Consider the following 57,671-nt stretch of genomic DNA (forward strand, 5'->3'; position numbering starts at 1 on the left):
TGCTTTTTGCAATGAGCTGGAAACTGGCAGCAGGCATCATTGCCGGCACCTATTTGTTGAGCGTATTGTACTATAGTATACTTTTTGCATCAAGCCCGAAAGAAAGACCAGAGCTCCGGCAAAGGCACCGGGTAATGCTTCCGCTTTATCCGCTATTCTGGTTAGCGATTTCTTTCTTTGCCTGGTGGAAGGCATTGCTGTCTTTCAGAAAAGAAAGGATACAGGCAGTACCTGCTGGAAGCGAAGGTGAAACAATTACCGAAGAAGAGGTATTGATACATTATGACCCCGCCACCTGCATTATCGGAGAGCCCTTTGTTGGACAGATAGGGTATATCAATTTATTAGCCAGGCCGGCTGCTGAAAGATCTTTCAACGAAACGCCATTTGCTGATATCCACATACAAATGGATGCTGTTGATAAGGATGCGCTGGAGAATACCATTGCCTTTTTTATCAACAGGCATGAAAGTCTTCGGACCATTTTCCCGGTCATTGATGGTGAAGTAAAATCAGTAACGCTCCCGTATGAGAAAAGCCTTTTTGCGATAAATTATATTGAAGTAGCTACAACAGAAGAATACAGCCGGGCAAAAAGAGAAACGTACAGCCATGCTGCCAGGAGTGCTGATGATATCGGCAGGGGCCCCTTAACAAAAATATTTTTGTTTAAGATGCGTAATGGCGGCTGTTATTTTCATTTGCTGGTGCACCATCTTTTTATGGACAGATGGTCCATGAAACTCATTAAGGAGGAACTGGAGGTTATTTACAGTGCTTTCTTTGCAGGAGAACATCCTCCGTTAGCGCCTTTAGCCATTCAGTTAAGGCATTTTTGTGAGCGGGAGAACAACTGGCAGCGTACCAATGCGCTTAAACTGGGCGCCTACTGGAAGAATAAGCTGGACCCCTTTTGCACATTGCTGAATGTAAAGCCTTATTATGATGCATATCGCTGGCGAAAGAAGACCTTCGATATTGCAGAGCCGTCTGCGCACTATAATGATGTGCCCACCCTGATGAAGATACTGGATCGGCATGACGGCGCCGCCTGTTCTTTCTTATTCAGCTTAAAGCAACTAAAAGCGATCAAGAAACTGGCGCAGCGGAACGGAAGCAACGTGTCCGCCGTTATATTTGCCGCCTTTTACTTACTTAACTACATCTATACCGGCCGGAAGACCACTATGTTATCTGTACCTGTTGTTAACAGGTCTGTGCCCGGATACCGGAATATTATAGGCTGGTTGTTGGGCGCCATCTATCTCCCATACACCATAACAGAAAATGCAATGGTAGATGATATCATCACCCAGACATTTGCCGAGATCGGGGATGGGATCAGCCATATGATTTATAACCAGCAAATGCTGGACCTGCATAAAGACCTGTTAACCACCAGCTCGGATTTTTGCGTCAATTATATGTTTTCCAATGATCCGGCAAAGGTTGACGCTGACGAGCCGGAAAAAATACACATGGCGGATAAGAATATCTGGTATGGCATCAATTGCCAGTTGATAGAATCTCCCAATGGCTTGCTGGTTAAATGGAAATACAATGTCGACCTGTTTTCACGCGAGCTGATTGATGACCTTGTTCAATGTTATGAAGAGATATTGTTATACCTCACGGAAAATGATAATTGCAGTGTTAAGGACTTATTGCATTATCTGAATATTGCCCAACAACAAGCAGTGTAAAATCCACCTTTATATGAACATACCCCGCATTTTTCATCAGACCTGGAAGAATGAGCATATACCGGATGATTTTAGTCAGTTAGCCCAAACATGGAAAGACAGGCATGCCGACTGGAAGTATATTTTGTGGACAGATGACATGAACAGGAATTTCATAGCAGTACATTTTCCTTATTTCCTGCCGGTATATGACAGTTATACCACTAATATCCAACGGGTAGACGCGGTTCGTTACTTCATACTGTACAAATATGGAGGCTTTTTTGTTGACCTGGATTTTGAATGCCTTGCCAATATCGAGCCTATTGTAGACGACGCCACATGCGTTTTTGGTTGCGAGCCCCGGGAACATTGCGAAATTCATAACAAGCAGCTGATCATTAGTAATGCATTTATGGGTGCTGTTCCAGGCTCCCGTTTTTTTGAAGCGCTTTGTTCGGAATTGAATTGTAACAGGACGATCACAGATCATCCTAATGATAAGGTGCTGGAAACAACAGGGCCTTTTATGCTATCCAGGTTGTACAACAGTTATGAAAGAAAAGAAGATATTAAATTACTGGACCCCTGTTTTATGTACCCTCTTACCAAAGACGAACTTGCTGAACTGAATGAGGGTGTACAGCCTGCAAGCATCACAAAAAAGATCTCCAAGGCCTACGGTATTCATCACTACGCTGGTACCTGGTGGAAAAAAACAACAACTGTATGACAAATATGTTTCCTGTAATTTCCTGTATATGTGTAACCAGGGCGAAACCTGCAATGCTTAAGAGGGCCATCGGCTGCTTTTCTGCACAGGTGTATCCGGCCAAGGAACTGATTATTGTATACGAGGAGGATGACTATGCGACTATTGCATATCTGCAGTCCTGCCATTTTATTTCGCAGGAGCGTATACGGACTGTCTGTGCAGGGGTAAACCCTAAAATGCCCCTGGGCGAGTTAAGGAACCTGGGCATTAGTGCTGCAGCAGGAGAATATATCTGCCAGTGGGATGATGATGACTGGTACCACGCCAACAGGTTATATGAGCAGTTTCGCGTAGTTCAGGAAAGCGGGTGTGAAGGAAGCATATTGGCAAATTGGCTGGTATTTGATGCTGTTACCAATAAAGCATTTATATCAAACAGGCGTTTATGGGAAGGAAGCATTCTTTGCAGAAAAAGTACCTTATTGCTCAAACCCTATGAGGGAGTGCATATTGGTGAAGATACTCCTACTATAGATTATCTTGCTGAATTAAACCTGTTGCAGCCGATAGAGCATTTACCATGTTTGTATATCTATATATATCATGGTGGTAATACCTGGCATCATGCACACTGGAATTATATTTTCGAATGCAGCACCCCTTTGCGGGAAAAGGATAGTGTAATGATCGCTGCTATCCTGGATGGCCAGTACTCCCCTACCAGCGCCTCTTTTATACTCGATGAAATAATGATACGGTATCATTATGAAATGGTTCCGTGAAATTAAATACATAAACCGCTGATTGTTTATGGTACAAATTCCTAAACTCATTCACCTCATTTGCCTGGGTGATTTCCAGCTTGTAAAATACGAACGGTTCCTGAAAAGAATAAAAGCGCTGCATCCCTCCTGGAAGATCAATATATGGGATGATGCAAATGCGCTCAAAATTGTACAGCAATATTTTCCCGACTGGGTAGAAGCGTATACCGATTATCAGCTGCCTGTTCAGCGCGCGGATATTTTCCGGGCAATGATTGTTTACCTGCAGGGTGGGTTTTACCTGGATCTTGATATGTATTGTTTCAAGCAGCTGGATGATCTGTGCGAAAAGGAAATAGTGCTGGGCGTTGAAAAGATTTTGTCTGCCGAAGCATGCGCCAGTCTGCAGCATCAGTACCCGGTAAGGATAGCCAGTTACATGTTCGGCAGCAGGCCGTATCATGGTTTATGGCTTGATTTCCTGGCTGCTGCAAAATTAATGTCAGGGACAGATATTGCCCTGGAGAATGATATCCTGGAAACAACAGGGCCTGGCCTGCTGACAAATATATTTCACGCGACAAAGCATAAGTATGACAACATATTGCTATTGACAAACGACGATAAGGCTTGTCTTAAATTATGCGGCCCTGCATCCTGCCATTACGGAGATTATGCAGCACATTATCACGGAGGCTCCTGGAGATGGGAGTCTATAAAGGAAGAAACAGCTTTTTAACTTTCACTTAATAACAACATTTATGTGTGGTATCTGTGGATTTGCAAAATTCAGAGGATCACTGTCTGATCAGGACGCAGCAGTAATAAAGAAAATGAATCGGAAGCTTTTTCACCGGGGCCCTGATGCCCAGGATGAACTGCTTTTTGACAATATCGCACTGGGATTTAGCAGGCTCAGTATCATCGGCCTGGAGAATGGGATGCAGCCTATCACCAATGAGGACGGTAATGTGGTGTTGATCTGTAATGGGGAAATCTTTAACTACCTGGAGCTGAGAGAAGGCCTTATCAAAAGGGGCCATCACTTCAAAACAAAATCGGATGTAGAAGTAATCGTTCATTTGTACGAGGAGCATGGCCTGGATTTTTTAAACATGCTTAATGGACAGTTTGCTTTTGCCTTGTATGATAAGCTGGAAAAAAGACTGGTATGTGTGAGAGACCACATGGGCATTATTCCTCTTTTCTATACCCTTATTGACGGGACTTTTATTTTTGGTTCAGAAATAAAGGCCATCCTTGAACATCCCCAGGTGGTAAAAGAGGTAGACCTGGTGGGCCTTGACCAGGTATTCACATTTGCCGGGCTTATAAGCCCCCGTACGCTTTTTAAGAATATCAACAGCCTGGAGAATGGCCACTTCATTATAGTAAATGCTGCAGGGGAGATCAGCAAAGTAAAATACTGGGATCTGGATTTTCCAGAGGAAACAGCTGCAGGTATGGGCGATTATAATGAGGAATATTATATCGACAGGCTGGAGGAATTACTGGATAACTCTATCAGGCTGCGCCTGCGCGCTGACGTTCCATCCGGCTTTTACCTGAGTGGCGGCCTGGACTCTTCTTTGATCGCCATGAAAATCCATCAACTGTCGCCAGGGGTGAAGAAAGAGGCTTTTTCAATAGATTTTATTGACTCCGCCTTATCGGAGTCGGTATACCAGCGGATGGTGGCGAAAAGGTGCGGTGCAAAGTTAAACCAGGATGTGTTCTTTTATAGTGATATCAGCGAACGCTTGCGTAAGTCGGTATATCATAGTGAATGCCCTATCAAGGAAACCTACAATACAGCATCGCTCTCGCTTTCAGAAAGTGTAAGGAGAAGAGGAATTAAGGTGATCTTGTCGGGTGAGGGAGCAGACGAACTGTTTGCAGGGTATGTGGGATACCGGTTTGACAAGATGAAAGCCAGCAGTCAGACAAAGGACCCTGTCAGCAAGGAAGAGGAGTTGCTTAGACAAAGAATATGGGGCGATAAAGATTTCTTTTATGAAAGAAACTACCTGGACTTTGATCTGGTAAAAAAGGGGATATATTCCAGGGATGTAAACGATTGTTTTGATGACATTAATTGCCTGAATCATTTTGTAATCGATCAAAGTAAAATAAAGAACAGGGATTTCGTAAATAAGAGAGCCTATGTTGACTTCAAAATAAGGCTTGTAGATCACCTGATTTCTGATCATGGAGACAGGATGGCAATGGCGAATTCTGTTGAAGTAAGGTACCCCTTTTTAGATAAGGATTTTGTGGAATTCAGCGCTGCTGTGCCGTCTGAATTGAAGCTCAAGGATTATACAGAAAAGTATATTTTAAAGAAGATGGCCAAAAGGGTGGTGCCTGCAGAGATTGTTGAGCGTGAAAAATTTGGTTTTGTTGCCCCTGGTAGCCCCTACCTGTTGCAGAATAATATTGAGTATATAAATGATATCCTCTCATCAGCCAAAATAAAGCGGGAAGGTTTTTTTGATGCGGATAGCATTGAACGATTAAAAAACACCTACAGCAGGGAAGGCTTTGCCATTAACGCACCATTTGAAAGCGACCTGTTGATAACCGTTATCAGCTTCGGGATCTTTATTGATGAATTTTTTAACAACTAGTCCTCCCCTATTCTGAAAGCAAAATATTGAATCATGAATTTTCAATCTGAGTTGATCAAGCGATTAAAAAAGTACGGAGATAGAACGGCTATTGAAAATGGCGATGAGCAGATATCCTTTAACCAGCTGCGGAGCTTCTCCGGTAAAGTGACGCAATTCCTCTTAGGGATGAACCTTGAGAAGGAAACTGTGGTGGGCATCCAGCTAACGAACAAATCGGATATCATCGGAACAATGATAGGCGTTATGAACGCCCGTTGCGTTTTTGTGCTGATCGACGGAAACTTACCGGAAAAGCGGATCAGGATGATGCTGGAAGACCTTAACCTGGAGCACCTGATCACTTCATCCCAGGCTGATGCCGGCATAAATGCCGGATATAATGGCCATTTGAATAAATATTACCTGGAGCATATTTCCGGGCAGCCTGCCCAGGAATGGCCGGAAACAGATGCCTGTCCTGACTACAATGGCGAAGATAGCCTGTATATATATTATACTTCAGGATCTACCGGGGTGCCTAAAGGTATTGTGGGGAGGAACAGCAGCCTCCTTCAGTTTATTAACTGGGAACTGAGCGCTTTTGAACTTAGCGAGGGGTACCGGTATAGTCAGTTTGTAAGCCCGTATTTTGACGCATTTCTGCGTGATATTTTTGTGCCGCTTTTTTCAGGTGGAACGATCTGTTTAACCCCGGGTAATGATGACTTTTTTACCCCGGATCAGCTCATTGACTGGATAGATAGCAAAGGTATCAATGTGATTCATTGTGTGCCAAGTGTATTAAGGATATTTAACGTGGATACGCTTACGCCAACGCACTTTGGCCAGCTAAAATATATTTTCCTGTCTGGTGAAAAAATATTCCCGGCTGAATTGGCGAATTGGTACCGGCTGTTTGATGCAAGAATACAGTTAGTTAATTTATATGGCCCTACAGAAACAACGATGGTCAGGTTTTTCTATAAGATCCTGCCGTCAGATGTTAACAGGGACAAAATACCAGTGGGTGAGCCGATAGATGGAACTGATTTCCTGATCACCAACAACGGTATTAAGGCCAATCCAAAGCTTATTCCGGGAGAGCTGTACATTATTTCCCCCTATACCACCAAAGGATATCTGAATGCACCGGAACTGACTGCAAAGAAATTTTTAAAGATAAACCCTCAGCAGGAAGGGGAAAGCAGCATGGTTTCTTTCCGTACGGGCGACAAGGCAAGGTTGCTGGCCGATGGGAAAATCGATTTGCTGGGCCGTGACGACAGGCAGGTAAAACTGAGAGGGGTTAGGATTGAACTGGATGAAGTGGAAAGGATCATCTTTAATTCGTCTCTCGTTAAGAACGCGGTTGTCATTAAACACGGTATTGATCCATCCGATGAAAGGCTGGTAGCTTTTGTGGTGAGGAATGAACATGCGGATGCTCAGCTTCAGCTGAAAGATGCGCTTTTTGATCATATAGCAGCGCATCTGCCCGGTAGCCATACCCCTTCAGATATTGTGGAACTGGAACAGTTTCCGCTGCTGAGCAACGGAAAAGTGGATTATACGAAACTTATAAAATCCCTGGAAAGGGGGCAGCCGTTACTGCTGCCGGCGAACGAAATTGAAGCAGCCATCCTGGGAGTATGGAAAGAGATACTTGGCAACCGGGAGATCTCAACGGAGGACAATTTTCAGGCCATAGGCGGGAACTCCCTGGGAATGATGAAACTGATCGGCAGGTTTTATAAACTCTTCAATGTAAAGGTTTCATTGAGCGATCTTTTTAAGAACCTGACAATTAAGAGCCAGGCCATCCTTGTCAAAAATGAAAAGAAGGATGATTCCTACATTATTTCAAAAGCGGCCTCCAGGGAGTATTACAATACTTCAGCAGCACAGCAAAGATTGTTTTATAGTTACGAACTGGACCGGGACAGTATAGCCTATAACCAGCCGGTGGCCTGGAAGGTGGATAAAGGAATGGATAAGCAACGGCTGCAATCCCTGCTAAACCAGCTTGCAGAACGACACGAAAGTTTAAGGACCCGATTCAAAGTGGAGGATGATGAGATTGTGCAGGTGGTAGAAGATTCCGTTGTTATCAATATTGAAGAATTGCAAGGAACAGCGGCCGCGGTAGCTTCTAAAATAGCAGCTTTTAGCCGGCCATTTGACCTGGAAACGGCGCCCCTGGTGCGATGCGCACTTTTGACCATAGTGGACGGAAAGGAGGATATCCTGTTATTTGACACACATCATATCGTTTGCGACGGCATCTCACAGATGAATCTGTATGAGGATTTTGTGCGGCTGAGCAGCGGCGAAACGCTGCAGCCGCTGGAGATCCAGTATAAGGACTATGCTGAATGGGAGTATCATTTCCGCGACACATCAGTATACCTGTCTCACCGGCATTTCTGGCTGAAAGCTTTTGAAGGCCGCTTGCCGGAACTGCAGCTACCAGTGATGGCTGCAGCAACAGGCCTGGAGATGGAAGAAGGCGGACAAATAGGATGCAGGATCGAAAAAAGCATGCTCACGCCAATTCTGCAGGCAAGCGGCGATCCTGGCATCACCACATTTTCCTCCCTCTTTAGTCTTTATTTTCTTTTTCTGGCCCAGCTGAGCGGGCAGGATGAAATCGTAATCGGCGTGCCGACGTCCGGACGCGTCCAGGAGGAAGTAGACCGTATAGTAGGCATGTTCGTCAAGACGCTGCCTGTCCGCTACAAGATTGACCCCGAAAACAGTTTTGTTCAGGAGGTTTCAAAAATAAATGCGCATCTGATAGCGGCCAACAGTATGCAGATGTATGATCTGGCGGATATTTTAAGCCAGTTAAATAGTAAGCGTACAACGCCTATATCGGATCTGTTTCGCACGATGTTCGTCTTTCATAATTTTTCAACCCCGGCCGCCTTTTCCGATTTCGTAGGTTTTTCAGGATTCGACATTGAAAAGGGGGCTGCTAAATACCCTATCACGCTATTTGTAAACGAGGAAGCATCGTCTTTTGATTTCCAGTTCGTTTATTCAAAATCGTTCTTTTCTCCTGCAGACATGCGTCTGCTGATAAATCAATTCACTTCGTTGGTTGCCCGGGTAGCTGCCAACCTTGAAATGAAATTTGTGAATTACCCGGACATGCCGTTTCAATCCGTGGAGAAAATATCAAAGGCAGATTGCCTTGTGAAGAGCGCCGGTGGTGAGCAATCTGATCCGGGTATGGAGGAAGGTACAGCACAGCGGCTCACTAAAATCGAGATGACGCTTGCCCAGATCTGGTGCGCCGTGCTGAAAATACCGCCTGGAACCTTAGATACCAGCAAAAGCTTTTTTGAGCTCGGCGGCCATTCATTAAAAGCGGCCATATTGGTTAACCGGATAAGAAAAGAGTTTGGAAGTGCCATTTCTTTAAAGGATGTGTTTAAATACAGATCGCTTTCCGCAATGGCGGATCATATCAGGCACTCCGGCACTGCCGCAGCATTGGAAATAGTCCCCGCAAAAAATAAAAAGAACTATGCCCTTTCTTCCTCCCAAAAACGGCTTTATTTTCTTTACGAGCTGGACCCGGCATCAGTGGCCTATAATATGCCGCAGTTTGTGAAAATAGAGGGGCATTTAGATAAAGAACGGATCTACCACACATTTAAAAAGCTGGTAGAGCGGCATGAAAGCCTCAGAACGGTGTTCAGGTTGGAGGGTAGTGTGCCCGTGCAGGAAGTAAACGAGCGACCGGATTTTGAAATAGACTGGCAATCGGCTTCTCACCCGGAGCCTTTGCTGCACTCCTTTATAAGGCCATTTGATCTTAATAAAGGGCCTGTTTTCAGGGTAATGATAGTCAGCTTAAACAATGATGAACATGTTCTCGGTGTAGATATGCACCATATCATTACAGACGGGCTGTCTAACAAACTGCTGATTGCGGAGTTCATGAAGTTGTATACGGGAGAGACCTTGTCCAGGCTCCCTTTGAGATATGTTGATTATGCAGAGTGGCAACAGGGCCGTCAGCAGCATGACGCCGTATTACAGCAAAAGGCGTTTTGGCTGCAGGAATTTGCTGAGCCTGTAAACCAGCTGGTCCTGCCATTGGATAAGGCAAGGCCTATGCAGAGAGCATATCGGGGAGAAACCATCGCTTTCAGGATAGCCGCAGCAGAAGCAGCTATGCTGCGTAAGCTCGCAGCCGGAGAAGAAGCTACCCTGTATATGGTGCTGTTCTCAATTTTTTCGATTTTGCTGGGCAGGTTGGGCAGTACAGAAGATGTAGTAATTGGAACACCTGTTGCGGGCCGGCCGCATGCCGACCTGGAAGGTCTGATCGGGATGTTCGCCAGTACACTGCCTATCCGCTCATTCCCGGAAGGTAACATGAGTTATGCCGGCTTTTTGAAAGAAGTAAAAGGTAAAATATTAAAATGCTTTGAATGCCAGGATTACCAATATGAAGAGCTGATAAAAGATCTGAAAATAAGCCGTGATACCAGCCGGAATCCTCTTTTTGATGTGCTCTTTGTTTATGAGAATTATGAAGGCGGAGAATTCCAGATCCCGGGGATGAAGATGGGCTCATATACTACTACAAAGGACGTCGCCAAATTTGACCTCACTTTGTCGGCCATGAATAAAGAGGAGGGGATCTATCTGAACATGAACTACAGCGATGCGCTGTTTAGTGCTGATTCTATAGAGCAATTTATAACCTATTTCAAAAGGATCGTTACCGCAATTACTGCTAACCCGGCGGTGTTGCTATGCGATATCGACATATTGGATGAGGAAGAAAAGACGGCGCTATTGTGCACTTTCAATGATACCGCCGCCCCTTATTTTCATGAGGGAACTATTATAGACCTGTTTGAAAGCCAGGTGAGAAAGACGCCGGGGAATGATGCCGTCAAATCTGGATCGCAAACACTCAGTTACGAAGCGTTTGACCAACTGGCAGGCAAGTTCGCAGCCTATTTACAGAAAACAGCAGGAGCGGAACCCGGGCGCCTGATCGGTATCCTGCTTGAAAGAGAGACCAACCTGATGGCGGCGGTATTCGGAATACTTAAAGCCGGTGCTGCCTACGTTCCGATCGACCCGAAATTTCCTGCAGAAAGGATCAATGCCATTATCCGGGACTCAGGTATCTCTGCTCTTATTACCCGCGGCTGTTACCTTAAGGAAGGGATAAATATGGAAAGGGAAATCATCGACCTGGATCAGTGTGCCGATGACATCTACACAACCGTGCCTTCGGCACCCCTGTTAAAGGCTGGTCCTCATGATCTTGCTTATGTAATTTATACTTCCGGCTCCACGGGAAAGCCGAAGGGGGTGATGATAGAACATCATTCACTGGTAAACAGGCTGCAATGGATGCAGAAAAAATATCCTTTAGCGGAATCAGATGTGATTCTGCAAAAGACGCCGGTGGTGTTTGATGTTTCCGTATGGGAATTGTTCTGGTGGTCTTTGACCGGGGCTTCGGTGTGCCTGTTGAAGCCGGGCGCAGAAAAGGAACCGGATGCGATCATCGATGCCATTTACGAAAACAAGATAAGCGATATGCATTTTGTTCCGTCCATGCTGCAGGCTTTTCTCGCTTATCTGAGCCAGGATTTTAACTTTTATAAACTGCGTAGCCTGAAAAAGGTTTTTTCAAGTGGAGAGGCCTTGAAGCCGGAGCAGGTGAAGTGGTTTGGCGCCACGCTGAATAAAAGCTGCAATACCAGATTGGTCAATCTATATGGGCCGACAGAAGCAACAGTAGATGTGAGCTTTCATGAAATAGATTTTGCCGATGAAAATACAAGCATCCCAATTGGTAAACCAATAGATAATATTAAGCTGTACATCCTGGACAAATACAATCACCTGGTCAATAAAGGCTCCCTGGGGCAGCTATTTATCGGGGGCGCAGGTTTAGCCAGGGGTTATCTGGGAAACGAAGGCCTTACACAGGAAAAATTCATTGAAAATCCATACAGGCCCGGTGAGCTGATCTATGCTACAGGCGATGTGGCCAAATGGCGCCAAGACGGATCAATTGAATATTTAGGAAGAATAGACCACCAGGTAAAGATCAGGGGTTTCAGAGTGGATTGTGGAGAGATTGAAAGCAATTTGAATGCTTACCCTTCGGTAAAGGAGTCAGTTGTCCTCATGATTGAAAAAGACAATGACAAATACCTGGTAGCTTATTTTGTAGCTGCAGCGCCTATCTCATCAAACGACTTGCGCGGTCACCTGTCACATCTGCTTCCATCGTACATGGTGCCTGCCTATTATATGCAAATGGAAGCATTTCCGCTGACTACCAGCGGCAAATTGGATAGAAAATCGCTTCCGCCTCCTTTAATGCTCTCGAATAAGGTCGGCCATATCGGGGCCAGCAATAAAACAGAAGAGAAGCTCGCTGAGATCTGGTCTGATTTATTAGGGATAGATAAGCGATCAATAGGTATAGAAGACAATTTTTTTGAGATAGGCGGTCATTCCATCAATATCATTGCGCTCAGCAAGACCATCTCGGAGCATTTTAAATGTAATATCTCCGTTGCTACGATGTTTAGCCTGCCTACCGTCAGGGCGATCGGAGCTTACCTGACCGAAGGCGGAAAGGACCTTAAAGCCATGTCCGAAGAAATGGACCTGGTGATGGATGAAGCAGCATTAAACCTCAACATAATATCCTCAATAATTGATTAACTATGAAAGAATATAGCGGTTTAGAAGTCGCCATTATAGGAATGTCAGGAAGGTTTCCAGGCGCTAGCAACTTAGATGCCTTTTGGAGAAACCTTAAAGATGGGGTGGAGTCTGTCAGTTTTTTTACAGATAAGGAATTAGAGGAGGCCGGAGAAGACAAAACCTTGTTGATGCATCCGGATTATGTAAAAGCAAACAGTTACCTGGAAGGTAAAGAATACTTTGACGCGGGTTTTTTCAATTACCGGCCCAATGAGGCAAAAATTATGGACCCCCAGATCAGAATATTTCATGAATGCGTTTGGGAAGCCATTGAAGATGCAGGCCTTGATCTAAAGGAGAAAAAGAATAAGGTAGGGGTTTTTGCCGGAGCAGCCACTAATGTTAACTGGCAGGTCTTTGCTGAATTGTTGAACCAGGATGGGGCTGTAGATGATTATACCGCCTCTCAGGTGAGCAATGCCAGGTTCCTGGCGACGAAACTATCCTACGCCTTTAACCTGAAAGGGCCTGCTGTATTTGTTGATACGGCCTGTTCAAGTTCACTGGCTGCAGTACAGCAAGCTTGCCGGAGCCTCTTGATGGGGGATTGCAATATTGCTATTGCCGGTGGCATCAGGATTACTAATAAAGGTAAAAAGGGCTATGTATATACGGAGGGAATGATCCATTCCAAAGATGGCCATTGCAGAGCCTTCGATGCAGCAGCAAGCGGAACTATTTCGGGGGAGGGCGCCGGGGTAGTTATTCTGAAAACATTGAAAAATGCGCTAAAGGATGGCGATCATATATGGGCTGTCATAAAAGGAGCTGCTATTAACAATGATGGCAGTGGGAAAATGGGATTCACTGCGCCGTCCGTGGATGGCCAGGCGGAGGTGATCATGATGGCACATAAATGGGCCAAAGCGGAGCCGGAAAGTATTGGGATGATTGAGGCGCATGGTACAGGTACCATCCTGGGCGATCCTATAGAAATTGAGGGACTTTCAAAGGCATTTAATACTTCCCGCCGGCAATTTTGTGCGGTTGGTTCAGTGAAAACAAATATCGGGCACTTAGATGTGGCGGCGGGTATCGCTGGTCTTATTAAGGCGGTGCTTTCCATCAAGCACAGGCAGATACCGCCCAGTCTCCATTATAAAGCCCCAAACCCCAAGATCGACTTTAGCGCTGGGCCGTTCTATGTGAATAACAGCCTCAGATCATGGGAAAATGACCAGCAGCCACTAAGAGCCGGAGTAAGCTCTTTTGGTATTGGCGGAACAAATGTTCACCTGGTGCTGGAAGAAGCGCCTGCTCCTTTGGTGTCTTCGGAAGCTGGGAAGAAATTACTGGTTTTCTCGGCAAAAACATCTCACGCACTCAACAACAATGTTTTAAAATTCAAAGATTATTTAAGAGATAACCCGAACCTGAACCTGGCTGATGCGGCTTTCACGATGCAAACGGGCAGAGAACATTTCGGTTTCCGGAAAATGGTTGTTTGTGACGGAGTGGAAGATGCGGTAGGGAAAATGGACGAAGCGTTTATCAATGCGGAAGTTCCCGAAACGATGACCGGGAAGAATATCGTTTTTATGTTTACGGGGCAGGGCGCTCAATATGCCGGAATGTATAAGGGCCTGTATAGCAGGGAGCCTCAATATGCCGCCATATTAGATAAATGCCTGGCGCTGGCTGAAAAAATATCAGGATCATCCTGGATACCGGTATTGTTTGGAGGTGCTGAATCTGAGCATCTGATCAACCAGACACGCTATGCTCAGCCGGCGCTATTCATGACGGAATATGCATTGGCCTGTATGCTGATGGAATGGGGTATTCAACCGGAGATGCTGATTGGACATAGCATTGGTGAATATGTGGCAGCATGTATCAGTGGCGTATTTTCCCTGGAAGACGCACTGGAGCTGGTCATTAACCGTGGACTGTTAATGCAGCAGGCCGAAAAGGGATCTATGCTAAGCGTTTCTGCATCTGTGAGCGGCCTGCAGCCATTGCTTGAAGATTTTCCGGCTGTTTCAATTGCTGCCATCAACAGCAGCGAGCTGTTGGTATTGTCCGGCCCTTCCGGCGACATGGAGAAACTCCAGTTAAAGATGGAGGAAGAAGGCTTTCAGTGTAAGAAGCTGATCACTTCCCATGCATTTCACTCAGCTATGATGAATGGTATCCTGGATGAGTTTGAAAGCGTAGCAGCGAGGCTTACATATAATAAACAAACTATTCCGGTTATTTCAAATCTGAGCGGGCAGCCGGCGCTCGACGAGGAGTTGTCAGACCCTAAATATTGGGCGAAACATCTCAGGCAAGCAGTAAGATTCTCAGAAGGTGTTGAGCATGTTCTCGCCATGGACCGCGCGATCTTTATTGAAATCGGGCCTGGCCAAACGCTGTCTACCTTTGTAAGATCAAACCGCAACAGAACGAAAGCGCACCAGGTAGTGAGTATGGTAAGGAAACAGGCCGAGGCCACAGATGATGTAAAACATCTGCTCAATGCGCTAGGCAGCTTGTGGCTATGCGGGGTACAGCCAGGCTGGGAGAATTTACATAAAGGGGGAAAAAGAAATAAATTATCACTTCCTGCCTATGCTTTTGAAAAAGTACCCTACCCCGTAAATGTGGATGCCTATAAGATGATTGCGAAACTGATGGGTAACGGACAACCGGTGCTGATGGAGAACGAGGCGGAAGCGGCAGGCCGGGAAGACGGCCGCTCCGCGGTAGTATCCCGGCACCAGCAAGATCCTGGAGTGACAAAGTTAGTGAGCCTTTGGAATGATTTTTTTGGTAAAAACAGTATTACAGCGACTGATGACTTTTTTGAAGTAGGTGGAGATTCGCTGAAAGCCCTGACGATGACTAACCAGCTTCATAAAATTTATGGAGTAAATATATCTGTCAAAGCTTTTTTTGAACATTCAACACCGGCAAAACTCTGGCAGCTCATTGGCGAACACCGGAACAGTAGTGAGCCGGAGCAACACGGCAATACGTATGCTGATATACCAAGATCAACCAAGCCCAATTATTATAAGTTAAGCGCTGCGCAACGCCGTTTGTATTTCCTCTATGAATTTGACAAAAATTCCCTGGCTTATAACATGCTCCAGGCCGTTACCCTGAAAGGGAAGCTGGACAAGGAGAAGCTCGGGTCGGTATTCTCAGCCCTGCTGGCCCGTCATGACAGCTTAAGGACAACTTTTGTGATGATGGATGAGGAGCCCGTTCAATATGTTTCGCCGAAAACGGATTTCAGGATCTGCTATTATGATCCGGGCCACCAGGATGTAGAAGAGATCGTTCTTGGATTTGTAAAGCCTTTTGATTTAAGTAAGGATGTATTGCTCCGGGTGGGGGTGATCAACATTTCGGATGAGGAGCATATTCTCATGGCAGATATGCATCACATCGTTTCTGATGGCGTTTCACAGGGAGTTTTGATCAGAGACTTTATGTCGCTCTACAACGGTAATGCCCCCGAGCCATTGCAGCTGCAGTATGCTGATTTCTCCGAATGGCAGCAAAGTGATGCACAGAAGAATGTCATCGCGCAGCAAAAGGACTTCTGGCTGAAGGAGTTTTCGGATAAGCCGGAAGCGCTTGAACTTCCTGCAGACTTTGTAAGGCCTGCCGTAAAAAGCTATGAAGGGGACGTGTTGAGCTTCAGTATCGGTGAAATGGAATGCCAGCAGCTGAAAAAGATAGCCGAGGCAGAAAAGAGCACGATGTTTATGGTGCTACTGACCATGTATAATATCCTGTTGTATAAATTGACAGGAAAAGAAGACCTGGTGGTTGGCACGCCTTCTTCCGGCAGAATGCACGCAGGGTTGGATAAACTGATCGGCATGTTCGTAAATATGGTACCTGTAAGGAGCAGGGTTAACGGGAATAAATCATACAGACAGCTACTTGCCGATATAAAGGATAAAACATTGGCCTGTTTTGATCATCAGGGATTTACTTACGATTCGCTGGTAGATGAATTGAAACTTGACAGGAACACGAGCCATGATATGTTGTTCGAGACGGTATTTTCCTTCGAGAATTTCGGTGACGCAGCGCTCGAAATACCGGGTATGGAGCTGATACCCTATTCCTTCAAAAGAAAGGTTTCAAAATTTGATGTCAGTTTAACTGCCGTAGAGACGAAAGCGGGAATAGCACTTCAGTTTGAATACGCAACTACTCTTTTTAAGAAAGAGACTATTCAAACATTTGCCCGGATATTTCAACGGATTGTTTCGATGGTTGCAGCAACACCCGATATTTCAATTGGCAGCATTGAAATGGTGGATGCCGCCGAAAAGAGTAAGTTGATTAATCAGCTGGATTTCACATCAGCAACCTATCCTGGCGATAAAACGATCATTGATTATTTTGAAGAACAGGTGGCCTGTCAGCCAGACGCGATAGCAGTTGATTGTTATGGGGAAGTTATTTCGTACAGGGAGTTAAATGAGAAAGCGAATGGTTTAGCGCATTGTTTGTTAGTGAGAGGGGCCAAACCGGAAACAATCATCGCCCTGCTGCTGGACCGGTCCATTGATATGGTGGTGGCAATGCTGGGGGTATTAAAATCCGGTGCCGCTTATCTGCCACTTGATAAGGAAGCAGCTGCTGAAAGAAACAGGTTTTTGATGGCCGATAGTGCTGCGGGTTTATTGATCACCAGTTCTGATCTGGCCGGTATGCTCGAAACAGATACGGAAAAGGTATTATTGATCGACAAACTGTCCAAAGAGTTATTGCCCACAACCAATCCCCTTGTGGCACGCGAACAGCATCAACTATGTTATGTTATTTATACATCAGGTACAACAGGACGTCCTAAAGGCGTGATGATCTCTCACGGGAACCTGATTAGCCTGCTTTTCAACGATCAGTTCCAGTTTGACTTTGACAGCTCAGACGTTTGGACAATGTTCCATAGATATTGTTTTGACTTTAGTGTGTGGGAACTGTTTGGCGCCTTGTCAAGAGGCGGGAAAGTAATCATCGTTTCAAAGCAGGATACCATTGATCCTTATGCCTTTTTACAATTGATAAAAGAGAAGGAAGTTACGGTGCTCTGCCAAACGCCCACTGCCTTTTATAACCTGGCCCAGGCTAATTTCGAAGGAGAGGGTCTTGATCTGAGCGTGCGATATATCATATTTGGTGGGGAGCAGCTGAATGTATCCAAGCTGAAAAACTGGATGAGGCGGTATCCTGAGACCAGGATCATTAACATGTACGGTATTACTGAAACAACTGTGCACAATACTTACAAACAAATTACTCCTTCAGATGTAGAGGTAGGCATCAGCAATATTGGGACGCCTTTGCCCACCCTGATAGGGTATGTTCTTGATAAAGACCTTAACCTGGTACCGGCAGGCCTGCCCGGGGAACTCTATGTAGGAGGCGCCGGGGTGGCAAGGGGATATATTAATAATGTACCGCTCACCAGTCAGCGATTTATTGCCGATCCATACCATAAAGCTAAGCGGCTCTACAAATCCGGAGATGGCGTGAAATTAGGGGAGGAAGGAGAGCTGGAGTATAAGGGTAGGTTGGATAACCAGGTACAGCTGAATGGGTTCAGGATCGAATTGGGAGAGATTGAAAGCGCGTTGATCAAATACAGGTTTATTAAGGAAGTGAAAGTCCTGTACAAGGAGAATGACGGCAATCCCTTTTTAATAGCCTATTATATTTCTGATAAGGAAATTGCTACCAGCCATCTGCGGGCTGTACTGGCGGAGAAATTGCCCGCGTATATGATACCTTCCTATTTTGTCAGGATAGACAAAATGCCCCTGACCCTGAATGGTAAAATTAATGTGGCCGAACTGCCGGAGCCGGAAGTGATTATATCAAGGGATTATGCGCAGCCCACTACGATTACTGAATTACGCTTAACGGAGGTGTGGATGCGGGTTTTAGGTTTGCCTAAGATCGGTGTTACAGACAATTATTTTTCATTGGGCGGTGATTCAATAAAAGCTATCCGCCTGATCAACCAGATCAGCAATTATCTGAATGTGAAAATCGGGATTGTAGATCTATACAATCACCAAACCATAGCAGCACTGTCTGCCCATATCGAATCAGTAAAATCCGGCTCGTACGATTCATACGAGGCGGAAGTGGAGGCAGATATAGCGTCATTTGGTCAGAAATACCTGGAAAAGCACTTTGATGAGCGGATAGAGGCAGTTTACCCGATGAGCAATATTGAAAAGGGGATGTGTTTTGTGCAGATGAAGCATCCGGAGGATCATTTGTATTATGAACAACTGGCCTGGCCGGTTTTTTATGAGCAGTTTGATATGGCGGTTGTCAGGAAAGCCATGGCATTGCTTGCAAAAAGGCATGCTTCGTTCAGGACCCTTTTGGACGTAAAAGAGTTTGCACATATTATCTACAAAGAGATGGATATGGACATTCCTTATACAGACGTCAGCCTGATCGACAGAAAGGGCCAGGAGGATTTCATCCGCAATGAGCTGAAGCTTTCCCGTAAGAAGAAGTTCCAACTGGATAGGGAACCGTTATGGAAAATGGCCGTTTACAAAATAGCAGAGAATGTTCATTTTATGACGTTTGACATTCACCATGCTATTAGCGATGGCTGGAGCATATCTACCTTCCTGAATGAATTGAATAATACCTATGCTGAATTGAAGCTTGATGGTAATTACCTGCCGGCTCCTTTGAAAACCGGTTATAAAGAGTTTATAACCCGTGAAATGGCTTATGACCGGGATCCGAATAACATCAAGTTCTGGCAGGATGAGCTGGAAGGCTTTAAGAAAATCACATTTGGCCATAACGGGAATAAAAACGAGTATAAGCTCCTGAGAAGGATTTTTGACGATGACCAGTATCAGGGCCTGCTTAGCATGTGCGAGCAAAACAATATGAGCATGAAGACGATGCTGTTTGCCGCCTGTATGTATGCCATAAAGATCATGAATTATGAGAATGATATAACAGTAGGGCTTGTTACTTTCAACAGGGATATTGGTGAAGACGGGGAGAATGTATTTGGCAACTTTTTGAACACTATACCGGTACGGATGATCTTTGACCAGGTGCCAACCGGTGCGGCGCTCATGGCGGCAGCCGACCGCAAGCTGCGGCAGATCAAGCCCTATGACAGCACCTCCCTGTTCAATATTAACAGGGCCCTGAAGGAGTACGAATATGGTGATAACCCTATTACAGATATTCTATTTAATTACACAGATTTTCACTCGTCTTATGAGCTCAGCCTGCAAAAGGAAATGAGGGAGGAGAGCGCGCTGGACATCAGCAATTTCGTAAGAGGGAATACCCGTTTTGATATTAATATCAAGAAGGGTGCTGAAGGATGTGATGTTAGTTACACGTTTGTTTCGTCCTTTATTGATACAGACCAGGTGGAACGCTTCCATAGTATATATATGCGGGTCCTGGACCTTATGATGGAAGACATGTCTATGGAACTGAAGGCAGCCCAGCTGATAAGCGAGGATGAACGCGTTAAATTATTTGAGGCTTTCAATGATACGGCCGCTGCCTTCCCTGCAGACAAAACCATCCTGGATCTGATCAGGGAGCAAACCTTGTTGCATGGAGATCATGCGGCGGTTGCTGCCGATGGTAAGGAAATGTCGTATGCTGAACTGGATGCAATGTCGAGCGCGCTGGCAGGCCGCATCAAGGAAACAGGTCTGAGCCGCAATTCAATTATTGGTATTTCAGCAGAGCGCTCTTTCGAAATGATGATCGGTATACTGGGAATTATGAAAGCAGGACATGCTTATATGCCGATTGATACCGGGAACCCGCTGGAAAGAAATACCTACATGCTTGAAAATGCGGATGTACAACTTGTTCTCCTGGATGATGATGGCCGGACAAATTTTCCGGCCTGGATTTCAAAGATCAATCTGAAGGACGAGGACCTGTACCATAGTGATGACAGCATGGTCCAGGTAGCTTTACCAAGCCCGGAAGATGTGGCATATATCATTTACACTTCAGGATCAACCGGCAGGCCCAAAGGGGTTTTAATCAGCCACCGTGCATTGGTGAATCGGCTTAACTGGATGCAGAAGGCCTATCCGATCAGCGCTGAGGACGTACTACTACAAAAAACACCCTATACCTTCGACGTTTCCGTATGGGAACTTTTCTGGGGGCTGACGCAGGGAGCTAAACTGGTAATGCTGGAACCCCAGGGAGAAAAGAACCCCTGGAAGATTGCGGATACGATCGTGCATAGTAAGGTATCGGTCGTCCACTTCGTACCCTCCATGTTGAATGTTTTTCTTAAATACATTAACAGGGAAGATTTCAGCCTGACAAGAATGAAAACCCTGAGGTATGTATTCGCCAGCGGAGAAGCTTTGCCGGTACAGGTTGTCAACCGGTTCAACCACTTGCTGTACCAGGACATGGAAATCAAGCTGATTAACCTGTACGGTCCTACGGAAGCAACGGTGGATGTTAGTTACTTCAATTGCTATTCAGACTTGCCGATGACTAAGGTGCCCATTGGAAAGCCGATCGACAACATTAAACTTTATATACTGGATAAAAACCTTGAAGTGCTGCCAGTGGGCATAGCAGGCGAACTTTATATTTCAGGTGTGGGACTGGCGGAAGGCTATGTAAATAATGAAGCATTGACTACGGAGCGGTTTATTGTACATCCGATAGCAGGGAACGAGCGAATTTATAAAACAGGTGACCTCGCAAGGTGGATGGATGATGGTAATATCGAATATTTGGGAAGGGTTGACGACCAGGTAAAGATAAGAGGGTTCCGTATAGAGCTGGGTGAGGTGGAAAAGCAACTTGGTTTACATCCTTTGATCCAAAGCGCTGCCGTCATTGTAAAAGAGAAAGACGGCGATAAGCTATTGATCGCTTACTATGTGGCTAAAGATGAAATAGCCGATCTGAAAGACTTTTTGTCAGCCAACTTACCGGAGTATATGATACCCACCTATTTTGTGCGATTGGGCTACATCCCTGTTACCGCCAATGGTAAACTAGACAGAAAGGCGCTGCCGGATTATGAATTCAGAAAAGAGGAATTTGAAAAACCCGGGACAGCGACAGAAATAAAGCTTGGAGAGATCTGGTCGCAGGTGTTGAATTTGAACCCCGAGAATATTGGCGTCCTGGATAACTTCTTTGAATTAGGTGGACATTCTTTAAAGGCATTAGAGCTCATCAACATCATCTACGAAACGATGCAAATTGAGCTGCCATTGAAGGAGGTGTTCAAGCGGGTAAGCATTAAGCTAATGGCTGAATACATAGACAGCCAGCTATCGCTTAACGAGTATTCCCTTCCAGAAGATGCGGATTCAGCCGAGATCAATCAAAATTCAATGCAGGTAATCATATAATGTCGAATGATGCGAACGAACATAGTATTAAGCTTTTGGTGCTCCTTTGCGCTCCTATGCTCATTGAGTTTTCCCGGGCTTGCCCAGACAGGAGATACTGCGACAATATTCAGGGAGATAGACAACCAGGTAAAAGCAGGTATGCGCGAAGGGCATATACCGGGCCTGAGCCTGGTGCTGGTAGATGGTAAGCAACAGTATATCCGTAGTTACGGGTATGCGGATCTGCAGACCCGGCAACCGGTTACAAAAACGACCTTGTTTCAACTTGCTTCCTGCAGTAAGGCGTTTACCGCTATGCTTGCAATGCAACTGGTAAAGGAAGGAGCGTTATCGCTGGATAGTACGATTTCCAGCTATCTTCCCTGGTTTAAAATGAAGTATAAGGACAGTGTCGCAGCTATCACGGTGAGGCAGCTCCTGCACCATACCAGCGGAATCCCCTGGCAGAGCATAGATGTTATTTCCGAAAGCAACCGGAAGGATGCACTTGAAGAAAGCGTGAAGAAATTAATGAACCTGCCACTTCACCATTTGCCCGGCAAAAAGTATGAATACGCAACCATTAACTATGATGTCCTTGCGCTGATCATTGAAAAGGTTAGCGGGCAGCCGTTCGAGGATTATATAACCGGGCATTTACTGGCGCCGATGGGTATGACAAATACAACAATCGGTTTGCCATCGGACAGCAGCATGATGTCAAAGGGATATAAAATCGGTTTTTTTAGTGCAAAAGAGTACCAGGCCCCGGTATACAAAGCGAATAACGCGGCAGGATATATCATCTCTAACGCGGTGGATATAGCTCAATGGATAGCACTGCAGACAGGGCAGACACAGAACCGTTTTTCTGAGCTGGTTATGTTGACGCATCAACGGGATGAAGAGGTGCCATTGCATGACATGTCTGCATATGCCATGGGATGGCACGTATTACTGGACGGCAGCTCAAATATCTATCATGATGGGTTAAACCCGAATTTTACCTCTTATATCAATGTGAACAGCAGGAAAGGTTTCGGTTTCGCTGTTCTTGCCAATTCCAATAGCAGTTACACTACGTTAATAGGGCAAAACATTGCTAAGATAATTGGCGCTGAATACCCTTTAAAAGATACATCACAGGTTGATAAATCCGATAGCACTTTTTCAATCCTGGTATACTTAATTGGTTTATATATTCTTGCCGTTTGTCTGTGGACCGGCAGACTGGTTTATAATGTGATCAAAAAGAAAACCAGTTTTGAGCGCTTGCGCGGCGCTGACGTTCTCCGGTTTGCACTTTCAATGGTATGTATCCTGCCTTTTTTGGCAGGGATCTATTTGCTGCCACGTGCAATGGCCGGACTTTCATGGGATACGGCGATTGTATGGATGCCCTTTAGCTTTGCGGTACTTATTAAAATAGCACTGGTGGCCATCGGGGTTACCTATCTGTCCTATTTCATCGGAATGATGTTTCCTGATAAAGACCAGTTAAAGAAACGATTGCCCCAGATCATATTAATGAGCATCATATCCGGTTTCGCCAATATGCTCATCATCGTTTTCATTACGTCCTCTATTGGAAATGACAGCCAGTGGGGATACCTTTTATTTTACTATTCACTGACCTGCCTTTTGTACATATTTGGGAGAAGATTTGTTCAGACCAGCCTTGTGAAGATTACACGTAATGTGGTGTCTACGTTGCAAACAAGGATCATCGAAAAGCTTTTCTCTTCCAGGTATCAGCACTTTGAGAAAATGGACAAGGGAAAGACCTACACCGTACTTAATGATAATGTGAACACGGTTGGTGAATCCACTAATATGCTTGTTATGCTTATCACCAGCACTTTTACGGCAATAGGGGCTTTCGCCTACCTGGCAACAATTGCTTTTTGGGCAACTGTTTTAACAATACTGCTGGTAATTACCGTTACAGCTATTTTTTATGTTGTCAGTAAGACTACGAACAAGTACTACGAAAGGGCCTGGAATCTGCGTAATCAATTTATGAATCACATCAATGGCTTGGTAGATGGATTTAAGGAGATCAGCCTGCACCGGAATAAAAAGCTGGAATACAAGGCAGATGTGGATGATACGGTGATGAGCTATAAGAAAAGCATGATAACCGCGAATGTCAGATTTATCAATGCCAGTATGATTGGAGAATCGTTATTGGTGCTGTTGCTGGGAACGGTAGTTTTTGCCATCCCGAAAATATTCCCGGCTGTGTATGCAAGTACGATCATGAGCTTTGTAATTATTCTTTTGTACCTGATGAAACCCATCAATGAATTGTTAAGCTCAGTTCCGGTAATAATGCAGTTAAGGATAGCCTGGGGACGTATCCAGGACTTTTTGAAAGATATACCGGCGACCATTGATCTCAGCCAGGCGCTGCCACCGCTGGAGCCTGCAGTCAAAAACATTAAAATCAGGGGTGTCCGGTTTAAACATAAGGGCAAGACCGAGCGGGAGCTTTTTGAGATCGGCCCTATAGACCTGGAGGTAAAAGCAGGAGAAGTGCTTTTTATTATTGGTGGAAATGGCAGTGGCAAAACTACCCTTGCAAAGTTAATTACCGGCTTATATGTTCCTGATGAGGGTGAAATATTGATTAATAACAAAGTAGTGAGCGGCGCTGTGCTGAGTGAGTATTTTTCAGCTGTATTTAGCCCTGCTTATCTTTTTCAGAAACTATACAATTTAAACATTGAACTCAAGGCCGGTGAAATAGAACGGTATTTGAGAATTCTGGAGCTGGACAGCAAAGTTGAAATTTCCGAAAACAAGTATAGTACCATCGAGTTGTCAAGCGGACAACGCAAACGGCTGGCGTTGTTGCAATGTTTCCTTGAAGACTCTCCCATTTATCTATTTGATGAGTGGGCAGCAGACCAGGACCCCGCATATCGTAGTTTCTTCTATAGAGTGCTCTTGCCGGAAATGCAGAAAAAGGGAAAGATCGTCATCGCAATCACCCATGATGACAATTATTTTGATGTAGCTACAAAGATCTTTAAGATGAAAAACGGCCGGCTTGAGGAATATAAAAACATCCCTGGTACCGCGGATCTGATTGGTAGTATTGCCTGAGGGCGGCTTTTTCAAATACAACAATATTTGTTTTATGCATTACTGTTCAAATAAATCTTTTGAAAGCCGGTCCGGCATGCTTAGTAGATCTTTTTCTTTGCTGGTGCTGATGCTTTTATCTTTATCGCTGCCGGTACAATGGAGCTACGCTCAGCAGCCACGTTCGTTTATGGTAAACGGACGGCAGGTAGCGGTTGAAAAGCTGGATCGGGAGATTCACAAGATGATTACAGAAACCGGAGTGCCCGGTTTATCCCTGGCGGTGATTAATGCGGGCAAAGTCGTCTATTTTAATGTTTATGGCGAAAAGATTGTTCAGGGGAGCCAGCAGGCAGACAAGGGAACTATATTTGAAGCGTGTTCGCTGTCCAAGAGCTTTCTTGTATTTGCTGCAATGCAGCTGGCTGACAGAAAATTGCTGGATCTCGATAAACCCTTGCATGAGTATTTGCCTTACCCCGCCCTGGCGCACGACCCCAGATACAAGCTTGTGACAGCTCGCATGATATTGGGGCATTCTTCCGGTATAGAAAATTATAAACGGGAGAATAACCCTGACCTGCTGGAAATTAAAAATGATCCGGGAAAGGAGTTTATATATTCAAGTGCCGGGTATGTATACCTGGGTAATGTGCTTGGGTCGATACTTAAGCAAACAGATTCAGCTTACCTGAATGACCTGGTTTTTTCCCCTTTGCACCTGCAGCGGACTTTCAGCAAGTATGCGAAAGGTGGAAATTATCCTGTTAACTATGCAATAGGATATGACGCTTTGGGTACTCCTGTTAAGAAATGGAAGAATGATTCTGTTGTAGTATCCGGCGGGATTCATACCACCGCAAGAGATTATGCCTCGCTGATAGCAGCGATTTTTGACGGCAAGCATCTTTCAAAAGATCGTATAAAGGATATTGTTTCCCCTGTCATTAAGCTGGACGAGAATAACAATGCACTTTTCTGGGGAGCCGGTTTTGGCCTGGAAATGACGGAACAGGATACGATTATCTTTCAAAACGGTGTTCATGATGGGTTCAGGTCCTGGGTTTACTATTCTGTTCCGAAAAAGTGCGGTGTAGCCTTTTTCTCAAATAGTAGTCTTGGAATGTCCCTTTTGAAAGGCCTGAATGCTATGCTGGTTCGTCTCAATATTGACGCCTTGATGGATGACAGTGATTTTCCATCCTATCCAAGTCCTATACTTAGCTACCTGAAATTGTTCCGCGAAAACAGGAAAGATGAGATCCTGGAGCGTATGTCGCAATTAAATGCTGAGGAAGACAGCAATGCCAGCTATCAGCTGCTGGAAAAGTTTGCCTGGACAGTTTATCCGAAAGACAAAGATTTTACAAAGGCGGTAATGCTTGAGAACCTGCAGTTGCACCCAAGTAAGCCAGAAGCTTATTATTCCCTTGGCAAATTTTACCTGGACGGGAAAGACTACCAGGCTGCGCTAGAGGCATTTGTTAAAGGGAAATCGATAGGTGGGGCCAATGCTGAATTGGAAGATCTCATCTCTCAGTGTAAAGCAAACCTGCATAATTAATGGCTATGCAATCAATAAACAGTCGAATCATTGGGATAGTAGGCGGGATGGGACCGCAATCCGGTATTTATCTTAATAACAGGATTGTATGCCAGACGAAGGCAGAGACCGATCAGCAACATTTATCCACGATCCTTATGTCGTTTCCGGGTGAGATCGGTGACCGGACGATGTTCCTGGAGGGGCGCCTGGAGATGAATCCCGCTTACAGCATCATTCCCATTATTAATAAAATGAAAGGCGCCGGAGCGACCGTGATCGGAATGGCGTGCAACACGGCGCATTCCCCTGAGATATTTGACATTATCTCTGCGTCCCAGGAAGAAGAGGTGAAGCTGTTGAACATGCCAAGGGAAACATGTGAATATATCAGCGAAAGGTTTAAGCATGTTAAAAAAGTGGGAGTACTGGCTACCAATGGTACCTGTAAATCAGGTATATATAAAAAGACCTTGCTGAGCATGGGCTTTGAAGTGATTGATGTAGACCCTGAATTCCAGGAGTCGGTTATTCATGAAATGGTATATCATCCCCGTTTCGGGATAAAGGCGAATTCGAAAATTACGGAGGAAGTCAAACAGCTTTTGGACGAAGCGTTGTCCTATTTCGCAGGAAGAAGGGCGGACGCTGTTATCCTGGGTTGCACCGAATTTTCGTTGCTGGAAATGGAAAGGCAAGCCAGGGGAATGGTGATAGTAGATTCAACCGATGCTTTTGCACAAGCCTTGATAAGGGAGGCCACAAAAAAAGATGCGTAAAAAATGACGTTTATGGAAAATATAAAAGTTGACAAGGAAATGAATGAGGTGTGCGATCGGTTCTTTTCGATCATACCTGGTTTCAAAGATGCTGGCGCTGTGCCGGTCTTGCAAGCTGAAAGCTTAACACAGCAGGATTTTCTTGAGAATTGGGTGGCTTTGAATAAGCCTTGCCTTGTAAAGGGCGCGGTGAAACATTGGCCTGCTGTAACGCGGTGGAAAGAAAAGCAATACTGGATTGATAACTGCGATAACTTTAAAATTAATGTATATCCGCATAACAACTTTAATAGTCACGAACATCAGAACAAAGACCGTGAAGAAATGAATTTTCATGATGCGATAGACCGCTTATTTGAGAACCGTGACCATGTGTTCAGTTTACCTTCCGAGCCTATATCTAATGGTGGGCGGTTTAAAAGCATACTGCCGGATCTTGGTAAGTTTAATTTCCTGGACCCTTCGCTAAAGCCTCGGTTATATTCACAGCGCAGGTTTTTCATATACCGGCGGGCGGCAACAGCCTGGCATTACCATGACGCTGATGAAACGCTGATGTGCCAGGTCAATGGAAATAAGCGGGTTGCACTATTACCTCCCCGCCTGAGAAAAAGTGCATATATCACTGAATTTTTAAGGCAAGAGAAACATATACAGGGTGAAGTGCTGAACCCATCCCTGAAAATTCAATCATTCGTGGTTGACGTAATGGAAGGGGACGCACTCTATATTCCGCCCTATTGGCATCATGGAGTAGTACCTACTGACCCGGGGATTGGGTTTACTTTGGCGTATTGCTGGGCGAGCCCTATTCATATTCTGGGTGATTTTTCAAATTATTTTGTACGGAGCCTGTTTATCAAGGGGCTTTGGCCGATCAGAAAAATCTCATTTGTGCTTCCTTTTATAGCATTCTATGCAGGCTGTTCAAATCTTTTCAGAAAAGTCAAAACCTTCATATAACTAAAATTATTACTAATGAAACTTGTAGCCTTTTTTCTTAAACTGGGTTTGGCAACTTTGCTATTGCTTATCATTGCCAATAGCGCGTTTTCCCAGGGCGCCATCAGTGGCACCGTTTATGATGTACAAAAGAACGCGCTACCGCTATGTACGATTCAGCTTACAAAGGCAGCCGATTCGGCTGTGGTGAAAGCCGGAAAAGCGGATCTGCTGGGGCACTTTATGATCCAGGATGTGCCTTCAGGCAATTACCGGATCGTTGTCAGCATGATGGGGTTTAAAACTAAATTCATTGACGGGATCACCATTGATGCTTCACATAGTAGCGTCAATCTGGGGGATCTGCAGGTTGAAATGGCAACAAAGGAACTGGCACAGGTAGTGGTTGTTTCAAAGAAAAACCTCATCGAGCAACGGATTGATAGAACCATCGTAAATGTGGAGAACAGTATTCTGGCCGGCGGAAGCACGGCGCTGGAAATACTGGAGAAAGCTCCGGGGGTGGTTGTTGATCACCAGAGCGACCAGATAAGGCTGAATAATAAGAGCGGTGTGACCGTTATGATAGACGGGCGCAAGTCCTTCCTTTCCAGTGCGGATTTAGCTAATTTGCTTAAAGGGATGAGCAGCGATCAGATTGGCACCATTGAAATTATTTCCAATCCATCTTCAAAGTATGATGCTTCCGGAAACGCCGGTATTATTGATATAAAGCTCAAGAAAAGTAAGTACTATGGTACTAATGGAAGCATTTCCGCTAATATAGGGAATGGCATAGTGCCCTACGGAGACAACGATCTTTTCAGAGAGTCTGTGAACCTGAACCTTAATAGCAGGACAGAGCGATTCAACATTTTTGGGAATTTTTACCAGAACAGGACCGGGGATTATAATCAGACCCAGCTGGAACGAACTGTCCTTTCAGGATCTTCTGAGAGCAGATTGAGCCAGTTTATTACCTCTCCCAGGATAGGCACCGGGCTCTCCGCCAGGCTTGGAGCGGATTATTCGCTTAACAGCAAAACGACGATTGGTGTGTTATTGGAGGGAAATAAGGCGAATGATGATATTAAAGGGTTCAGTGATATCACTGTCCGCAGTTTCGACATGCTGAAGGATAGCTCCGGCAACGCTTTGCAGCATTCGATGATTCGTGCGCCGCGCCACGACCTTACGGCGAACTTTAATATAAAGCACGACCTGGCCAAACCAGGGGAAAGTTTAAGCTTTGATGCTACTTATTCCGGGTTCAGGAACAAAAGAGACCAGGATTTTAACACCAGTTATTTTGACAGCTCCGGAAAGCCCGACAATACCGTTGTGCAGCGGAATTTTACTAAGTCAGACATTGACATCTTTACGAGCAGAATAGATTTGACGCTATTGTTTAAAAACGAGCTTAGATTTGAAACCGGATTAAAGCAGGATTACGTAAGGACGGAGAATAACTATAATTTTCAAAGGCTTGATGCTGGGGAATGGGTAAATATTGCCGGACAATCCAATTTATTTATTTACAAGGAGTATGTTACTGCCGGATATGTAAATTTCTATAAAAAATGGAAAAAGCTGTCCGTACAGGCAGGGCTGCGGGCGGAACAAACTTTTACAAATGGTAATTCTGTAACGGTAGATTCAGTGGTTAAAAGAGATTATCTTTCATTTTTCCCCTCCGTTTTTGTGAGTCACGATATCGATGAGAACAACACACTGCGGTACTCCTACAGCCGGCGTATTGACCGCCCCAACTATCAACAGCTCAATCCTTTTATCTTTTATGAGGACCCGTATACGCTGGATGAGGGAAATCCCTTTCTGAAACCTCAGTTTAGCGATAATTTTGAGTTAAGCTATACTTACAAAGGTAAGGCTACCTTGTCGCTGCGATATTCCAACACTAAAGATTATATCGTACAAATCACAGAGCAGGATAATGCCACCAAAGTGATCACGGCAATAGTGGGAAACCTGGGCACTTATAAAAATTATGCGGCTAATCTTTCTTTCCCGATTACCATCAGTGATTGGTGGATGATGCAGAACCAGTTCAATCTTTATTATAATAAATATGAAGACGGGGATTTGCTGGGCGGCCAATTCAATTCAGGAAAGCTGGCTTATAACCTGAACCTGTATCAATCCTTTAAAATTTCAAGTACCTGGGGTGCAGAATTAAGTTTTGCGTATGTAGCACCCTATGTATATGGAATGGAGCGGACTACCAGGTCCAGGTATGGTATTAATGCCGGTGTCCAGAAATCATTTGCTAACAACAGGGCAAGAATAAAACTCAATGTATCTGATATCTTCCTGAACCAGCAATACACAGGTATTTTAAAGTATCAGAACATCGATATGTCTATATTGAATAAATGGACCAGCCGCAGGGCTGCGCTGACTTTCACCTATAATTTCGGAAAGCAGACTATCAAAGCTTCGAGAGACAGAAGCACGGGAGCTGAAGATCTCAAGAATCGCGTTACTACCAAAGACTAAAATCATCACTATGATACAGATCGGTAATGTGCCTGCAATCAAGGCAGTCAAAAATCATTTGAATGAACTAAAGAACAGAGGCCTCATCCAGGAATGGGAACTTCCTTACGAGGAAATCCTCACCAGGCTTACAGCAGCGGTGTTTTTCCTGAAGCCCGCCGAGGGAGCCCACCTGGAGCATGTTTGGAAAGAGCTGGAATCTCATAACAGGTTCCATTATCAGCCAAACAATGATAACGGCATTTCAAACCTCCCCTGGAGGTTTGAATTTAATAAAGGGTTTGAACTTGGGTCATAGTAAAATGTCAGGCAAATGAGTAAAATAAAGCTTTTCTGCTTCCCCTATGCCGGTGGATCTGCCACCATTTATAATAAATGGAGAAAACATCTCAGGGAGGAAGTGGAGTTAGTTCCGGTTGAACTGCCGGGCAGAGGAAAAAGAATAAGCGACGCATTATATCAAGATATTCCCGGAGCAGTTGAGGACGTATTGCACATTGTAAAGGAGGAAGTAAAACAGTCGCCGTATGTGCTATTCGGGCATAGCATGGGGGCTATGATCTCCTATCATCTGGCCCAAAAGATCCGGGAATCAGACATGTCTCAACCTTCGCATGTTTTTATTTCCGGGAGAGGTGCACCGAGCGTGCGGAGAGCGGATAAAAAGCGGTATAGCCTGATGAATGATGAAGAGTTCCTGGAGGCAGTGATTGAACTGGGCGGAACCTCAGCGGATTTTCTTCAGCATCCCGAATTAGTGGAACTGTTCTTCCCGCTTTTAAGAAATGATTTCCGGCTTTCCGAGTCAGAAGCGTTGGAAGATGTTGTTGTGCCGCTGGAAAGCAATATTACTGTTCTGCTGGGCAAGGATGAAGACCTTACCGCTGAGCAGTGCACGGGTTGGAGAAGGCACACGGGGAAGACCTGCAATATGATCTACTTCAATGGCGGGCATTTTTTTATACATGAAGAAACGGAGAAGATTGCAGCGATCATTAATAACACCTGTTTAGGGTGACGTTTTCGGATTTTAAATAAAACTCGTATGTCTGAGCATCTTGTTGAGATATTTGAAAAGCTTAGCGATCAGGCCGGAAAAGGCATCACATTCATAGAATCGGGTAATGTTGAAGAATTCCTTTCTTACAAAGAGTTGTATCAACAGGCAGTGATGGTCCTTTACAACCTGCAGGAAAGAGGATTGAAGCCCAGGGATGAACTGGTATTCCAGCTCGAGAACAATAAGACATTTATTGTCTGTTTCTGGGCATGTATACTGGGTGGAATCATACCAGTGCCTTTAACAATGGGGCATAATGAAGAGCACAGGAAGAAGTTATTTAAAGTATGGCCTTTCCTGAACAACCCTCACCTGCTGATTGCCGCACAGGATTTTGAAAAGGTGGGCCTATTTGCTGAAGCCAACGGCTTTGGCAAATGGATGATAGAAGCAGCAGGAAGATTGGTAGAAGAGGCCGCATTATTTAATTTTAAAGGGGAAGGGAAGATCGCTCAAATCTGTCCCGGTGATATTGCATTTGTGCAATTTTCCTCGGGTTCTACAGGCAGCCCCAAGGGCGTCACCCTGACTCATAGAAATTTAATAGCTAATGTAGCAGCTATCAGCGAAGCAGCGGCTTACAGTAAGGATGACTCCCTGCTGAGTTGGATGCCGCTTACGCATGATATGGGCCTAATTGGTTTTCATATCAATCCCTTGGTTGTTGGGATTGATCATTATATAATGCCAACCACCTTATTTATCCGCCGGCCTGCTTTATGGCTGGAAAAGGCGAGTGAGCATGGGGTATCCGTTTTGTGCTCTCCGAATTTCGGGTATAATTACCTGTTAAGGAACTGGTCAGGAGAATTTAAAGATTGTGATCTGTCAAAGGTCAGAATTATTTATAATGGTGCAGAGCCCATTTCAATGAGCCTGTGCCGGGAGTTTACCAATACTTTTTCGAGGTTTAATCTGAATGCCCGGGCTATGCGGCCCGTGTATGGCCTGGCTGAGGCCAGTCTGGCGGTGTCTATATCCGATCTGTATGCTGATATCGATTCGGTACGGCTGAACCGGCATCAACTGAAAGTCGGCGATAAAATAGAACTGGATAATAGTGAGGGTGGGGCTTTTTTTGTAAATGTAGGAAAAGCGGTAAGCTTCTGTGAGATGAGAATTACGGATGAGAATGGTAACACGGTTGCCAATGAGGTCGTTGGGCATATTCAAATAAAAGGGGATAATGTAACGGGCGGATATTACAACAACGAAGCCGCCAGCAGTGCAATAAGGGCTGGCAATGGCTGGTTGGATACAGGGGATCTTGGGTTCCTTAAAAATAATGAGTTGTTTATTACTGGCAGGGCAAAGGACATTATTTTCGTAAATGGCTTGAACTATTATCCGCATGATATTGAGAGCATAATAGAAGAGCAACTTTCCATTGGACTGAATAAGACGGTAGTTACAGGTTTCTTTAACGGTAGAACCCAGGAAAATGAAATTGCGGTATTTGTTTTCCACCGGGCTGATTTGGAAAGCTTTGCAGCGACCAGTAAAGCTGTTGAATCGCTTATCCACAAAAAGCTGGGATTGAAGGTTAAATGTGTACTACCGGTTAAATCAATACCAAGAACAACGAGCGGTAAGCTTCAGCGATTTTTATTGCAGGAGCAACTGCAAAATGGCTTATTTGATGAGGTGGAACGCTCGCTGAATGAATTGGTGCGCAAAAGTTCTTTAGCAGCACCGCTTGTTCTACCTGCAAATGATAAGGAGCGGTCTGTTTTACGCATATGGCAGCAAGTACTGAGGCTGGAAGAAATAAGCTGCGCTGCTTCATTTTTCGAAATGGGGGGAAATTCTTTATCTGCTACTATGTTAAGTATGCAGTTTTCGAAGGAATTGAACGTAGAATTTCCCCTGCATGCGCTTTATGAATATCAGACCATCCGGGAGCAGGCTGCGATGCTGGATAGCCTGGAGGTGAGTGCATACAGCCCTATACCGAAAGCCCCCCAAGCCAATAGTTATCCGCTGCTGCCGGCTCAGGAAAGACTTTATTACCTGTGGGAAATAAATAAGTCGTCCACAGCCTATAATATGCCTGTTGTATTTAAAATTACAGGAAGGATCGATGCATTGAGGTTGCAGGATTGCCTGCGCGAAATGATTCAAAGACATGATGTGTTACGATCTTCTTTTGTAATGGAGAAAAGGCCAGTGATCAGGATTCGCGAAGATGTCAATTTTGAATTGAGCTGTTTACCTTTAAACAACGTAGACAATGCAGATGAGCTGTTGCGCGCTTTTATACAGCCCTTTAATTTGAACGAAGACGAATTATTCAGGGTTAAATTATTAGAAAGCCATGCCGGCAGCGCTTACTTATTTTTTGATTTTCACCATATTATTTCAGACGGTATATCGGTTGCTGGTTTGTTGACTGAATTGTTCGGTTTGTATCGGGGGCGCAGCTGTCCTGCACCGGATATTCAATTTGCCGATTTCCTGGTATGGCAGGAACAGTGTAACCAGGATAACCCTGGCGAAAGCGATAGGGATTTTTGGAAGCGCCATTTATCGGGAGACTTACCCTTACTGGCATTACCTGGCGACTATCAACGGCCGCCTTTATTTGAAAGCGCAGGCGGCAAACTGGCCTTTGAATTGCCGGGTGCTGTTGAGGCGAACTTAAGGAGTATGGCGGCTGACAATGGTTGTTCCCTGCATGTGTTGATGCTTTCTATATACAGGATTTTCCTCTCCAAATATTGCGGACAGTATGAGTCCATAATAGGCATTCCCGTTTCAGGGAGAAGCCATCCGGATGTTCAGCAAACGCAGGGTATGTTTGTGAACAACCTTGCTATTAAAAATGACATTCATCCGGACGAGACGTTTACGGCGCTGCTGAGCAGGGAAAGGCAAATCATGGATCAGGCATTGCTGCACCAGGGGTTAAGTTTTAATGAGCTTATTGAAAGTATCGGCCCTCTAACGAGGGATATGAGCAGGAACCATGTTTTTGATACAATGTTTGTATACCAGAACATGGCCTTTCCGGAGCTTGAAACGCCTGAATTGAAACTGGAGCACTATTTTATTGATCCCGGGACCGCTAAATACGACCTTTCCCTGGAAGTAAGAGATCTTCCCGGAGGTTTAAAGTACTACCTGGAATATAATAAGGGATTGTTTGATCCGGCAACTGTCAGCAATATGGGCGGGCATTTCCGGAATTTAATTAACAACATCCTGGAGGGACCGGAAAGGAGCATATCGAGCTTGTCCCTGCTGGACAAGGACAGTATAGCACAATATGGAAAGCCGCTTGAAGGAGAAAAACAACCGGTTCCTGATAATGAGCTGACCATTCACAGGCTCTTTGAAGTGCAGGTTATGAAAACGCCTGATGCCATTTCCATGGACTATAATGGAAAAGTCTATACTTACCGGGAATTAAATGAGATGGCAAATGGGCTGGCCTGGCAGCTAATGAACCGGGGGATCGGAGCAGGAAGCATATCGGCGGTTATACTTGACAGATCGCCTGAGCTTATCATTTCAATACTGGCGATCCTGAAATCCGGCGGCTGCTACCTGCCGATTGATAGCGAATTGCCAGCCGACCGGATTCAATACCTGCTCAATGACAGTAAATGCAGTGCGATATTCAGCAATACCCGCTTGTTGAGTAACCTGGAGGCTGAGAACAAAACCGATCGGGTAATTATTAATATGGACAAGCCCGGGTACCCGCATTCAGCAGCCGCTAACCCGGATAGCATGGTCAAGGGGGATAGCCTGGCTTATATTATATATACTTCCGGAACCACCGGCAGACCAAAGGGCGTAATGATTGAGCATACATCATTGGTCAATTATATCCGCTGGTCGGCTGCTGTTTATGTTGGTAAACAGGTGACTTCTTTTGCGTTGTTCAGTTCTATATCATTTGATTTAACGGTTACCTCCATCTTTACACCACTGATTACGGGAAATAGAATCATCATTTATGAAGATGATCTGTGCTTTGAAAGGATATTTAACGAGTGTAAATCTGACCTTATTAAATTGACCCCCTCGCATCTTAAGCTGATACTGCAGAATGGGGGCAACAGCCTGCGGAAGACAACAAATACTATTAAGAAGTTTATAGTCGGCGGGGAGAACCTGGAAGTTAGAACGGTGAGAGCGTTGGCGGAAAAGCTGGGTAATGAAATTGAAGTTTATAATGAATACGGCCCTACAGAAGCTACAGTAGGATGTATGATCTATAAAGCAGATCCGGACGAAAGGCTGAATGATGTTCCTATTGGAACAGCCATGGAGAATGCGAGGATCTATATCCTGGACGATTTCCTGCAGCCGGTGGCGACAGGTATAGCCGGGGAGATGTATATAGCCGGCCACTGCCTGGCCAGGGGATACTTTGGCATGGAGGAGCTTACGGCCCGGAAATTCCTGCCGGACCCATTCAATCCGGGACTGAAGATGTATAAAACAGGGGATTTAGGCAAGCACCTTGCGAACGGCCATATTGCCTACCTTGGACGGAACGATCAGCAGGTTAAGATAAATGGATACCGCATTGAGCCTGGCGAGATCAGGGAAGCACTGATGAACATGGAGGGTGTTACTGATTGCCTGGTGGCCTGCAGGCTCAATAAGAACGATCAGAAAGTGCTTGTTGCCTATTATGTTACTGCGTCTTCTGCCGAACCGCCTGCTGTCGCTTCCATGAAGCATTTTCTTACTGGTAGGTTACCATATTATATGATACCCTCCTACTTTGTTCAATTGGAGGCAATTCCGCTGACGGTGAATGGGAAGCCAAATATAAATGCGTTGCCAGAGCACTTTGAGGCGTTTGAGGAAACACAAGATGACAAGCCGGAAAATGACATCGAATCTATTTCACTTGAAATCTGGCAGGATGTTCTGGGTAGCCGGAAAATGACCGTCAGTGATAATTTTTTTGATCACGGTGGAGATTCTATAAAAGCCGTTCAGATCGTTTCACGACTGAGAGAGAAAGGAATTTTGATGAATGTAAAGGACCTGCTTTCTTACCATACTATCCGGCAGGTTAGCCTCTATGCGCAGCAGGACCCTTCCATACGTTGTGGCGACGATGCCTTAATTGTGGGCAGCAGACAGCTTACCCCTATAGAACAATGGTTTTTCAGCCAGTCGTTTCAAAATAGTCATTACTATTGCCAGTCTGTTCTGCTGGCATTCAATAGTAAAATAGACATCGCGGCATTGGAGAATGCGCTCCAAATAATAGTGGAACAATACGATGAGCTTCGATTGAACTATAACGGAAAAAATAATGAGTTGTTTTATAACAACGCTCACCTCGAAAATGCGTTTGTCGTTCCCACTTTTGCAGGACTCGCCAGCAATGTCCCCGAAATATGTGAAGGGATAAGAAGGCAAATGGATATCGAACACGGTTTATTGTTCAAAGCTGCTGTGATTAGTATTCCGCAAAGCCAGGAACTGTTATTCCTAACGGCCCATCACCTCGTGGTAGATGGGGTGAGCTGGAGGGAAATACTGAACTCATTATACGAGATCTACCTGTCCGTGACAAACGGAACGCCTGTGCCCAGGCCTGCAAAAACAGCTTCAATGAAAGACTGGAAAGAAAAATTAGCGGAGTATGCCAGCTCTGAAGCGTGTAGAGAAGAAGACGCCTATTGGACCAGCGTGGATCAACAAGCCTTTAGCATTCCTGTGGATTTTCCGGCAGCAGAACAAGACTGGCGCGCATTACATTCAGCAAAAGTTGTGAGGAATTTAAGCCGGCATGAAACAGCGGCATGCATTCAGGAGCTAAGATCAAAGTATCGGGCAGATATGCAAGTTCTATTGACAACTGCATTGGCCTGTACGCTGGAAGACTGGACCGGGCAGGATACGTTTGTGATAGAATTCGAAAATCATGGCCGCCACCTGGAAGATATTGATGTGTCCCGGACGGTAGGGTGGTTTACTGCCATGTACCCGGTAGAGATAACGCTGCCGGATGCGGTTATAACAGCACAAATAAAATCTATTAAGGAACAAATCAAGCGTGTTCCTAACAAAGGGATTGGGTATGGCGTCAGGAAGCATTGTGGAGGAACATCGCAATCTTCGCCTGGCGGCATGGCAGAAATACGATTCAATTACCTGGGAGAATTTGACAGGGAATTGAACAATAATTTGTACTCCTTCAGCAATTTACCCATTGGTCCGGAGACAGCCGGGGAAAACCATATGACTGCCAGGCTGGAACTTAATTGCATGGTTGTTTCAGGTGAATTTAATCTGGAGATCATTTTCAACCAAACGGTTCATAAAGCAACCACTATTCATCATTTTGCCGATAAGTTTATTGAGCATATCCGCAGGATATTAGCTCATATGTCTGAGGAAACAGAGACACATTTTACCCCATCCGACTTCAGCGGGGTCTTACTTAACCAGGAAGAACTGGATCTACTCTTTTAATCCAATCGTCTACAAGTTTATCATTACAATAATCGTCGTTATGGCCGGGCTATGCCCGGTCCAAAATGGCGAAAGGAAAATCTTTTGCCCAAAATTTCTTTAAAAAATAAACACATGGAAAGAATAATAAAAAACCCAATGGTACTTCCCGTTAGCGAGATGGATGAGTTTATCGACGCGTTTCGCAATGACTGCTACGAAATTGTCACTTTGGACCCGGTTGCCGAGGTTATGCCTGAGTCTATGATTGAAAAATACAAAGATGCCAAAACTCACCAGCAAATATTGGGTGACCGGGAGGCTTCATTACGGGTGTATGCTATAAAATATACAGACAATAAGGGCAATAACATTTTGTTCCCGATCGGGATTTATGGAGTAAGCCCTAATAAGAAAGTACGTTTCCCCTTGCTGGTGAATGGTTTTTGGCAGGCTATACTGATGGCTTCCAAAGAGGCATTCAGCCAGTTTTGCAACCAGGATATTGACGCCTATTTTCTCCGGTTCATCGAAATGAAAAGAAAATTCATGCTCACTGTTTTTGACTATTTCAAAAATGTGGATCCGGAGTTTAATGCAGTGATGGCATGGCCCGCCCGTGGCGAAAAAAGTAACACCCGCAAGGTGGCTGAGCAACTGGGGTTTTATCGGTCTGATGAAGGAAAGATGGAGCTTTACAGCAGGGAAGAGTTGACTGGAAACAGGCTGACATCTTTATCTGATTGTTTATTGAGGTGGGGGATATTGATAGACGATCGGGAACAGTATAAGGTTAATGTGAATTACCCTGAAGATAAGATCAAGTACCTGATCCAGGGACTTGTTGGAATTCAGGTTCCTCATACCATCTGCAGCTAAGCCTTCTTCATAATTTTCTGAAATATCAATGGTTTTTTATGCTTGCATCCAATATTCTTGAAAATGTGGGAAATACCCCCATGATCTCTATCAGGCCATTTGGCACAAAACGGATTAAGGTTTTTGCAAAACTGGAATCCTGCAATCCAACCGGAAGTGTGAAAGACAGGGCGGCGTCTTATATTCTGAATAAGCTGCTTACCGATAAAATAATAAACAGGAATACCACCATTATTGAATCCACATCCGGCAATTTTGGAGTGGCACTGTCTGCCTACTGTAAGTATTTGAATTTAAGATTTATTGCTGTAGTTGATCCACACATCTCCAGGATGAACGAAATGCTGATCCGTGCTAATGGCGCCAGGATCATCAAAGTAACAATACCGGATCTATACGGTGGTTATCTTTTGAACAGGATTGCGCAGGTGCAGGAACTGCAGGAGCAGATCAAAAATTCGTATTGGGTCAATCAATATGAAAATCCGCTCAACGCGATGGCATATTATCATTCTCTTGGAAGGGAGATGATCAACGAAATTGAACGGATTGACTATGTCTTTCTGGGAATTAGTTCGGGGGGCACTATTACCGGTGTATCCCAAAGGATTAAAAGAAGTTTCCCGGATGCCCAGGTAATCGCTGTAGATATAGAGGGGTCGCGGATATTTACCGGACAGGCAAAAAAAGGTACATACCCGGAATTGGCTCGAGCATGGTGCCGGAAATCATTAAGCAGGCAAAAATTGACGACTATGTTCTTGTAAGCGAAGCTGCAACTATAAATGGCTGCCATGAACTGCTTGAAAAACATAGTGTATTTGCCGGTGGATCCTCCGGTTCTGTGCTGGCGGGTATAAAGCAATACTTTAAAGACCGTGAACTGAGCGAGGAGGTCAACGTTGCCTGTGTCTTTCCTGACAGGGGAGAGCGATATTTCGATACCGTCTACAACGAGGAGTGGGCACGTAAAATAATGGAAATGCAGAAAGAAGCGCAAGCGGTGCTGGAGGGAAAATAGTCATCTAAGTAATATAAACTTAATATACCCGAAAATAAAGGTTATGATAATACTGAACGAACAAGAAATTCATGACATTGGAATTAACTGGACGGAAACAATTGCTGTTATTGAGAATGCAGTTGTACAAATGGGCAAGGGGGATTTTTCGCAACCGGTAAAGCCGTATCTCCGTTTTAAGAACCCTAAAAACAGGATTATAGCCATGCCCGCCTATATCGGAGGAGATATTGATATGGCGGGTATCAAATGGATTGCCAGTTTTCCTAACAATATCGGTATGGGTAAACCCCGGGCTCATAGTGTAGTGATCCTCAATGATAGTGAGACAGGAGAGCCTTTAAGTATCATCCCCACTGCGTTGTTGAGTGTTATCCGGACGGTGTCTGTAACGGGTTTGGTAATAAAGTATTTTTTAGCATCGCGGCCCCTGGAGAAAATAAAAATAGGCATTACCGGCTTCGGGCCTATCGGGCAATATCATTTAAGCATGTGCCTGGCCTTGCTGGGGGACAAGATAGAAAAGGTTAAACTATTTGATCTGCGTGATATACCCTCTGCCTTAGTGCCGGAAGATAAGCAGGTTGAAATAGTGGATAGCTGGCAGGAGGCATACCAGGATGCGGATATTTTCATCACCTGTACAGTGTCCGAAAAACCGTATATCGATTTAAAGCCAAAGAAAGGCTCATTACATGCCAATATATCCCTTAGAGATTACAAAACCATGGTTTATGACTGGTTTAAAGGCAGCATCATCGTGGACAATTGGGAAGAGATCTGCAGAGAAAAAACAGATATTGAAATGATGCATTTAGAGAAGGGGTTGCAGGAAATTCACACACAATCGATTATTGACCTTGTTACCGGTAACTGTATTGACCAGTATCCCGCGGATGCTGCCGTGATGTTCAATCCAATGGGAATGGCAGTGTTTGATATAGCTGTGGGAGCCTATTACCACAGTTTGATAAAAGCGAACCGCTGCGAAGCGAGGGGCTATGTTGAAGCTAATAATTAATTGATTATGGCAAAAAGTATTGAAAAGTCCAACGTTCTTGATATTCTTGAATTAAGTAATGTTCAGAAAGGGATGCTCTTCCACTACCTCAGAGAGCCATCGCAGCATTTTTATAATGTTCAGCTGGTATTTGAGATAAATGGAGCGCTGAATCCGGAGATATTTCAGGCCTCGCTGAAAGCAGTTGTGGCCGCCAATGAATGCCTGAGGTCTGTGTTCAGCTGGGAGAAAACCTCTCAGCCGGTGCAGATCATACTTAAGCAACAAGAAAACTTTTTTAGTTTCACCGATCTTTCTGATCAAGCGCAGGCGTATAAGGAATCCTGGCTGGAGCAATTTGCCAGTCAGGATAGTCAGGAGCGTTTCGACCTGAGTAGTGCCGCCTATCGGATGCGGTTGGTAAAGAAGGATGCAGGTGTATTTGTGCTTTTTGTAACTCATCATCATATTCTTTATGATGGTTGGAGCACTGGCATTTTATTGAAAGAGCTATTTTTAAATTATCAGCGGCTCGCGGAAAACAGTAAACCCTTGTTTGCGCGTAAGGCGGATTATAAAAGGGCGCAGCAGGGATTTTTTGCAAATGCAGCTACGGAGGAATCGAAGAAGTTCTGGAAACAATACCTTGGAGACGGGGAGTCGTCTTACCTGGTGAGTAAGGCAACCGATCTTCAGGGCGCGGGGAAGAAGTTTTTTAAGATCAGCGGCACTTTAGATGGCCGTCTGTTAGATGAGTTTGCAGCTGTTGAGAGAGTGACTAAGGCTGCAATAGTGTATGCAGCATATGCCATACTACTGCAGAAGTACACTGACTCAGATAAGGTAGTTTTTGGAACTGCCGTTTCCTGCCGTAATGCTGATCTTACTGGTGGCGAAAATGTAATGGGCAATTTTATCAATACCATTCCTTTGCGTGTTGAAAATTTTGTTGGCAGCTCATTGCGGGAGGTGGTACAGCAGGTAAATTCAGATTTGCGGGATAGAAATGAGTTTAATGCCACTTCCTATTATGAAATAAAGCAATTATTGCGGTTAAAGCCGGAAGAAGACCTGTTTGATTCTGCCATTGTTGTTGAGAACTATCCCATCGATGTTAACCTTATGAAGGATGTACATTCCCTTCAGATTCAATTGCAGTCGGTATACGAGCATACCGGTATCCCTATCTTATTCACTGTTTTTTTTAATGAAGGTGTAACAATAGAGGTGTCCTGCATGGAGGACCTTGTTAGTGCAACCTTCGCAGATTCATTGCTTAAAAGGTTCCTGGACGTTATCGGCGCCGTTGTGGAAAATGGAGGCACGCTTACTTCTTCCCTTTCCATCCTCCCTCCTCAGGAGCAGCAACGCCTCCTGGTTGAATTTAATGATACTGTTACAAGTTATGATAAAGACAAGACCCTTGTTAGCCTGTTTGAGGAACAGGTAGACCGGGCTCCTTTGAACATTGCCCTGGAGTTAAACGGTCAGCAGCTTTCCTACCAGGATTTAAATAACAGAGCTAATTACCTGGCCCGGCTATTGCGCGAAAAAGGGGTTAAGCCTAATGATGTGGTGGGCCTGTACCTGAACAGGACCTTTGATATGTTCATATCCATCCTGGCTGTCTTAAAAGCAGGTGCTTGTTATTTGCCATTGGATACGACGTACCCGGATGAGCGGTTGAAATATATGCTGGATAATTCAGGGGCGGCTATTCTCATCTCAGATGAACAAAAAAGCGAATCGCTGCAGCATCTGTTTGAGGGAGTGGAGGTATTGGAACTGAAGAGTCGTGTAACCGGTGAGGCTGTAAATCCGGAACGGGTGAATAAGCCGGAAGATCTTGCGTACCTGATCTATACATCCGGCTCCACCGGTAATCCGAAAGGTGTTATGTTGTGCCATCGCTCTGTGCACAATTATATTATAGCGATGCAACAAGCGATCGACTGGAAAGGTATAAACACCCTGTTATCGGTAACCAGTTTTTCATTCGATATATTCGTTACAGAGTCCTTTCTTCCTTTAGTAATGGGCCTGAAAATCGTAATTGCTGACGAGAATGCGCAAAGAGACCCGGCTTTGCTCAGCAGCCTGATGGTAGAAAAAGGTATTCAATTTATACAGACAACGCCTTCCCGCTATCGGTTGCTGTTGGCTGGCTCAGATCCTGGTGTATGGAGCAATCAACTGCGGTATCTATTGGTTGGAGGAGAAGCGCTGGATAAAGAGCTCTTTGAAAGATTGAAGCAGTCCACCAGCGCATCCATCGTTAATGTATACGGACCTACAGAAACAACAGTGTGGTCTACAAGTATGGATATTACGCGGGAATCTAAAATAGTTATCGGCAAGCCGCTTGCAAATACGCAACTATATATTCTGAATAGGCAACTGCAGCTGCAGCCGGTTGGTGTTTGCGGGGAGCTCTATATCGGCGGGGACGGATTGTCCCTGGGATATTGGAACCGGCCAGACCTGACTGAAAAGAGCTTTGTAGACAACCCGTATTTGCCGGGAAAGAAAATGTATAAAACCGGGGATATTGCCAAATGGCTGGACAATGGCACCGTAGCCTATGTGGGCAGGGCCGATCACCAGGTGAAGGTTAGAGGCTACCGGATAGAACTGGATGAAATTAATTATCAGCTGAAACAACATAAGGGCATTTTTGAATCAGTAGTTGTTGTAAAGGGTAGTAACGCGGACAGCGTAATTGTTGCATACTTTGTAGGGGAGCCGGAAGTGAAGGAAACGGAACTAAAGGAATTTCTGTCAAGAACGCTTCCTGCGTATATGCTGCCTGCCTGTTTTGTAAAACTGGATGAGATGCCGCTTACACCTAATGGCAAATTAGATAAAGGCAGTTTGCCTGATCCTTCGCTGCATGAAGATCAGACCGCAGCAGCCGAACCGGTGGGTTCCGTTGAAAACGAGCTGTTGAGTATATGGAGGGAGGTGCTGGGAAAACAAAAGATCAGCATTGATACTAATTTTTTCGATCTGGGTGGAGACTCATTGAAAATTATTAATGTTAGCAGTAAAATAAGAAGAAGCCTGAAAGTAGATGTGTCGGTAACGGATCTATTTGACCATCCTACCATCAAACGCCTGGCTGCCTATATAAACAAGTCCCTTCAGGGGGAAAGTGAGGCGGCTCTTCACGGAGGCAGTACAGCTGTCAAGGCGTCGGCAGAAAGCGAGCCGGCAGGTATACGGGATAATGATATTGCGATTATTGGTATGGCATGCCGGTTTCCGGGAGCCAATAGTCCGGAACAGTATTGGCAGAATATCAGCGCGGGCAGAAGCAGTATCAATACTGAAGTGCCAGAGGGGAATAGCGTGCCCGGATTAATTTATGCAAAAGGCAAGCTCGCTGATTACGATAAATTTGATGCGGCATTTTTCAATTATCTGCCTTTTGAAGCCAATGCAATGGATCCTCAGATCCGTTTATTTCATGAATGTACCTGGGAATCACTCGAAGATGCCGGATACAATCCATACACGTATACAGGTTCAATCGGACTCTATGGGGGCGCTTCGACGAATCCCTCTTTTAATACAAATTTCCGTGATAGCCAGGATGAAAGCTGGCTGCAGAAATGGGAAGAGATTACTTACGCTGACAAAGATTTTATGTGTCCGAGGGTTTCATATAAGATGAACCTCAAGGGACCGAGCATAAATATTTCTACCGCTTGCTCTACTTCATTGGTTGCAGTTGATATGGCATGTGCAGAGCTGCTTTCAGGAAGATGTGATATGGCGGTAGCAGGAGGCGTTTCGATCACTATGCACGACAACAATGGGTATAGGTATCATAAAAATATGATATGGTCTCCAGACGGTACCTGCAGAGCTTTCGATGAGGATGCTGCCGGAACTGTTGGCGGTAATGGGGTTGGTGTTGTAGTGCTAAAAAAACTGAAGGATGCTTTGAAGGATGGAGATCATATACATGCGGTAATAAAGGGCACTTCCTCAAATAATGATGGCAATCAGAAGGTGGGCTTTACTGCGCCCAGTATAGAGGGGCAGGCCAAGGCCATTGGAGATGCCATCAGAAAGGCAGGGATCCCGGCTGAAACCATCGGGCTGGTGGAAGCCCATGGAACCGGGACAATATTAGGGGACCCTATTGAAATAGAAGGGTTGAAAAGGGCTTTTAATACCGACTCGCGGCAGTTTTGTGCCATTGGCTCCGTAAAAACGAATATAGGGCACCTGGATGCGGCCGCGGGAATAGCCGGCCTGATCAAAGTGGTAATGTCCCTTAAGCACCGCCAGCTGCCTCCTTCCCTTAATTTTTCCAGGCCCAATTCAAGGATCAATTTTGAGGAAAGCCCTTTTTATGTAAATGCAATTTTGCGTGACTGGCGGAAAGAACGCAATCCATTGAGAGCGGGGGTAAGCTCTTTTGGGATCGGGGGAACAAACGCACACGTCGTTCTGGAGGAGGCGCCCGCAGCAGTTAAAGCCCCTTCGGTAAAGCAATATCATCCGCTACTTTTTTCAGCAAAGAGCGCAGATGCCTTGCAACGGAATATCGAAAATTTCGCGCAGTTCCTGCAGGGGAGCGAAGCAACGAATTTGCCGGATGTTGCTTATACGCTGCAAGGGGGCCGGATGCATTTTCGGTACCGGAAAATGATAGCCTGCAGCGAGATCCAGGAAGCCATTGATTTGCTCGCAACCGACCAAGGCTTAAATCCGGACGCTGTGGTGATGCCCGAATCGTTTGAGCTGGTGTTTATGTTCACTGGTCAGGGTGCACAATATGTAAATATGTGCAGGGAATTGTATGAACAGCAACCAGCATTTAAAGCTACCGTTGATCATTGCTTTAGAATCTTAGAAACACAGTGCGGCTTGGATCTTAAGAAAGTGCTGTTCACCAGTGGTGAGCATACTGCAGAAATTAACGAAACGAGATTTTCTCAGCCTGCGCTTTTTGTAATAGAATATGCAATGGGCCTGTTGCTGATTGATTGGGGTGTCAGACCAACAATGATGATTGGGCACAGTCTTGGAGAATATGTTGCCGCCTGTATCAGCGGCGTTTTCTCCCTGGAGGATGCCCTGAAACTGGTGGTTAACCGCGGAGCTCTGATGCAGGGAACCGAAAGAGGCGCTATGCTAAGTGTTTCAATCGGAGAGGTACATTTAAGGGAATTATTGCAGGAATACAAGGACATCAGCTTAGCGGCTGTGAACAGCAGCAACCTGTGCGTGGTGGCCGGTCCGGAGCTTTTCATAAGATCATTTGCCAGGGAACTTGATAATAGGGGCATTAAAAATAAATTATTACATACTTCCCATGCCTTTCATTCATCCATGATGGATGCGATTTTAGACTCATACAGGGAAGTAGTAGATAGCATAAAATTACATGCACCACAAATACCTATAGTATCGAACATTTCCAGAGATGCAGCAGGTAATTCCCAGATGTGCAGCTCCGATTATTGGGTCAGGCATCTGCGGGAAGAAGTGAATTTTTCAGCGGGTTTAGAAAGGATCTTCAGTAATGAGGACGTTCTTTTTGTTGAGGTGGGACCGGGAAATATGCTTTCTACTTTTGTGCGCTCACATATGAACCGGGGCACAAAACATAAGGTAGTTCAGCTGATCAGGCAGCCCTTACAGCAATTAAACGATGTACAATTCCTGCTGAAAGGACTGGGCGAGATCTGGCAAAGCGGAGTAGATGTAAATTGGAATCAATATTATGCGGGGGAGAAAAGGAGCAGGGTATCTCTCCCTGTCTATTCTTTCGATAAAATACCGTTTGCAACGAAATTGGGAGGTGAGATCAAAGAGAGCGCAGTTGAGCTGACAAAGAAACCAGCTGCTTGTTTAAATGGTGCAGACGATTTGGAAACCAGAATGGCCGGGCTATGGGAAGAATTTTTCGGAAGGAAGGGTATCCTGATGGATGAAGACTTCTTCGAGTTGGGGGGAGATTCGCTGAAGGCGCTGGTGCTTATCGCCAGGATCAATAACGCATGGGGTGTCGAGATATCCGTCTCCATATTCTTCAATAATCCTACAATCAGGGCACTGGCCAGGGTTGTAAAGCATGTAGTGGAAGAGAGGCGGGACGTGCCTGCCACCAATTTGTATAGCGGAATTCCCGCTACTCCTGAACGAGATGGTTACCGCCTCAGCAATGCACAGCAGCGTTTATATTTTCATTTTAAGTTTAGCAAAGAATCGGTTGCTTACAACCTGCCCTGTTGTTTCTTAATGGAAGGTGCGATTGATATGGGCCGGATTGAGCAGGCGTTGAATAAAATTATTGCGCGCCATGAGGTTTTGCGGACGAAGTTTTTTGAAGAAGATGGACTACCCTACCAGAAAATCATTGATACGCTTCAAATACCAATTGACGAAGTGCGCTGCAGCGGGGAGCAATTACATCATACCGTCAAAGGCCTCATCCGGCCTTTTGATTTGAATAATGGGCCCCTGATCAGGTGCTGTCATGTAGTAACGGATGATGGGCAACAGGTGTTATTCATCGATATGCACCATATCATTACTGACGGATATTCACATACGGTACTTATTAAGGAATTTGAGGCTGTTTATAATAATACGGAATTGCCCGAGCTGGCGCTTCAGTATAAAGATTTTTCTGAATTCCAGCATAGCGCGGAGCAACAGGAAAAAATAGCAAGCCAGAAGGATTTTTGGTTAGAGGAGTTTGCCCGTCCGGCAGCTCTGCTGGAGTTGCCAACCGATTTTGCCAGGCCAGCGGTGCAGTCTTATGAAGGTGAACAGGTTAATTTTAATTTGGATAAAGCGCTTACGGGTAAATTGAGGTCATTCGCGGAAGCGAATAATGCAACGCTATTCATGGCCTTACTGGCTGTTTACAATGTAATGATCAGTAAGCTGGCCGGCACCGGAGATGTTGTAATAGGAACACCTTTTAATGGAAGGCAACATGCTGCACTAGAGCATATGATGGGGATGTTTGTTAATACCCTTCCCATACGTAATTATCCTGCCGGAAACAATTCCTTTAAGGAATTTTTAGCGGGTGTCAGGGATAAATGCCTTTCAGCCTTTGAAAACCAATCTTATCCGTTTGAAAGGTTGATTGACGACCTGGGTATTGTGCGCCATTCCGGGCGAAATCCTTTGTTTGATGTCATGTTTGCCTTTCAGAATTTTGACAGGCAGACGCTTGCTATAGATGATGTATTGTTCAGGCCTTTTTCAGCTGGTCATATGGTGGCCGTTTTTGACCTAAGTCTGTTTGCAATTGAAAAGGAAGGAGAATTGACGCTGAATTTTGTGTATCCCGTTTCTCTGTTTACTAAAGAAACAATCGGAAAATTCGGTGCTGCTTTCCTGCAGATAATTGAAAAAGTGCTGGAAAACGCAGACATCACCATTGCAGCGATAGATATTGTATCTCCGTCAGAGCGGGACTTGCAGTTAACGCATTTTAACAATACCCATTCGGATCTCAACCCGGAGAAGCACACAGTGGTGTCCCTGTTTGAAAAGTGCGTCAACGAGATGCCGGACAATGTAGCGCTTGTGTATCGCGATCAGCGAATTACCTATCGCGCGTTAAATGATAAGATAAATTCGATTGCCCAGAAAATAGGATTTGAGTTTGCCCAGAATGAGAATAAGGTGGTCGCTCTCCTGTTCGATCCGTCAATAGAGATGATCGCTGCCATATTTGCGGTGCTTAGATTGGGCGGCGCGTACCTGCCTTTATCCCCGGATGCTCCTGCGGAACGGAACAGCTATATCCTGGAAAATTGTGATTGCGCTTTGTTGTTGGCGCAGGAAGCCGTTGTAGATGAGGCGTACTTTAATACTTTAGTCATAGGAGACCGGCTTAGGATAATTAGCCCGGATGATACAAGCGCATGGAGGGATTATCCTGAAATGTACACCAGCCTGGATGATGTGGCGTATATTATATATACCTCAGGTACTTCGGGTTTGCCGAAGGGGGTGACAATAAAGCATGAAAGCCTGATCAACTATGTGTTGTGGAGGATAGCAGTGCATGACTATAATCAGCACGATAGTGCTATTCAACTCCTTTCCTACCATTTTGACGGATTTGTAGCAGATCTTTACCCGCATTTATTGGTAGGGGCAAAAGTTACTATTGTACCAAAGGAAAGGCGACTGGACCCTGTCTATATAGTCAGTGTGCTGGAGAAGGAACATGTAACTAACCTGGCCCTTACTCCCGGCTTGTATGCGGGGATTATACAGGCTTTGACCGCCGAGCATATGCTTCACCATTTTCGGTTTGCCGTACTGGCCGGGGAAAAAGCAAGCGAGAGCCTTATTTCAGATAGTAGAAGGATGCTGCCGCACGTTCAGCTTCAAAATCAATACGGCCCAACAGAAACTACGGTTGGTGTACTGCACAACTTTGAGCTGCGGGAAGACAGATCTAATGTAATAGGTAAACCAATAGCAAACACGGACGTGTATATTTTAGGCAGGAATAACGAGTTAATGCCTGTAGGATTTATTGGCGAGTTAGGTGTTAGCGGCATCTGTGTTGCAGTGGGATATGTTAAGAATGCAGCGCTGACTAAAGAAAAGTTTATCGAAAACCCTTATAAGCCAGGGTCATATATCTACAAAACCGGCGATTCTGCCCGTTGGCTGCCGGATGGAACGATCGAATTTTTAGGAAGAATAGACAACCAGGTAAAGATAAGGGGCTTCAGAATTGAGCTGGACGAGATTTCCATGGTGTTGACAAAATATGATGGAATCAAGCAAGCTGTGGTAATCTGCAGGGACAGAGCAGACAGCAGTAAGTACCTCGTGGCATTTTACAGCGCGGATGAACAAATTGATGCTGCAGAGATACGGTCATATCTCCAGGATAGATTGCCGGAATATATGGTGCCTTCCCATTTTCAGCAATTGCATACAATTCCTGTTACGGCCGTGGGGAAAGTGGATACCAAGGCTCTTCCGGCAGTCGATATTGACGTCAATGCAGCGCATGTGGCAGCAGAATCGGAAGAGGAGAGCCTGCTGGCGGCCGTTTGGGCCAAGGTATTAGGACTACAGTCGGTTGGGGTAACAGATAATTTCTTTGCAATAGGCGGTGACTCTATCAAGTCCATACAGATCAGTGCGAGGTTGTTTCAACTTGGCTATGAGGCTACGGTGAAGGACATTGTGTTAAGCCAAACCATTCGGGAACTGGCAAAGAAAATAAGGAGAGCCGGCGCTGAAGTGGAGCAATCTCCCGTAACAGGAGAAGTTGCTTTGACGCCGGTCCAGCAATGGTTTTTTGAAGGCCCCATAAAGGTTAAAAACCATTTCAATCATGCTGTAATGCTGGAATTTGATGAGCGAATCGATGAAACGGCCATCACAGCGATCTTTGAAAAACTGCAAAACCATCATGATGCGCTCCGTATAGTGTTTAGAACCGAAGCGGGAAAAATACAGCAGTATAATGAAGGATTAGCGTTCCCGCTTTCTTTGGAGCTCAGGGATTTGTCATCCATTGCGGATCCGGCGGAGACCGCCGCTATGATCAGACTGGTATTGGACGAGCGCCAGGAGAGCATTGATTTGGAGAGCGGGCCTCTTATGAAATTGGTTTTATTTCATACTCAAAAAGGAAGCCGCCTCCTTATCGTGGTACACCACCTGGTGATCGATGGTATATCCTGGAGGATATTGTTTGAAGACATCAACAGTTTGTATAAACAGGTCAGGGAAGGAAAAGCATTGTCGCTTCCTTTAAAAACAGGCTCCTATCAGGCCTGGGCTCAAAGCCTGATAACGTATACTGCTTCTGACAAGTTTAAAGACGCAGCAGCATATTGGAGGGCGGCACTCAATAGAGATATCCAGGGGCTAAGGCGGGATTACGATAATGAGCCTGGCAGAATAAAAGACATTAGAACAAAACAGTTCGTATTAAGCAAGCCGGATACGTTACGCTTAATAACTAAAGTCAATCATTGTTTGGGAACCCAGATCAATGATATTCTTTTGGCTGCCTTCTGGTTAAGCCTTCATAAGCAATTCGGCAATGACAGCATTGCGATTGATATGGAAGGACATGGCAGGGAGAATGTTGGAGCAGCTGCAAGTTTCAGCAGAACAGTTGGTTGGTTTACCAGTATTTATCCGGTCCTGCTGGAATCGAAAAGCGGCGATTTGATATACGTGGTAAAGCAGGTGAAGGAGTTGCTGCGTAAGATCCCGAACGGCGGCATTGATTATTTGGTGATGCAATATTTGTCTGCAGATGCCAATGATATAATGCCATCTCCGGCCAGAAAGTCGCCGATTAGCTTCAATTATTTTGGTCAATTTGATGCGGACCTGGAAGGGTATCGGATTGCATTGGATAGTAAGGTTGGATATTGTTCAGGCGAGGAATCAGGAATGTACGATTGGGATATTACAGGAATGATAAGCAACGGACAGTTGTCGATCAGCCTGAGATATTTTGATACCCAGTATGATGACCGCACTATTGAATCTGTATTGCATTATTTTAACGCGTTCCTGGTTGAAATAATTGACAGGTTTAGTAGTATTGAAAAGAGAAGCTTAACTCCTTCTGATTTATCATACAAGGGCCTCTCTATAAGAAAACTCGACAAGTTGTCGGCGCAGTATGATATAGAAGACATTTATACATTGGCCCCCCTTCAGGAAGGAATGCTTTTCCATTCCTTATTAGATCCTTCGTCTGACAGTTACTTTGGGCAAATGGCTTATCAGCTGAGAGGCAGCCTGGATATTGATGCTGTTGAGAAAAGCCTGAATGCTGTGATCGCACGGCATGCTTCTTTGAGGACGATATTTCTTCATCATGGCTATGAGCAGCCAGTTCAGCTCGTTCTTAGTGAAAGTAAGGTTGGTTTTGAATACAGGGACATCAGGGAGGAATGTAAATCCAGACCCCTGTCGCTTATTATGGAGGAATATCGGAAAAGAGACCGTGCAGATAAGTTTGCCCTTGATAAGGGGCCACTGATGAGACTTTCAGTATATCAGGCTGATGACGAGCAGTATGAGTTTATCTGGAGCCATCACCATATATTAATGGACGGGTGGTGCCTGGGCATTATCATCAGAGAATTCCAGCAATATTATCTGCATTTTAAAGATGGAAGGGATGCGGCTTTGCCAAAGGCATATCCTTATGTGAATTATATCGAGTGGTTAAAAGGCTTTGATGAAAAGGCATCTCTGGCATATTGGAAAGAGTACCTGTCAGGATATGAAAGCCTGGCATCGTTGCCCAGGCGTGAGGAAAGGGAGATGACGGCAGCATTTGAGCTGGCTTCTTCCGCGGTTACAATTGGTACGCAGCTTACACAGCGGTTGCGGCAGGTTTCTGTATCGCACGGAGTAACCATCAATTCCATCATACAGGCTGCTTGGGGCATTTTACTGGCGAAGTACAATAATGCCGACGATGTTGTTTTTGGCACTATAGTGGCCGGCCGCCCCTCGGATGTAACAGGGATTGAATCGATGGTCGGTTTATTTATCAATGCTATACCAATAAGAGTTTCGATTCAACCGGGAGAAGCTGTTAGCTCGCTGTTGAAGGATCTTCAAAATGCGCACCTGGAAAATGAAGCGCAGCAGTACATTTCACTTGCTGCCATGCAGGCGGCAAGTAGCCTGGGCGCAGGGCTGCTGGACCATATCATGATCTTTGAAGACTACCCGGTTGCGGAAGGAATTAAAGGGCAGGGCGGAATGCAGGCTGAGCTGGGATATAGTGTGCATAATGTGGAGGTGTTTGAACAGACGAATTACGGGCTGTCTATTATGGTAGCTCCCGGTGAACAAATTTCAATCAGGTTTGATTACAATCTGAATGAGTACAGCAAAGATGTATTGGACCGGGCTGCGGTACATTTAAAGACAATATTGGCCCAAATTGCTGCAGACAGTAGTATACAGATCGCCGGAATAGAACTGACAACAGAAAAGGAGCGCCGTCAGATTCTTTCTGAATTTAATAATACAAGAAGGGATTTCGATAAGGAAGTGGTCTTTAGAGATCTGTTCAGGGAACAGGTACAAAAAACGCCCCTGGCCACTGCCGTGGAACACAACGGCGTGAACTTAAGTTACAGGGAATTATATGAGCGGGCTTCAGGTATTTCCGCGCGGCTTTTTGCAAACGACAAAGTACAGCATAGGCGGGTTGCCATATATATGGAAAGAGGTATAGACATGCTAGCGTGCATCCTGGCTGCTTTTCAGGCTGGTGCGGCCTATGTACCAATAGATGTCGATTATCCTGCAAAGAGAATACATGAAATCCTGGAGAACAGTGAAGCGCCGGTGTTGCTCGTTAACCGGAATACCTGCGCTGAAGCAGAGGGCCTGCGTGGATCGCTTCCTCATCTACATAGCATAGTGAATGTTGACAGGCTGCCGTCGTTAAAAAACGGAGATCTGAATGAAGTAAGGAGCTCAACTGACGATTTAGCCTACATTATATATACTTCGGGAACCAGCGGGAAACCCAAAGGCGTGATGGTTCATCAATTAGGAATGATCAACCATTTATACGCGAAGGTCCATGACCTGAACATTACTGATCAAACAATCATTGCGCAGTCAGCCTCGGCTTGCTTTGATATTTCTGTATGGCAGTTCCTGGCGGCGCTCTTAAAGGGAGGCAAAACTTATATCCTCGATAAGGAAGTTCTTTTATCTCCCCGGCAGCTGGTCGCTGAAATAGAACAATCAGGCATTACCATTTTTGAATCTGTACCCTCATTGCTCACAACCTTCCTGGATGAGCTGCCTTCCGGACAGCGGGTCTCACTTGGGAAGCTGGAGTGGATGATCCCAACAGGAGAGTCATTGAGCGTAGCCTTGGCCAGAAAATGGTATGCTTATTTCCCTTCGGTAATGCTTTTAAATGCATATGGTCCAACCGAAGCTTCTGATGACGTAACCCATCACATTGTAGCGCCTCCCGGGGAGACGGCAAGGGTTGTACCAATTGGCAAACCGGTACAGAACACGGCGATCTATATCATGAATAAGCATTTTAATCTATGTCCAATCGGCGTCAAAGGTGAAATATGTGTAGCTGGGCTGGGGGTAGGTAAGGGTTACTGGAAGGATGCAGAAAAGACAGAAAAGGCCTTTGTCGCTAACCCCCTGGTTAAAAATGAAGGGGCTGACTATGGTACCCTTTATAAAACCGGTGACATCGGCTACTATACTGAAACCGGCGAAATTGTGTGTATGGGAAGAATGGATGACCAGGTAAAGGTCAGGGGCCTAAGGATTGAGCTCGGTGAGATCGAAAGCAGGCTGCTGGAGCATGTGCTGGTTGATAAAGCCGCCATTCTTGCGGTAAAGAATAATGGTGACGCCCATTTGGTAGCCTACTATGAATCTAAGTACGAAATTCCGAAAACCGAGCTAAAGGACTTTTTGCTTCAATCCCTGCCCGACTATATGGTACCTGCTTATTTTGTTTGTTTGGAGTCGATGCCCCTCACCCACAATGGAAAGCTTGATAAGAAAGCCTTGCCGCAATTTCAGCTTCAACACGATGTGGAAGGTCAGCGGGACACTAACGAAGTGGAAGATGCTTTGATAGAAATATGGGTGGAGTTACTGGGCGTAGCGGAAAGTTATATGCATAAGGATAGTAATTTCTTCGATCTGGGTGGGCATTCACTAAAGGCTATCACACTTGCCAACAAAATCCATAAAAGGTTTGATGTCGAAATACCCCTGAAGGAGATATTTAAGAAGCAAACCATAGAGAACATTGCGGATTACCTTATAACGGTTAAGCAACTAGATATCGAAACAAATTTTGTAACGAATTATGTAGAAGTGTCTATATGAAAATCGATGAGTTTATCACCCAATTGAGGAAGAACCATGGGATTATCATCCAGGTCATTGACCAGGAGATAAAGATCAAAGCCTCCAATGAGCAACTTACGCCGGCTATTATATCGGAGATAAGGTCCCGGAAAGGAGAGATATTATCCTTTTTCTCTGAAGTCAGGGAAAAGAACCGGTTGTATGCTATTCCCAAGGCGATCACCAGGCCATACTATAGCCTATCCTCTGCACAAAAGCGGATGTATTTTCTTCATCAAATGGACAAGCATTCCATTGCCTATAACATGCCCCAGTACCTGCAACTGGAAGGGCAGTTGGATATGGGAAACGTCAGGGAAGCGCTGGGAAATTTGGTAAAGCGGCATGAAATTCTGAGGTCAAATTACAGGCTGATAGATGGCGAACCTGCCCAGATTATACAGGAATTTGTGCCGGTTGAGGTAGAACATGTTTTTGCAGACGAGGTGGCCCCCTGTTTGCAATCATTTGTCCGCCCTTTCTGCCTGGAGCAAGGCCTGCTGTTCAGGGTTTTGATAGTAACTACCTCAGCAACAGAACATTTGCTTGCCGTAGACATGCACCATATCATTTCCGATGGAGTTTCCAATGGGGTACTCATCAGGGATTTTATGCGCCTGTATAACGGGGATACTTTGCCCGATCTGCCCTTGCAGTATAAAGACTATACTGAATGGCAGCAGAGTAGCCAGCACAAGGAGCAATTGAAAGGGCAGATGAATTACTGGCTGAACGTTTTTGCCGAACTGCCGGCGCCTTTATCACTTCCACTGGATTTTGTTCGTCCTTCTGAAAAGAAATATGAAGGGGCTTGTGTAAAGCGCAGGCTTAAAGGACCAGCCCTGGCAGGCCTGAAGTTGCTGGGTGAACAGGAAGGGACAACTATGTACATGACCCTTTTAGCAGCTTTTTCTGTCCTGATAGGTAAACTTGGCAATACTGAAGACCTGGTTGTGGGAACAATTGCTGCCGGGCGGGATCATGCCGATTTAGAGCATATAATCGGCATGTTTGCTAATACCCTGGCTTTGCGTTGCAGACCTGTCGGTGACAAGTCATATGCTGATTTTCTTACCGAGGTTAAACAACTTACATTGACCGGTTTTGAAAATCAGGCATTTCAGTATGAAGAGTTAATAAACAGCCTGAATATAGTGAGGGATGGGAGCCGAAGCCCGATGTTTGATGTAATGTTTGCATACGAAGATGCCGCCGGTACGGAGGTGTCTTTCCCGGGTTTGAATATTAAGCCATACCTGCATGATATGACAGTGGCAAAATTTGATCTGACTTTGAATGCAAGCTACTCCGGAGATTCACTGGAGTTGAAATTTGATTATGATACATCCATCTTTAGTGAAAGTAAAATTGAACGCTTTGCAGACTATTATATGAGGATCATTGATGCGGTGACAAAGGATAAGGATATCGCAATACATCAGATAGCTATACTTAGCCCGACGGAGCAACATGAGCTGTTATATGCATTTAATAATACGGAGGCCGCTTATGGAAAGAACCATACATTGATAGACCTTTTTGAAGAACAGGTTGAGTTGACACCGGATAATGTTGCTGTTGCTTATGGGCATCAGTCCGTGACTTACCGGGAGCTTAATGAGCGTGCCAACCAGGTAGCCAGGCATTTACAGCAATCCGGCCTGGTTCAGGGAGCACTTGTTGGTTTGCTGATGAGCCGCTGTATTGACATGATTGCGGGCCTCATTGGTATATTAAAGACAGGAGCTGCTTATCTGCCGCTAAATAATTCACATCCATTGGCCAAGCATAAGGAAATCATTGATGAAAGCCGGGCAGCTTATCTTTTATGCAATTATGAAAATGCGGAGCTTTACCAGCCGTTTGTCAACGTCATTGCCATCGGCAATGCTACGCTAACGCAATATGACAAGCATAATTTGCGCGTCGCCAGGCAAGCGGAAGATCTGGCGTATGTTATATACACTTCTGGTTCAACGGGCCGGCCTAACGGAGTGAAAATAGCTCACCGGTCTGTTATCAACCTTATCAATGCACAGCGGAAAGCCTTTGGCATCAATGAAGACGACGTTATCTTACAATTTGCTACTATAAGCTTTGACGCGTCCGTAGAGCAAGTCTGGCTGGCGCTGCTTAATGGTGCTAAACTATTAACTATTCCTGCTGAAGTGATAGCTGATAGCAATCGTTTCAATGAATATATCTCAAACCACAGGGTTACCCATTTACACGCGACTCCTTCATTTTTGAATTCCCTTACGTTTGATTTGCCGGATAGTGTTAAAAGGGTCATAGCAGGAGGAGAAGATTGTAAGCCTGGCCTGGCAGCTAGATTTTGTGATAAGCATACTTTTATTAATGAATATGGCCCTACGGAGACGACGGTAACTTCAATACAATATGTATTGAATGATCAGTTCCCTGCGTCGGATAGAATTCCAATCGGTCGTCCGGTCGATAATACTCAGGCGTACATCCTGGGGCCGAATATGGAGCTGATGCCCCGGAATTGTACCGGAGAATTGTACATTGGCGGTGATGGGCTGGCTGATGGTTACCTGCATAATGAATTGCTCACTAAAGAGCGTTTTTTGACTAATCCCTATAAGGAGGGAACCTTATTCTATAAAACAGGCGACCTGGCTTACTGGCAAGAC

Annotated in this window: 19 protein-coding genes and 1 pseudogene (2 of these 20 running past the window's edge); all 20 read left to right on the top strand. The window is 45.0% G+C overall.

The window, feature by feature from the left end; all coding sequences use genetic code 11:
* Positions 1–1,703, top strand: the 3' portion of a protein-coding gene (locus ACR9Y8_RS19875; protein WP_481214995.1) for a condensation domain-containing protein. The gene continues 895 nt to the left of window position 1, outside the view; only the last 1,703 of its 2,598 coding nucleotides appear in the window; the start codon falls outside the window, past its left edge; the stop codon is at positions 1,701–1,703.
* Positions 1,704–1,716: 13 nt separating this feature from the next.
* Positions 1,717–2,415, top strand: a complete 699-nt coding sequence (locus ACR9Y8_RS19880) for a glycosyltransferase family 32 protein (protein WP_481214996.1) — start codon at positions 1,717–1,719, stop codon at positions 2,413–2,415.
* A gap of 5 nt (positions 2,416–2,420) precedes the next feature.
* The gene (locus tag ACR9Y8_RS19885) at positions 2,421–3,179 is read left to right on the top strand and encodes a glycosyltransferase family 2 protein (protein ID WP_481216237.1); all 759 of its coding nucleotides are present in this window, start codon (positions 2,421–2,423) and stop codon (positions 3,177–3,179) included.
* Positions 3,180–3,207: 28 nt separating this feature from the next.
* Complete coding sequence (locus tag ACR9Y8_RS19890) at positions 3,208–3,900, top strand: glycosyltransferase family 32 protein (RefSeq protein WP_481214997.1); 693 nt, start codon at positions 3,208–3,210, stop codon at positions 3,898–3,900.
* Positions 3,901–3,922: 22 nt separating this feature from the next.
* Positions 3,923–5,788: an asparagine synthase (glutamine-hydrolyzing) gene (gene asnB, locus ACR9Y8_RS19895; protein ID WP_481214998.1), complete on the top strand. Its 1,866-nt coding sequence runs from the start codon at positions 3,923–3,925 to the stop codon at positions 5,786–5,788.
* 33 nt (positions 5,789–5,821) lie between these two features.
* Positions 5,822–12,484, top strand: coding sequence for an amino acid adenylation domain-containing protein (locus ACR9Y8_RS19900; protein ID WP_481214999.1), 6,663 nt, complete (start codon positions 5,822–5,824; stop codon positions 12,482–12,484).
* 2 nt (positions 12,485–12,486) lie between these two features.
* On the top strand, positions 12,487–21,882 hold the full coding sequence (locus ACR9Y8_RS19905; RefSeq protein WP_481215000.1) for an amino acid adenylation domain-containing protein: 9,396 nt from the start codon (positions 12,487–12,489) through the stop codon (positions 21,880–21,882).
* Positions 21,883–21,891: 9 nt separating this feature from the next.
* Entirely contained in the window at positions 21,892–24,972 is a 3,081-nt protein-coding gene (locus tag ACR9Y8_RS19910; protein ID WP_481215001.1) for a cyclic peptide export ABC transporter, read from the top strand.
* A gap of 34 nt (positions 24,973–25,006) precedes the next feature.
* Positions 25,007–26,515: a serine hydrolase gene (locus ACR9Y8_RS19915; protein ID WP_481215002.1), complete on the top strand. Its 1,509-nt coding sequence runs from the start codon at positions 25,007–25,009 to the stop codon at positions 26,513–26,515.
* Between the two features lie 5 nt (positions 26,516–26,520).
* Complete coding sequence (locus tag ACR9Y8_RS19920) at positions 26,521–27,273, top strand: aspartate/glutamate racemase family protein (protein ID WP_481215003.1); 753 nt, start codon at positions 26,521–26,523, stop codon at positions 27,271–27,273.
* A 12-nt stretch (positions 27,274–27,285) separates the two neighbouring features.
* Positions 27,286–28,236 carry a cupin-like domain-containing protein gene (locus tag ACR9Y8_RS19925; RefSeq protein WP_481215004.1) on the top strand — a complete coding sequence of 317 codons (951 nt, stop codon included), beginning with the start codon at positions 27,286–27,288 and terminating at the stop codon, positions 28,234–28,236.
* Positions 28,237–28,251: 15 nt separating this feature from the next.
* Positions 28,252–30,732 carry a TonB-dependent receptor gene (locus tag ACR9Y8_RS19930; protein WP_481215005.1) on the top strand — a complete coding sequence of 827 codons (2,481 nt, stop codon included), beginning with the start codon at positions 28,252–28,254 and terminating at the stop codon, positions 30,730–30,732.
* A gap of 10 nt (positions 30,733–30,742) precedes the next feature.
* Positions 30,743–31,030: a hypothetical protein gene (locus ACR9Y8_RS19935; RefSeq protein ID WP_481215006.1), complete on the top strand. Its 288-nt coding sequence runs from the start codon at positions 30,743–30,745 to the stop codon at positions 31,028–31,030.
* 15 nt (positions 31,031–31,045) lie between these two features.
* Positions 31,046–31,750, top strand: a complete 705-nt coding sequence (locus ACR9Y8_RS19940; protein WP_481215007.1) for a thioesterase II family protein — start codon at positions 31,046–31,048, stop codon at positions 31,748–31,750.
* 27 nt (positions 31,751–31,777) lie between these two features.
* Positions 31,778–38,239 carry an amino acid adenylation domain-containing protein gene (locus ACR9Y8_RS19945; protein ID WP_481215008.1) on the top strand — a complete coding sequence of 2,154 codons (6,462 nt, stop codon included), beginning with the start codon at positions 31,778–31,780 and terminating at the stop codon, positions 38,237–38,239.
* Positions 38,240–38,353: 114 nt separating this feature from the next.
* The gene (locus ACR9Y8_RS19950) at positions 38,354–39,097 is read left to right on the top strand and encodes a hypothetical protein (RefSeq protein ID WP_481215009.1); all 744 of its coding nucleotides are present in this window, start codon (positions 38,354–38,356) and stop codon (positions 39,095–39,097) included.
* Positions 39,098–39,177: 80 nt separating this feature from the next.
* Positions 39,178–40,118: pseudogene (gene sbnA, locus ACR9Y8_RS19955) on the top strand (2,3-diaminopropionate biosynthesis protein SbnA).
* A 43-nt stretch (positions 40,119–40,161) separates the two neighbouring features.
* A complete protein-coding gene (locus tag ACR9Y8_RS19960) occupies positions 40,162–41,139 on the top strand; it encodes a 2,3-diaminopropionate biosynthesis protein SbnB (protein WP_481215010.1) in 978 nt (325 codons plus the stop codon).
* Positions 41,140–41,145: 6 nt separating this feature from the next.
* On the top strand, positions 41,146–54,993 hold the full coding sequence (locus tag ACR9Y8_RS19965; protein ID WP_481215011.1) for an amino acid adenylation domain-containing protein: 13,848 nt from the start codon (positions 41,146–41,148) through the stop codon (positions 54,991–54,993).
* On the top strand, positions 54,990–57,671 hold the 5' portion of the coding sequence (locus ACR9Y8_RS19970) for a non-ribosomal peptide synthetase (protein ID WP_481215012.1). The gene runs 633 nt beyond the window's last position; 2,682 of the gene's 3,315 nt are visible here — the first part of the coding sequence; its start codon is at positions 54,990–54,992; its stop codon lies off the right edge, out of view. Before ACR9Y8_RS19965 ends, ACR9Y8_RS19970 begins: the two co-directional genes overlap by 4 nt.

This window comes from Chitinophaga sp. SVR4-12A, assembly GCF_056754765.1.

Excerpts from the sequence above, each read along its gene's own strand:
- ACR9Y8_RS19910 (WP_481215001.1), top strand. The coding sequence starts at position 21,892 with ATGCGAACGAACATAGTATTAAGCTTTTGGTGCTCCTTTGCGCTCCTA.
- asnB (WP_481214998.1), top strand. The coding sequence starts at position 3,923 with ATGTGTGGTATCTGTGGATTTGCAAAATTCAGAGGATCACTGTCTGAT.
- ACR9Y8_RS19930 (WP_481215005.1), top strand. The coding sequence starts at position 28,252 with ATGAAACTTGTAGCCTTTTTTCTTAAACTGGGTTTGGCAACTTTGCTA.
- ACR9Y8_RS19920 (WP_481215003.1), top strand. The coding sequence starts at position 26,521 with ATGCAATCAATAAACAGTCGAATCATTGGGATAGTAGGCGGGATGGGA.
- ACR9Y8_RS19900 (WP_481214999.1), top strand. The coding sequence starts at position 5,822 with ATGAATTTTCAATCTGAGTTGATCAAGCGATTAAAAAAGTACGGAGAT.
- ACR9Y8_RS19885 (WP_481216237.1), top strand. The coding sequence starts at position 2,421 with ATGTTTCCTGTAATTTCCTGTATATGTGTAACCAGGGCGAAACCTGCA.
- ACR9Y8_RS19940 (WP_481215007.1), top strand. The coding sequence starts at position 31,046 with ATGAGTAAAATAAAGCTTTTCTGCTTCCCCTATGCCGGTGGATCTGCC.
- ACR9Y8_RS19880 (WP_481214996.1), top strand. The coding sequence starts at position 1,717 with ATGAACATACCCCGCATTTTTCATCAGACCTGGAAGAATGAGCATATA.
- ACR9Y8_RS19890 (WP_481214997.1), top strand. The coding sequence starts at position 3,208 with ATGGTACAAATTCCTAAACTCATTCACCTCATTTGCCTGGGTGATTTC.
- ACR9Y8_RS19925 (WP_481215004.1), top strand. The coding sequence starts at position 27,286 with ATGGAAAATATAAAAGTTGACAAGGAAATGAATGAGGTGTGCGATCGG.
- ACR9Y8_RS19945 (WP_481215008.1), top strand. The coding sequence starts at position 31,778 with ATGTCTGAGCATCTTGTTGAGATATTTGAAAAGCTTAGCGATCAGGCC.
- ACR9Y8_RS19950 (WP_481215009.1), top strand. The coding sequence starts at position 38,354 with ATGGAAAGAATAATAAAAAACCCAATGGTACTTCCCGTTAGCGAGATG.
- ACR9Y8_RS19915 (WP_481215002.1), top strand. The coding sequence starts at position 25,007 with ATGCATTACTGTTCAAATAAATCTTTTGAAAGCCGGTCCGGCATGCTT.
- ACR9Y8_RS19905 (WP_481215000.1), top strand. The coding sequence starts at position 12,487 with ATGAAAGAATATAGCGGTTTAGAAGTCGCCATTATAGGAATGTCAGGA.
- ACR9Y8_RS19960 (WP_481215010.1), top strand. The coding sequence starts at position 40,162 with ATGATAATACTGAACGAACAAGAAATTCATGACATTGGAATTAACTGG.
- ACR9Y8_RS19935 (WP_481215006.1), top strand. The coding sequence starts at position 30,743 with ATGATACAGATCGGTAATGTGCCTGCAATCAAGGCAGTCAAAAATCAT.
- ACR9Y8_RS19965 (WP_481215011.1), top strand. The coding sequence starts at position 41,146 with ATGGCAAAAAGTATTGAAAAGTCCAACGTTCTTGATATTCTTGAATTA.